General features: G+C 48.4%; 55 protein-coding genes and 1 riboswitch (2 of these 56 cut by a window edge). Of the genes, 13 read left to right on the top strand and 42 right to left on the bottom strand.

Features of this window, described 5'->3' with window-relative positions; all coding sequences use genetic code 11:
* The 3 genes in view from NLX78_RS08965 to NLX78_RS08955 are tightly spaced (at most 33 nt apart) and all read right to left on the bottom strand, a layout consistent with a single transcriptional unit that may run on beyond the window.
* A protein-coding gene (locus tag NLX78_RS08965; protein WP_069290293.1) for a glycosyltransferase family 4 protein crosses the window boundary here: on the bottom strand, positions 1-1013 show its 5' portion. It extends 208 nt beyond the left edge of the window; only the first 1013 of its 1221 coding nucleotides appear in the window; it begins with the start codon at positions 1011-1013; its stop codon lies off the left edge, out of view.
* 33 nt (positions 1014-1046) lie between these two features.
* Positions 1047-2273: a sialidase family protein gene (locus tag NLX78_RS08960; protein ID WP_254350182.1), complete on the bottom strand. Its 1227-nt coding sequence runs from the start codon at positions 2271-2273 to the stop codon at positions 1047-1049.
* Complete coding sequence (locus tag NLX78_RS08955) at positions 2273-3553, bottom strand: sialidase family protein (protein WP_254350181.1); 1281 nt, start codon at positions 3551-3553, stop codon at positions 2273-2275. Before NLX78_RS08955 ends, NLX78_RS08960 begins: the two co-directional genes overlap by 1 nt.
* A 136-nt stretch (positions 3554-3689) precedes the next feature.
* Here NLX78_RS08955 and NLX78_RS08950 point away from each other — a divergent pair, with 136 nt between their 5' ends.
* Positions 3690-4067, top strand: coding sequence for a hypothetical protein (locus NLX78_RS08950; RefSeq protein WP_029518289.1), 378 nt, complete (start codon positions 3690-3692; stop codon positions 4065-4067).
* On the opposite strand, the gene NLX78_RS08945 is transcribed toward NLX78_RS08950, so the two are convergent.
* From NLX78_RS08945 to NLX78_RS08860, 18 genes are all read right to left on the bottom strand, one after another.
* A complete protein-coding gene (locus tag NLX78_RS08945) occupies positions 4060-5262 on the bottom strand; it encodes a glycosyltransferase (protein ID WP_254350180.1) in 1203 nt (400 codons plus the stop codon). The two genes, NLX78_RS08950 and NLX78_RS08945, sit on opposite strands and share 8 nt — an antisense overlap.
* Positions 5263-5290: 28 nt before the next feature.
* Positions 5291-6007 (bottom strand): glycosyltransferase, encoded by a 717-nt coding sequence (locus NLX78_RS08940; protein WP_061830068.1) that lies wholly within the window; start codon positions 6005-6007, stop codon positions 5291-5293.
* Positions 6004-7002 carry an SDR family oxidoreductase gene (locus tag NLX78_RS08935; RefSeq protein WP_254350179.1) on the bottom strand — a complete coding sequence of 333 codons (999 nt, stop codon included), beginning with the start codon at positions 7000-7002 and terminating at the stop codon, positions 6004-6006. The genes NLX78_RS08940 and NLX78_RS08935 overlap by 4 nt, the downstream gene beginning before the upstream one ends.
* Positions 6963-7817 carry a dTDP-4-dehydrorhamnose reductase family protein gene (locus NLX78_RS08930; RefSeq protein ID WP_069290299.1) on the bottom strand — a complete coding sequence of 285 codons (855 nt, stop codon included), beginning with the start codon at positions 7815-7817 and terminating at the stop codon, positions 6963-6965. Before NLX78_RS08930 ends, NLX78_RS08935 begins: the two co-directional genes overlap by 40 nt.
* Complete coding sequence (locus NLX78_RS08925) at positions 7814-8800, bottom strand: polysaccharide biosynthesis protein (RefSeq protein WP_061830071.1); 987 nt, start codon at positions 8798-8800, stop codon at positions 7814-7816. The genes NLX78_RS08930 and NLX78_RS08925 overlap by 4 nt, the downstream gene beginning before the upstream one ends.
* A complete protein-coding gene (gene wecB, locus NLX78_RS08920; RefSeq protein ID WP_069290301.1) occupies positions 8793-9884 on the bottom strand; it encodes a non-hydrolyzing UDP-N-acetylglucosamine 2-epimerase in 1092 nt (363 codons plus the stop codon). Before wecB ends, NLX78_RS08925 begins: the two co-directional genes overlap by 8 nt.
* A 120-nt stretch (positions 9885-10004) precedes the next feature.
* Positions 10005-11666 (bottom strand): glycosyltransferase, encoded by a 1662-nt coding sequence (locus NLX78_RS08915; protein WP_069290302.1) that lies wholly within the window; start codon positions 11664-11666, stop codon positions 10005-10007.
* A 60-nt stretch (positions 11667-11726) separates the two neighbouring features.
* Positions 11727-12860 (bottom strand): CgeB family protein, encoded by a 1134-nt coding sequence (locus NLX78_RS08910; protein ID WP_235308461.1) that lies wholly within the window; start codon positions 12858-12860, stop codon positions 11727-11729.
* Positions 12861-12893: 33 nt separating this feature from the next.
* Positions 12894-13985 carry a CgeB family protein gene (locus tag NLX78_RS08905; protein WP_061830075.1) on the bottom strand — a complete coding sequence of 364 codons (1092 nt, stop codon included), beginning with the start codon at positions 13983-13985 and terminating at the stop codon, positions 12894-12896.
* Positions 13986-14166: 181 nt separating this feature from the next.
* Positions 14167-14526: a FliH/SctL family protein gene (locus NLX78_RS08900; RefSeq protein ID WP_254350178.1), complete on the bottom strand. Its 360-nt coding sequence runs from the start codon at positions 14524-14526 to the stop codon at positions 14167-14169.
* Positions 14474-14818, bottom strand: coding sequence for a hypothetical protein (locus NLX78_RS08895; RefSeq protein WP_254350177.1), 345 nt, complete (start codon positions 14816-14818; stop codon positions 14474-14476). The genes NLX78_RS08900 and NLX78_RS08895 overlap by 53 nt, the downstream gene beginning before the upstream one ends.
* Before the next feature lie 5 nt (positions 14819-14823).
* The gene (locus tag NLX78_RS08890; RefSeq protein WP_029518277.1) at positions 14824-15156 is read right to left on the bottom strand and encodes an alpha-helical endospore appendage domain-containing protein; all 333 of its coding nucleotides are present in this window, start codon (positions 15154-15156) and stop codon (positions 14824-14826) included.
* A gap of 29 nt (positions 15157-15185) precedes the next feature.
* Positions 15186-15473 (bottom strand): hypothetical protein, encoded by a 288-nt coding sequence (locus NLX78_RS08885; RefSeq protein ID WP_013311765.1) that lies wholly within the window; start codon positions 15471-15473, stop codon positions 15186-15188.
* 119 nt (positions 15474-15592) lie between these two features.
* Positions 15593-17053, bottom strand: coding sequence for a glycosyltransferase family 2 protein (locus NLX78_RS08880; RefSeq protein ID WP_254350176.1), 1461 nt, complete (start codon positions 17051-17053; stop codon positions 15593-15595).
* A 72-nt stretch (positions 17054-17125) separates the two neighbouring features.
* On the bottom strand, positions 17126-17857 hold the full coding sequence (locus tag NLX78_RS08875; protein WP_165179112.1) for a sugar phosphate nucleotidyltransferase: 732 nt from the start codon (positions 17855-17857) through the stop codon (positions 17126-17128).
* Positions 17854-18654, bottom strand: coding sequence for a glycosyltransferase family 2 protein (locus NLX78_RS08870; protein ID WP_254350175.1), 801 nt, complete (start codon positions 18652-18654; stop codon positions 17854-17856). Before NLX78_RS08870 ends, NLX78_RS08875 begins: the two co-directional genes overlap by 4 nt.
* Positions 18651-19586 (bottom strand): glycosyltransferase family 2 protein, encoded by a 936-nt coding sequence (locus NLX78_RS08865; protein ID WP_254350174.1) that lies wholly within the window; start codon positions 19584-19586, stop codon positions 18651-18653. Before NLX78_RS08865 ends, NLX78_RS08870 begins: the two co-directional genes overlap by 4 nt.
* Entirely contained in the window at positions 19583-20521 is a 939-nt protein-coding gene (locus NLX78_RS08860) for a glycosyltransferase family 2 protein (protein WP_254350173.1), read from the bottom strand. Before NLX78_RS08860 ends, NLX78_RS08865 begins: the two co-directional genes overlap by 4 nt.
* Before the next feature lie 560 nt (positions 20522-21081).
* Between NLX78_RS08860 and NLX78_RS08855 the strand changes: the two genes are divergently transcribed.
* Together NLX78_RS08855 and NLX78_RS08850 are read left to right on the top strand one after the other, a co-directional pair.
* Positions 21082-22860 carry a M4 family metallopeptidase gene (locus NLX78_RS08855; protein ID WP_254350172.1) on the top strand — a complete coding sequence of 593 codons (1779 nt, stop codon included), beginning with the start codon at positions 21082-21084 and terminating at the stop codon, positions 22858-22860.
* Positions 22861-23325: 465 nt separating this feature from the next.
* Entirely contained in the window at positions 23326-25125 is a 1800-nt protein-coding gene (locus NLX78_RS08850; protein WP_254350171.1) for a M4 family metallopeptidase, read from the top strand.
* 130 nt (positions 25126-25255) lie between these two features.
* Here the strand turns inward: NLX78_RS08850 and NLX78_RS08845 are convergent, their stop codons facing one another.
* On the bottom strand, positions 25256-25990 hold the full coding sequence (locus NLX78_RS08845; protein WP_254350170.1) for a WIAG-tail domain: 735 nt from the start codon (positions 25988-25990) through the stop codon (positions 25256-25258).
* Between the two features lie 113 nt (positions 25991-26103).
* Positions 26104-27267 (bottom strand): glycosyltransferase family 4 protein, encoded by a 1164-nt coding sequence (locus NLX78_RS08840; protein WP_250260497.1) that lies wholly within the window; start codon positions 27265-27267, stop codon positions 26104-26106.
* A 205-nt stretch (positions 27268-27472) separates the two neighbouring features.
* On the opposite strand from NLX78_RS08840, the gene NLX78_RS08835 reads away from it, so the two are divergent.
* Together NLX78_RS08835 and asd are read left to right on the top strand one after the other, a co-directional pair.
* A complete protein-coding gene (locus tag NLX78_RS08835) occupies positions 27473-28600 on the top strand; it encodes a YheC/YheD family endospore coat-associated protein (RefSeq protein WP_254350169.1) in 1128 nt (375 codons plus the stop codon).
* A gap of 88 nt (positions 28601-28688) precedes the next feature.
* On the top strand, positions 28689-29486 hold the full coding sequence (gene asd / locus NLX78_RS08830) for an archaetidylserine decarboxylase (RefSeq protein ID WP_061830087.1): 798 nt from the start codon (positions 28689-28691) through the stop codon (positions 29484-29486).
* 171 nt (positions 29487-29657) lie between these two features.
* Here asd and NLX78_RS08825 read toward each other — a convergent pair whose 3' ends face one another.
* Positions 29658-30443: a helix-turn-helix domain-containing protein gene (locus NLX78_RS08825; protein WP_061830088.1), complete on the bottom strand. Its 786-nt coding sequence runs from the start codon at positions 30441-30443 to the stop codon at positions 29658-29660.
* A 179-nt stretch (positions 30444-30622) separates the two neighbouring features.
* Between NLX78_RS08825 and NLX78_RS08820 the strand changes: the two genes are divergently transcribed.
* Positions 30623-31921 carry an aminotransferase class I/II-fold pyridoxal phosphate-dependent enzyme gene (locus tag NLX78_RS08820; RefSeq protein WP_069290310.1) on the top strand — a complete coding sequence of 433 codons (1299 nt, stop codon included), beginning with the start codon at positions 30623-30625 and terminating at the stop codon, positions 31919-31921.
* 101 nt (positions 31922-32022) lie between these two features.
* Here the strand turns inward: NLX78_RS08820 and NLX78_RS08815 are convergent, their stop codons facing one another.
* A complete protein-coding gene (locus tag NLX78_RS08815; protein ID WP_061830091.1) occupies positions 32023-33300 on the bottom strand; it encodes a sensor histidine kinase in 1278 nt (425 codons plus the stop codon).
* A 206-nt stretch (positions 33301-33506) separates the two neighbouring features.
* Between NLX78_RS08815 and NLX78_RS08810 the strand changes: the two genes are divergently transcribed.
* Positions 33507-33623, top strand: coding sequence for a YjcZ family sporulation protein (locus NLX78_RS08810; protein WP_216637468.1), 117 nt, complete (start codon positions 33507-33509; stop codon positions 33621-33623).
* Positions 33624-33739: 116 nt separating this feature from the next.
* Here the strand turns inward: NLX78_RS08810 and NLX78_RS08805 are convergent, their stop codons facing one another.
* The 5 genes from NLX78_RS08805 to NLX78_RS08785 form a co-directional block, all read right to left on the bottom strand.
* Positions 33740-34963, bottom strand: a complete 1224-nt coding sequence (locus tag NLX78_RS08805) for an ABC transporter permease (RefSeq protein WP_061830125.1) — start codon at positions 34961-34963, stop codon at positions 33740-33742.
* Between the two features lie 2 nt (positions 34964-34965).
* A complete protein-coding gene (locus tag NLX78_RS08800) occupies positions 34966-35712 on the bottom strand; it encodes an ABC transporter ATP-binding protein (RefSeq protein WP_013311782.1) in 747 nt (248 codons plus the stop codon).
* An 18-nt stretch (positions 35713-35730) separates the two neighbouring features.
* The gene (locus NLX78_RS08795) at positions 35731-37122 is read right to left on the bottom strand and encodes a DEAD/DEAH box helicase (RefSeq protein WP_061830094.1); all 1392 of its coding nucleotides are present in this window, start codon (positions 37120-37122) and stop codon (positions 35731-35733) included.
* A 122-nt stretch (positions 37123-37244) separates the two neighbouring features.
* Entirely contained in the window at positions 37245-38024 is a 780-nt protein-coding gene (locus tag NLX78_RS08790; RefSeq protein WP_081330690.1) for an SDR family NAD(P)-dependent oxidoreductase, read from the bottom strand.
* Positions 38025-38063: 39 nt separating this feature from the next.
* Positions 38064-38522 carry a chemotaxis protein CheX gene (locus NLX78_RS08785; RefSeq protein ID WP_061830098.1) on the bottom strand — a complete coding sequence of 153 codons (459 nt, stop codon included), beginning with the start codon at positions 38520-38522 and terminating at the stop codon, positions 38064-38066.
* Positions 38523-38951: 429 nt separating this feature from the next.
* Between NLX78_RS08785 and NLX78_RS08780 the strand changes: the two genes are divergently transcribed.
* The 3 genes from NLX78_RS08780 (at position 38952) to NLX78_RS08770 (ending at position 41620) form a co-directional block, all read left to right on the top strand.
* Entirely contained in the window at positions 38952-39854 is a 903-nt protein-coding gene (locus tag NLX78_RS08780) for a LysR family transcriptional regulator (protein WP_023990132.1), read from the top strand.
* Between the two features lie 60 nt (positions 39855-39914).
* Complete coding sequence (locus tag NLX78_RS08775) at positions 39915-40724, top strand: histidinol-phosphatase (protein ID WP_061830102.1); 810 nt, start codon at positions 39915-39917, stop codon at positions 40722-40724.
* Positions 40725-40879: 155 nt separating this feature from the next.
* Positions 40880-41620 (top strand): GTP pyrophosphokinase, encoded by a 741-nt coding sequence (locus NLX78_RS08770; RefSeq protein WP_061830104.1) that lies wholly within the window; start codon positions 40880-40882, stop codon positions 41618-41620.
* 172 nt (positions 41621-41792) lie between these two features.
* On the opposite strand, the gene NLX78_RS08765 is transcribed toward NLX78_RS08770, so the two are convergent.
* Entirely contained in the window at positions 41793-42548 is a 756-nt protein-coding gene (locus NLX78_RS08765) for an alpha/beta fold hydrolase (protein WP_069290312.1), read from the bottom strand.
* Positions 42549-42645: 97 nt separating this feature from the next.
* Here NLX78_RS08765 and NLX78_RS08760 point away from each other — a divergent pair, with 97 nt between their 5' ends.
* A complete protein-coding gene (locus NLX78_RS08760) occupies positions 42646-43533 on the top strand; it encodes an NAD-dependent epimerase/dehydratase family protein (protein ID WP_254350168.1) in 888 nt (295 codons plus the stop codon).
* A gap of 99 nt (positions 43534-43632) precedes the next feature.
* On the opposite strand, the gene NLX78_RS08755 is transcribed toward NLX78_RS08760, so the two are convergent.
* From NLX78_RS08755 to NLX78_RS08715, 9 genes are all read right to left on the bottom strand, one after another.
* Positions 43633-45084, bottom strand: a complete 1452-nt coding sequence (locus NLX78_RS08755; RefSeq protein WP_061830105.1) for an MFS transporter — start codon at positions 45082-45084, stop codon at positions 43633-43635.
* Between the two features lie 182 nt (positions 45085-45266).
* The gene (locus tag NLX78_RS08750) at positions 45267-46265 is read right to left on the bottom strand and encodes a helix-turn-helix transcriptional regulator (protein ID WP_254350167.1); all 999 of its coding nucleotides are present in this window, start codon (positions 46263-46265) and stop codon (positions 45267-45269) included.
* A gap of 188 nt (positions 46266-46453) precedes the next feature.
* Positions 46454-47062: a GNAT family N-acetyltransferase gene (locus tag NLX78_RS08745; protein WP_254350166.1), complete on the bottom strand. Its 609-nt coding sequence runs from the start codon at positions 47060-47062 to the stop codon at positions 46454-46456.
* A 51-nt stretch (positions 47063-47113) separates the two neighbouring features.
* On the bottom strand, positions 47114-47854 hold the full coding sequence (locus NLX78_RS08740) for a metallophosphoesterase family protein (protein WP_025724028.1): 741 nt from the start codon (positions 47852-47854) through the stop codon (positions 47114-47116).
* Between the two features lie 105 nt (positions 47855-47959).
* Positions 47960-48904: a metallophosphoesterase gene (locus NLX78_RS08735; RefSeq protein WP_069290317.1), complete on the bottom strand. Its 945-nt coding sequence runs from the start codon at positions 48902-48904 to the stop codon at positions 47960-47962.
* 65 nt (positions 48905-48969) lie between these two features.
* The gene (locus tag NLX78_RS08730; protein WP_254350165.1) at positions 48970-49779 is read right to left on the bottom strand and encodes an AAC(3) family N-acetyltransferase; all 810 of its coding nucleotides are present in this window, start codon (positions 49777-49779) and stop codon (positions 48970-48972) included.
* Positions 49780-49949: 170 nt separating this feature from the next.
* Positions 49950-50717: a succinate dehydrogenase iron-sulfur subunit gene (gene sdhB, locus NLX78_RS08725; protein WP_013311795.1), complete on the bottom strand. Its 768-nt coding sequence runs from the start codon at positions 50715-50717 to the stop codon at positions 49950-49952.
* Between the two features lie 19 nt (positions 50718-50736).
* Positions 50737-52482: a succinate dehydrogenase flavoprotein subunit gene (sdhA, locus tag NLX78_RS08720; protein WP_061830109.1), complete on the bottom strand. Its 1746-nt coding sequence runs from the start codon at positions 52480-52482 to the stop codon at positions 50737-50739.
* 92 nt (positions 52483-52574) lie between these two features.
* Positions 52575-53249 (bottom strand): succinate dehydrogenase cytochrome b558 subunit, encoded by a 675-nt coding sequence (locus tag NLX78_RS08715; RefSeq protein WP_061830110.1) that lies wholly within the window; start codon positions 53247-53249, stop codon positions 52575-52577.
* 226 nt (positions 53250-53475) lie between these two features.
* Here NLX78_RS08715 and NLX78_RS08710 point away from each other — a divergent pair, with 226 nt between their 5' ends.
* Positions 53476-54381, top strand: coding sequence for a LysR family transcriptional regulator (locus NLX78_RS08710; protein ID WP_028541456.1), 906 nt, complete (start codon positions 53476-53478; stop codon positions 54379-54381).
* Positions 54382-54386: 5 nt separating this feature from the next.
* On the opposite strand, the gene NLX78_RS08705 is transcribed toward NLX78_RS08710, so the two are convergent.
* Both NLX78_RS08705 and NLX78_RS08700 read right to left on the bottom strand, forming a co-directional pair.
* Entirely contained in the window at positions 54387-55064 is a 678-nt protein-coding gene (locus NLX78_RS08705) for a potassium channel family protein (RefSeq protein WP_028541455.1), read from the bottom strand.
* Positions 55065-55145: 81 nt separating this feature from the next.
* Positions 55146-56486: a TrkH family potassium uptake protein gene (locus NLX78_RS08700; protein ID WP_254350164.1), complete on the bottom strand. Its 1341-nt coding sequence runs from the start codon at positions 56484-56486 to the stop codon at positions 55146-55148.
* A 408-nt stretch (positions 56487-56894) separates the two neighbouring features.
* Positions 56895-57047: riboswitch (cyclic di-AMP (ydaO/yuaA leader) on the bottom strand.
* 261 nt (positions 57048-57308) lie between these two features.
* Here NLX78_RS08700 and NLX78_RS08695 point away from each other — a divergent pair.
* Positions 57309-57671: the beginning of a CPBP family intramembrane glutamic endopeptidase gene (locus NLX78_RS08695; protein ID WP_061830112.1), read on the top strand. It continues 1368 nt past the right edge of the window; only the first 363 of its 1731 coding nucleotides appear in the window; it begins with the start codon at positions 57309-57311; its stop codon lies beyond the right edge, outside the window.

Below are 57671 nucleotides of genomic sequence, written 5' to 3'. Positions count from 1 at the left end.
ATTTCCGGCAGTCCGCCCGCATCCGATACCACTGCCGGAAGCCCCAAAATCTGCGCCTCCATGACCGAAAACGGCTGATTGTCCTGTATGCTCGGATGAACAAAAAGGTCCGCCAGTTGTAAAAGAGCAGGTACATCTTCACGATGCCCCAAAAAAACCACATCTTCCTCCAGCCCTAGCTCCTTCGCCTGTGTTTGAAGCTCTTCCCTTTTATCTCCCTCCCCGACAATCCAGCAAACCCAATCCGTACGACTTGCTTTCAGTAGGCCAAGAGCGCTTATTAAATAATGCAGCCCTTTGATATAGACCAGCCGTGAAGGACAAATTATAACTTTTTTCCCCTCAGGTCGTACGACGTCCGTTCCCCGGGCGTGGACTTCCCAGAAGTGCTCGGTATCCAATCCGTATTGGAAAGTAGCAATCTGCTGCTCAGGCACTTCGAACTCACGCACGAGCGTCTGTTTCATCCATTCTGTAGACGTAATGGTAATATCCGCGGATAGAGCACCATAGTGCTCCAGCGCCCAATAATACTTCCACATCAGCGTCTCACGGTAACCCTCCTCATGATCCCGCTCCAGAGCCATCATGACTTCACGAGCCAGCGAGCCATGAATATTCGCTACCAACGCACTGTCCTTACGTTTGACCCGACTTAGAGCACGCGTCGCAATAACATCTTGCGTGTGAATAACATCATACTGCTCAACCCCGAAATACGCCGCTGCCAGCTCCATACAGTATCGATCCTTTTCCACCGTCTGCACCCATGAATCCAGATGTAATACAGGGACAGCCGATTCATTCAGCTTCGTATGCAGCAGGGGCAGCAGTTGATCCTTCAGCAGCTCCCTATCTTCAAAAACAATATGGTATTTAGGTGTATCCGGTCCGTTCCCCATCAAGTCTACCGTGTGACCCAGTAGCTCCAGTCTCCGTTTAATTTGCAGCATAAAGGGCCATACGCCACCCAAATGAGGAATCGGCCAGTACGTAGCCAACAAAATTTTCAAAACAGCCTCACCTCCTCTGTCTCGTACGCTGAGCTACATTCCGTTACTTCCGTAAATTTGCTGGAAACCCGATAACGCATCTGTCCAGACCGCAAAAAATCCATTATTCGGCACGATCGTTACATCAATAAAATTACCGATCGTAACGACGGGAACCGGACTAATCCCGTTAGGATTAAAGGAGCTGTCTGTTATTCTGAGGTTCGTAAATGTATTCCCTCCGTTCGTTGATTCGGCCACAAATACGTCTAATAAAGAGGTCGTTATTTGATTGGTATAATATACGACCTTAATCACGCCGGTCACAGGCGAAACATCAATGGCCGGAAAAAAATGCTGTGCCCCGGCACTGGCTCCTGTCACCGATTGCGGTGCAGTCCAGCTTAATCCACCATCCACTGACCGGGCGAGCAGTACATCCGCATATCCTGCCCGATTATCCTGCCAGACCGCATAAAGTGTTCCCTGATTCGGGCTAGTAGAGCGATCTACCGCAATGCTGGCCATCGGCAGCACATTGAAGCCAAAGCCGGCCACGGGCAACGGACTCGGAACCGGGACAACAGAAGACACAGGCAGCGAAGAACTGAATGCTGTCCCCCCATTGAAGGACACAATGACCTGATATTGGTTAACCGGATTCGTCACAATATACCCGACATAAATCACCCCTGTAATGCTCACGGTGATTTCCCCACGCGTAATCTGATTGGAGCCAGGGGTGAGCACCACGGGTGTATCCCACGTGATCCCTCCATCCCGTGAGCGCTGGAAAAACATGACAGACCCGCCGAAAAAGTTAGGATTGTATTGATGCGTATAACATAAATAGATGTTTCCGGTATAGGAGCTGACCTGAGAAGTATCAAATTTCACGCTGACCTCAACATTGTTGACAAATGTCCCATACCCTCGCTGGGCAATCACGGGTGGATCAAATGTATTACCGTTATCTCTGGATACATAGGTAGCGATGGTACCGCTCAACCCATCCGAGGTAAATACATGACAGGCTATGACAAACAAGTTGGGAAAACCGTAGCTGACGCTATGGGATTCCGCCCCTACATAGCCGGCTGGTAGCGGTAAAATCTGCTGGGTGAAAGAGACACCGCCGTTACCTGAACGGTATACCGCCGACAACGGCGGCCCTGTCGTAAAATCAGTCGCCGCAGACACAATGGTACCGTCGAGCAGGTTGAAAGCTACACTCGGCTCCTGCGCCAGCCTTCCGTTCGGCGTAAGCTGTACGTTCGACATCAGTCCCCACCTCCCGGTACACCAGCAAAAATTGTCAAACTGCCTGTGCGCGTATCCGTCCAGACGGAAATGTAACTATTCGGCGGTACAATGGCTACATCAATATAGTCGCCGATCAGCTCCGATTCTTCGCCACCGCCCCCGACATTCGGGTTAAAGGAGGTCGTGGTGAGACGACTGTTCGTAAAGGTGTTGCCTCCATCTAACGATTGGGCGGCGAACACATCCAGATTAAAGCCGTCCAAGCGATTGGTATAGTACACGACAACGACCAGTCCCGTCTTGGGCGACACCGAAATCGCAGGAAAGAAATTTTGCGAGCCTGGCGGGCTGTCCGTCACGATGATCGGAGCACTCCAGGTACCGCCGAAATCGCTTGATTTGGACAACAAAATATTACTGTATCCCTGACCAAAATCCTGCCAAACGGCATATAGCGTATTTGTTGTGGAAGGCACACCCGAGCAGTCTGCGGCCAAGCTGGGGAAGTTCAATATCCGAAAGTCATAACCGGGGACGGGTAAAGGATTGGGCACCAGCGTTATATTGGACACAAGAATATCTCCGCTGAAAGTTGCCCCTCCATCAAAGGATCTCCGAATAAAAAAAGCCGGTGTTTGTGGCCCCGTACGAATCCAACTGACATACACACTGCCAAATTTGTCGACCGCAGGTTCAGGTCGTTCTGTAGAAGATTGGATATTCGAAAGCAATAACGGTCGATCCCAAGTTAGTCCTCCATCGGTGGAACGCTGGTAGAACGCCGCAGAACGAGCATTAAAATCCACATTATATTGACGGTTATACGTGACATAGACATGCCCGAGATAGGGACTTGCCCCGTTGTTATCCGTCGTAATATTGGTCCAGTCATTATTAATGTAATCTCCATAGCCCGGATTAATGACCACTGGGGGATCAAAGGTGGCTCCATCGTCCGTAGAGCGATAGATCACGACAGCCCCGTTCTCATTTCCCGGAAACACATGTGCGGATATGATGAAAATATTCGGGAACAGATAGGCTACCATTCCTGCCTCAGCTCCTGTATATCCCGGTGGAATGGGCAGTAAAGTATCAGTCCAGTTCGCCCCAGCGTCCAAGGAACGATACAGTCCAATCAGCGGGGGCCCGCTGCTAAAGTCAACAGCGACAGCCACAACAATATTCGGATTCAACAAATTAACGGCGACACTGGGCTCAAATTTGGGCAACCCGCTGGGTGTCACCTGAAAATTCAAAGGCATCGCGAGCATTCCCTTCATTATATAAATGGACATGCTATTTCTATCAAAATGTACTTTTTTCAGCACAGCCTACAGACAACCATACAAGCTTTCTTTTCAATAGATTCATAGTATAGAAGCATCCCTTCAGGGGTTTTCCAATATTCTGTTTTTTGAGAGGATGATTCTATTGGCTTTTACAACCGGATATATGACCAACACTAGAGATTTTGGTACTGCCTGCTCCAATGTCGTTGTAAATTTGGTCAACGAGGATACAGTGAATGCGGCAACCGTGACCATCCAAATTTTTTTCTCGCTTGTACCGGATACCAAGACACCACTGTATGTGACATCGGTTAACTTACCTGCAAACTCCATTGCCCGCCGTACCTTCTTTATACAAGGGGTTCTTGCCTATGAGGTACAATACAACGTGGCCTCCGCTGCTCCAGCGAATGTTGTGCTCTCCAACTTTGGACTGGATCAGTTTGGTAATGTTGTACAGGAACACCGTGTTCTTCAGTCAGAGCTGACCACAATCCCGGCGCTGTCTCCTGTTATTTAAAGCTGCCCTGTTCCAGTGCTTGATGCAATCTGTGGGTGTAATACACGTAATTCCATTCCGGTGGTACAGACTGAACCCCTCGGCCGCTGCCGATGGTTGAGTGGTCATCTGTGTAGTAGGAAAAGGCATGTGTATCCTGTAATGGGCGCAACAAATCCGTGAGATACAGTAGATCCGTCACGGCAATATAAGGTTTGACACCGAAGCATACTACAAAGCGGGTCGTGGTTTCACCAATAGCCTGAACCAGTGCTTCTTGGACCGAATAATGCTGACGTGGCGTTACGATTAACCGAGGATCGAGCATCATCGACAGGAAAGCGCTGGCTCCCTGTTCTGGCGTTAAATCCAGCAACCGTACCACGCAATTGCTGTAGTGCTGCTCCAGCAGATTATCCAGCAATGATTCAGCTTGAGCCATATCCGTGACAGGCATTAAAACCGTCATTTCAAGTGGGATGCCCCGACGTGCTCTCGCCTCATGCTTGGCGATTTGGAATACGCGCCGCCAGCGTCGGTGCTCCTTCTGGCTGTGCAAACCAGCCGATACACTAAATGTGGAATTCACCCGGTAATCCATCAGGATCTCCGGGATGAATTTCATGCTGCACGTCTCGGTTAGCCGCAGCCAGTAATCATAATCCTCAACTGGTTGCAGCCGATAGCCGCCAATCTGGCGGGCATATTTGCTTTTGTACATAAATGAAACCCCGACAATGCTGGCATTCAGCAATTCATGATGCGGCTGGCCTTGGTACCGGATCAAAGCTTGTTGATGCTGCTCGTCATACAACGGGTTCCCATATGCGTCAACCTGGCGGAAGGTAGAGAACACAAGACCGAGTGAGTCCGGCCCCTGCTCCAGCTCCTGCCGCAATCGTTCAATAAAGGAAGAATTATAAACATTGTCGCTGGATACCCAGGTCACATACTTGATCGCTGGATCTTTAAACAACTCATCGAATCCCCAGTTAAGGGCGTGCGATACTCCTTTGTTCTGAGGGAGTGTAACCAACTGAACGCGCGGGTCTCCCATTGCTGCGTGGAGCGCTGGTCCCACCATTTCCGGCGCTCCGTCAATAACAATGATGAAGCGAAATGCCCTGTAGCTCTGGGCTAGTACGGATGAGATCGCGGCTTGCAGATAGCCGATATCCTGTTTGTACAGTGGCATAACAATCCCCGTATCTACCATATCAATCCCCCCTGACAGACTTTCGGCTTCATGAGGATAAACCACTCAACACCTGACTGAAGCGATCTCGATAACGTGCTTGGGTTATGTTGTACTCCCGCTCCACAGCGGGCCAATGTTTTTTGGTTCCCATTTCATCATGCCAGCGGTAGTTAACCAAGGACTCGTTCAGAAAAGGAAATGGATATCCCGCCAGCATCACTCGGTACCACATATCCAGATCATGTGTGTACGGCAGCAGTTCATCAAACAAACCGATATGTGCAAACAGCTCCTTTTTAAACATAACCGTGCATCCATTGACCGGATTTCCTTGCTGAAAAAAACGGTAAAACTCTGTCATAGACGGAAACACGGCGGCTGCCTGGTAGCTTGTGACTTGGCTGTATTGATTGATGAAATTGAAATTGGTATGGGAGATGTACGCACCGTTTTCCACCATAAAAGAAACCTGATTATTAATTTTGTCCCTATGATAGGTATCGTCGGAGCTGAGCCACGCAATATATTCCCCGCTGGCATGTCGGATACCATGATTCAGGGCGCTGGCTGTTCCACCGTTGGATTTTCCTAAATAATGTATATATGGACGATAGGGCTGAAGCATATCAACATGTTCCGTGGACCCGTCATCGACGACAATAATCTCGAGGGGCCCATAAGTTTGCTCTAGTGCACTTTGCAAAGCCTGATCCACATATGCACAGTTATAAAAGGGAATGACGATCGTTACTTTCGGTCTCATATCGTTCCTTCCTTTCCAGCTCGGCGGTATTGAATCATATCCTCCAGCGATTGCCCCAGCTGTATGGTCGGCTTCCAGCCCATGTCCTCCAGCTCTTTCGCACGGTATGCCTCGGTGGGTGCTGACTCTGCCACATCCCCCCATTGTATGGGAATAGATGTTTTGGCCAGCCCAACCATACGTTCTACGATATTGCCCAGTTCCACAATGCGGCCTGTGCAGACCGAGTAAACTCGGCCTGGCACACCCTGTTCCAATAGCACACCGTATGCGCGAACGGCATCACGAACGTCGAGGAAATCACGTTGCGCATGTCGGGAAGATACCCGGAACGGGGCAATTTCAGTTACGGACTGCCCCTCCAGACGTTCCGTCTGAACGATATACCCCGCGAGTAATGCACAAAATCCGGTAGATGGACCCGGACCGATCAAGTTGCAAGGCTCTGCCAGCATGACGGATTGTTCGAACAGCGCGCCCCACGAGAGCGCGACTGCCTCTTGAAGGCTTTTGCTAAGGCTGTATGGATGCGTTGGATGATACGGTGCTTGCAAAGCCGTCTTTAGCCGAGAACCCGCCACGACAATTCTGGCTTTGGGAAAAGGTCGCAGTACATCGAGCAGATACAGAGTGGACAGTACATTGGATTCCATGTATAGCAGGGGGCTTTGCCAAGATTCAGGGACAGAATTTTTACCACCTAGGTGAAGCACGTAATCTGGAGCAATCTGTCTAAATACTTCTTCTAGACGTTTCTTGTCGAGCAAGTCACACACATAAGGCGTAATACAGCTACGGGTCTCCGCCTCTGGGTTGTTATTTTCATCATCGTGAGCCAGTAAGATCAGTTCTGGGACGGAAGCGGCAGTGCGAGTCAGCGCCGCTACCTCCCAACCGAGCTTTGCAAAATGGCGGCAGGCATGCATCCCGGTATAGCCCGCCGCTCCGGTAATGACTATGACAGGCCGACGTTGTTCCGCTGTGCTTCCGTCCATTCCAGCAGCTCCTTCAGCATGATGCTGTAGTGAGGAACATCGTAGAGCAGATCGGCCCGGGTAGAACGAAGCGTCCGGTCCTGCACCGGCTCATCTTTCGGCACGATCCGAATATCCTCCCTTTTCCAGATGTCTTTGAACAGCAGCAGCAAATCATGCTTGCTGATCGGTTCAGGGTGAACCAGATGAATGAGTCCGTCCAGCGGCTCATTCATCTGCACCTGTATCGCCTTCGCTAATTCCAACGTCGTAACCCCGTTCCAAAAGACTCGGCGATACCCGTTAACGTCTCCGCTCTGCTGCAAGAACCAGTGCAGCAGACCAATGCCTCCCGGCCGAATTTCCGGCCCGATAATGGAGGTACGGATAGTCAGATGCCCTGCGGCCTTTACTTCTCCGAGTATTTTCGTCAAAGCATAGGCACTTGTCCCATCGGGTTGATCCGTCTCCTTATATAAACCAGGTATCCGATTTCCTTCGAATACGCAATCCGTGCTGATATGAATCAATCGGGCACCAATACTGTCCGCTGTCCGCCGGAGAAGATGTGGCAGCAATCCATTGATTTGGTATGCTGCAATCTGATCCTCCCCGGCATGCTGATTCAGTACGCCTACCGCGTTAATCATAACGTCTGGCCGTACACTCCGTACCAGTTGCTCCACCATAAAGCTGTCCTTTACATCCAGCAGCAGGCCGCCTTTATTTTCGGGATCACGGGTGGTGTAGAACACGTTATACCCGCTCTGATTTTGGAAATACTTAACCAGAACATGGCCCGCCATGCCGTTACCACCCAAAATAAGCAGCTTCATTTGATGAACCCCCCGCTTTGGAGTATGCTGCGAATCTCCTCTTTCGACATCAAATTAAACTCCGAACTAAAGCTGCTGAATGACACGGGAGGGCACTGATTATAGCGGTCCTTTAATTGAGGAATATTCAGCGTTGGGAGAATGACCAAATATTGCTCGTCATAGACTACCGTCGTCAGGCTTTCAAAGTCACTCATCAAAATCTCATGAATTTTCTCGCCGGGACGCACACCTTTTTCTACAATTTCTACGTTTTCCACACCTGAATCCTCAATGAGCACCTCAGCCAAGTCCAAAATACGGCAGGTTGGCATGGTCATGATAAAAATTTCCCCGCCGACACTTTCCACCGAGGCTTTGAACAGGAGACTGATCGCATCACGCAAGGTCAGGAAGAAGCGGGTCATGTTCATATCTGTGATCGAAACCTTGCCTTTTTGGCGAATCTGGCTTTGGAATAGATGCACCACGCTTCCGTTGGTGCCTAAAACATTACCGCCGCGCACCGTCACGAAACGTGTATCACTATTCAGCAGATTGGCGTAAACCATCAGTTTTTCTCCAATCGCCTTCGTCATACCGTAAAAATTGGACGGATTCGCGGCCTTGTCAGTCGATATATAAATGACTTTCTTTACCTGATTGGCAACAGCGGCCTCGATCACGTTTTGGGTGCCTACGACATTGGTTTTGAGTGCCTCGTAGGGCTGATCTTCACAGACGGGAACGTGTTTGAGCGCTGCCAAATGAAATACATAGTCCACTCCTTGACAAGCGGTGGTCAGCGCATCCTTATCCCGAATATCTCCAATACAGAAGCTGAGCCGTTCATCCTCAAACTGCCTGTTCATTGCAACCTGACTGGATTCTCCGCGTGAAAAGATAATGACCTCTTTGGGGTTACGCGGCAGTAACTGGGTAACCAGCTCATGCCCCCAGGAGCCGGTACCGCCGGTAACCAAGATACGTTGGTTTTCAAACATGCCGTTTCCCTCCAAGCAGAAATTTAACTACCTTATCCGACACATCTTCCGCCAGATAGCCCGTGGGACATTGCCACTTATGGGTCATCCCGGTCATTATGGCTACCGCGTTTGCTATAACCTCGCCATCAAGACCAGACACGATATTGCTGCCGCAATCTACCGTTTCCGGCCGTTCGGTCGTCCGGCGCATCGTAACCGTCGGCACCCCCATGACGCAGCATTCTTCCTGTACGGTACCACTGTCCGTCAAAGCGCAGCGGGCATGCCGCTCCAGCAGAACGAAGTCAAAAAAACCGAACGGTTCGTGAAATTCCACTAGCGGATCAAGCTGGATCGGCGGGTGGCTTGCGATTCGGGCGGCAGTGCGGGGATGAATACTGCAAATGACCCGCTGCCCGAACTGCTGGGCTACCCGGTTAAGACCATCTAAAATAGCCAGCAAATGCGGTGGATGGTCCACATTTTCAGCTCTGTGGGCAGTGACCAGGAAATATTCTCCCGGCGACAGTCCCAACTTTTTCAAAATTCCACTGCTCGATACCTCTTTCTTATAGTGCTGCATCACTTCGTAGATCGGATTTCCAGTCAGTATAATTCGTTGGCTTGGGAAGCCTTCGCGTAGTAGGTGCTGCTTGCTTTGCTCCGTATAAGGCATATTAATGGTAGATATCGCATCAATGACACGCCGGTTCTTCTCCTCCGGCACATCCAGATCATAACAGCGGTTCCCCGCCTCCATATGCACGACCGGATAACCCATACGTTCCGCAAGTAAGGCACATAAAGCGCTGTTCGTATCACCGAGCAATAGCACATGATCGGGGCGTTCCTTGTTTAAAATATCCTCCATCTGCGAGTACATGGCGGACAACTGTTTGCCCAGTGTCCCCGCTTTCTCCTGAAGTACATAATCCGGGGCACGCAGTCCCAGTTCGCGAAAGAACTGCCCGCTCAGGCTTTCGGTGTAATTTTGGCCCGTATGCACAAGCACATGTTCATCTGCATGGCGGTCCAGCTTCGGAATGATCAGGCTGAGCCGTATAATCTCCGGTCTTGTGCCGAGCACGGTCAATATTTTCATGGTTTTGGAACCCACCTTTGCTGTCGTTGTTTCATTGAATTGTGGCGTTCAATGAAGGATAGCCATCCAGCAGACTGGCTGTGCTCCAGCTTAACGTCATCTCAACGGTCCGGCGTAGGTTCACCCGGACCGTTGTTTTGTATGCTGTCCAGCCTTGAGCGTGACTCGCTTCTGCTTGTGCGTATTGTGTCGCCGTGACCGGTGCTTGAATTTCCGCTTGAGTTTCTGTCTGGACTTGGTTTTCGGATAAAGTCCCTTCGACAACGGGGACCCGTGAATTTTCTTGAGGCGACTCTTGCCGCCGCTTCTCTTATACCTGCGATTCCGCAGTCGGGTACGCTTGCGGCCCTTTGGCCATCTCGCCCGAATACTACGCTTGCCGCGGGGCAATTCGGGTGGTGAGTCAGGTAAAGGGGATACTGGTTGTGGCAAGCCTTGAATAGCTGCATATTCGATTGGCGGCAGGCCCAGCACAGGCAGTTGACACACCACCGATTCGGGAAATTCTCGAATCGTGCTGGTATATCCCTCCGGTATAGCGGTGACCTGACGCAACCCTTCTCCTTCCCTCGTCCATACAGGTCCACCCGGCTGCTGAATCAACGGGAACCAATGCGGATGATGACATACCCATTGACTGACCATGAGGTGTAAACTACCTCGGTAGGAATCAGGTCCGTATACACGTGTAGCCGCACTGTTGTTACGCACACCAATCCGTTCCACTTCTTCGGGATGATCGAGCAGATAGCCCACTTTTTGCGCCAGCATGTCGCTGTTGCCCGGCTCTACCAAAAAATCTGTATTTCCGGTCGCCTCCATCAACTCCACAAGTCCACCCTGCGCAAAGGCTACCACGGGCTTACCGTAAACCAGCCCTTCCAGGGCGGTCAGGCCAAAGCCTTCCTCCACCATACTTGGGATTACAACAATATCCATTGCGCTATAGGCCGTTGATACGGATTCCTCGAATGAATTGAACTGGAAGCGGCGGCTATAACGAGATTGGCGGATTAAAGAGACACATTTTACGTAATATTCCGAGTCCACCGAGCTGCCGATGATCCAGAAACGACACCGTGAATTGGTTTCGCACAGCTTTAGAGCCATTTGGACAAAAGGCAACAGCCCTTTGGCTTCGTAAATAAAGGAAGAAATATAACCAATGCAAATATGGAAATCCCGCAGCCCCAGTTTTTCACGTTTCCTTTTCCGTTCTAGCACATGCTCTTTGGGAGATGGCATATCCATATCCCGGCAGGGAGACAACACCGTATGCGGACGTGTCAGTCCCCCACCATGCAAAGGACGCATTACTGCTTGCGAAATGCCGATGACCCATTGGCTATAGCGCTCAATGATAGAAACAGAAACTGGCGTATACGCATTCTGGTTAATGACCTCGGTTATTTTCCAGATCACCGGAATATTAAGCTCTTGGGCAGCCATTGCAGGCATGACGTTCACACAGGTATTGACCAGCACCACATCAGGTCGAGCATGCCGAAGCATCTGGAACAACGGTGCATACGCCACATGGGTCCGCAAATTCTCCGCATCCTGCGCCAATCCCTCATATGGGGTATACATGCCATGCAGCATGAACAGGTTCTGTGTCAGAACGGTGATTCCGCGCTTGCGGGCCATTGAGGTCAGCCGCCCTTCACCAGGCGTTACGAGAATACAATCGAAGTACGTACGCATGTCTAGACAAAATTGTAATAGCAGCTTCTCTGCCCCTGTAATACTGCGGACGTTGCTAACATGGCTGAATAGCATCATTTTCGGCTTGATCGGAGTTCACCTCCTTTAAAATAGCAACCATCGGACGTGTGAATCACCTTATGGAAATATGACCGACAACAGTTGGTCAATCCGGTGACCATACGTGTGCTCCCGCAGGGTTCGTTCCAGAGCACGTAGTGCAATTTCATGGCGCTCTTTTTCATGCGTCAAATAAAACTCAACCTTCTCCAGCAATTCCTGCTGAGAGCTGTAGGTCTCTATCTCTTCCCCCGGCTTATAAAAACGAGCCAGATCATCTCTTGTATCTGTCAGTTGCAACGTGCCACTGGCAGAAATTTCAAACGTGCGCGGATTGGGCGAAGCCCCCGGAATTTTCAGTGAGTTGTTGTTCACCGAATCATCCTGATGGGAACGATGAAGATTAATTACGATTTTGCTGCCGTTATACGAATCATTGGTCTCGACCGGAGACATCCAGCGACCCAGCTCAATTTTGTCACCATACGACTGATAATCCGGGAGACGATCCCACCAGATTCCGTTGATTTTAATATTACGAGCCATGAGCTGCGGCATAATCGGATTGAAGAAATAGATGCGGTTCCAGTAGGCTGAGCCTGTAAACCCAATCTCACGTCGTACCGAAGCGGGCGAGCTGAGTGGGAAATAGTGAGTCAGAAATGCTCCAAAAGGCAAATAGTGCACAGACGTGCAACCCAACTGACGGTACAACTCCATGCAGTTCATTTCTAACGTGAACACATAATCATAATTTGTAACAATTTTGGTCGTCGTGTCGGTGTAATATGGATCGTCCGTTAGCCAGATGGCGGTGGGGATGCCCAACTGGCGTACCGCAGTAACTTGCTCCAACGGAAGATCCATTCCATCCAGTGCCAGCATCAGATTCGGACGGAGCTGAGCGGCAATATCTCCTACCGGCTGACGTGGGTCTGTTACGGTAACCTGAGCCGTCATGCTTTGCAACGTGGTAATGACCGCCTCATCCAGCGGAGAATACGGAAGGCCTTTGCCTGAGACGACATACAGTACATGGACTTGTCGAAAAGGGAAAACTGCTTTCATCCGCGCAACAATTGCGTTAGCACGTCCGCGCAGATATCCTTCGTCGTATCCGTCATGCACTCCCGCAATTCTCCCCCTTTCCCAGGAGGCTGCCGCCGTCTGGTGAACAGCCGGGTCATACGGTCCTGTCGTAGATATCGTCATCACTTTCACTCCTCACTGTTTATGGTGTTTACTTTAGGCCATCGCCTTGTCCAGCAGTTCTTCCATGCGATTGGAGTACATATGCTTTTGCATAGTCGTGTACAATGCGCGCCAGGCCATGCGTTCGCGTTCCCAGTCATGCTTGAGATAGTAGTCCAGCTTCACTTTCAGTTCCTCTGCTCCAGAGAAGGTTTCAATGTCATAGCCTGGTCGGTAATAACGGCTCAAATCCTTCCGAACATCCGTCATTTGAAGCGTGCCGCAAGCAGAAATTTCGTATGTCCGAGGATTGATGGACTCCGCTGAAAGCTGGTGTGTATTCCGATTATCCAGTCCGGGGTCTGTCGGGCGGTGCATATTGATGACAATTTTGGAGCCGTTATAATATTGAGCGGTCTCTTCCGGCTCCATAAAACCCGGACGGATAAAGCGTTCCAGCACATCCCGCCGGGTCAGCCGATCCCAGTGCCCACCTACGATCAGCACTCTTTTGTCCGCCAAGAAGGGAGCAAGATGGTCGAACAGCTTCACACGGTTCCAGAAGGCATTTCCAATGAAGCAAATATCATGCTGATGCTCCCGCTCTACCCTTCGGGGATAAAAGATACGAGCTGACGCAGCCAGCGGCAAATAGTGAACCCTCGTTACACCCTGATCGCGATAAAACGGCAGGCAAGAAATTTCGTGCGTAAATACGACATCGTAGGATTGACAGATCAACGCCGTATCCTCCGTAAAGTAAGGATCATCTACAAACCATATGGCCGTCCGAATGCCTAGGGCTCGTATTTGCTGCACCTGCTCCAGATGATCCGCCGGAAAAACATGCAGCCCGTTCATGACCAGCACGAGGTCTGGACGTTGAGCCTCGGCGTCAGCTAGCATCGTAGCAGGCGTACCGATGACGCAAGAGCTGCATATTTGGCCTAATGCCTCTTGCACACCTGTGTCTATAGCTGCGAAACCTTGCGGAATATACAACACTTTCAAATGACGAACAGCAGGCTGTATTGCCACGACCTGTGACAGAGCAGCCGTGCAACCGCCCATTCTGCGTCCTTCCCGATAGCCGCATCGGTACGCTTCGCGTTCATTTCCGCTTTGTTGATCGTTCACATCCTTCACCCTGTCCTGTTGTAGGATAAACTTCTGTCACTCCTAAACTATATGCGGAGGGGTCAAACGCATCATGGACGACTGCCACTGCCCGGACAAAATTGGCGTTTGCCCGTCCAACTGCCGAACCGCAAATAACCCCAAAGCTGTTAGCTTCGGGGGTGAACAGTAATAGAATGATTTGCCCAGTTTACTGAGCTTTGTAAGCGAGCTGGTGTCCATCTTCATAACCTTTGGCAAAACCTGAATTGAAACCCTCGTTGTAAGCTGCATCATATCCCTGCTGAAATGCCTGCGGATCATGCTCCAATGCAACAGTCCCGGGCTGTGGATTCTCCGCAGAAGGGGCTGCCACCGGGTTAGCTTGAGGTTTTTTCCGCCGCCGCAAATGAGGTTGTCTTCTACGTGCAGAATAAAGTCCCCTTTTACGGCGTCTTAGAGCAAGGAGACGTCTTCTTCTTCGTTTTAATCTGCGAATGCTGGAACGCCGGGCATCTTTACGTCTTTTGCGGGCTTTGTCCCGAGTGGCGCGTTCCCACCTTGTACTCATTTCCATTCCTCCTTTGCTTTCTCGTGGTGGTTTCATTTTTCTGAACAGGCACATGGAGCCACGGCTTAGTCGGTTTTCCATATACCTGCCGTCTTAATGGAATACCCGCCAACATTTGCGTGATTTCGCCCTGGTAGTTGCTGAGTATGCGAATGGTTTCTTCCAGACGGGTAGCCGACATATCCGCATGGGGCGTCAAGTCCGCAAGACTGGTCAGCATCCGAGCAACGGCGTGCTGGCTGGCAGCAATAGACTCCATCATATCCAGCTTGATCTCACGTTCACGCCTCATGCTCATTAGTTCATATCCCCCGAGCCCATTCCTCCCATCATCCCTTCCATGCCGCCACCCTGCTGCTCATCCTGATCCAGCAATGCTTTGAGATTGCTGCAAAGTCCAGTCTGAAGCCGCGTTAATCCCTCCAACATTTCCACCATCTGCTCGTGAATTTCCAAAGGCCGTCCCAACTGCTCTTCATCGGTGTCAAATGCGTGGGGGGCCAGATGGTTCAACGCCCAATTACGCACTTTTTCTGCTTCGACCGCCTTGGCCTCCAGGATCATAGACACATTCCGCTGCATTTTGGAGGCTGCGTCCAGCATGTGAATCATTGCTTGTTCCCTACTCATGTGTTCACTCCCTGCCCTCGGTTGGTACGTTACTCCTCTTCCGGGTATGCCGTCTCTTTCACGACACGAACGAGCATTTCAGCCATTGCTTCCTGAAGATCGGCAATACCGTTCAAGTAGGCCACAATGCTTTTGTTTACTTGTCCCGAGCTGTCGAGAATGCCCGGAATTCCGTCAAAACGCGGCTCCTCATCTGGCAGTTCATGTATGATCTGCGCCATGCGCACAACCACCTGCCGTTCCGCATCCAACAACCTTGACATCTGTTGCTGCGAGTGCGAAATGTGGATCAGCAAATCATCTAACTCGTTATGCATAAGCCCCTCCTTTATGTGCTCCGCCGTGCGGAACGCACGAATTACCTACGGGCTTTCCGCTACTACAGCGTATGCCGCAGCGAGTAGTCGGTTCCGCCTAAAAGCGCCTATTCAGATCATTACAGATGCCCGTGCAGCACTGGTGGAGCAATAATAGGCTGCTTCTCCACCAAAGCCGACAAATCTCCGGGAGACAAAAACTGAATTCGGTAGTCCTCTGCCCGCCAGCTCATCGCAGCGTACAGAGTAAGGAACGGCCTTTTCCAGCCGTTACCGATTTGATACAGTTGCCCGCCCTCAGCATACAATACCTCGATCCATCGCTTGCGTTGAGCCGGTATATTCAGTGTGGGCAGCATGGACATGTTCTCCAGATCGGGAGCCGCCAGTACAGGAATGGGTTCCTCTGGCAGCTCAGCTACAGGTGCATTAATGCTGCTGGAAACTGTGGCCTCCGGCTTCCCTACCAAGGGAAGCACCAACAAATCCAGCTGAGACACTCTAACAGGGCGCACATTTTCACCTCTCGCAGCGCTGACTCCATGCAGATACCGCCTTCTTCCCGGCTCTAACCGAAATACTGCACCGGACGGTCCCTGAACAACCGCTCCGATGGGATAAAAGCTTGCCGCTGATACGTGTGTTTCCTTACCTGTTGATATCTGGCCGTCCGTCTCCGCTGTACTGAATTCCAGATTGCGGAACAGCTTATCCGCGTCTCCCCACTTTTGTACAAAAAAGGATCGGTTCCGGCTGCTTTCCTCCATTGAACCGCTTTTTTCGGTCGTTTGAGGAAAACCATACACCGTATCCCGATCTCTTTCTTCATAATGGATAAAAGCATCTCCGGCAATTGCCATACGTATCCCCAACAAACGCACACGCAATAGCCAATCTACATGGGCTTCCTCAGTACTGTGGCAGCCTTCGTCCCAGTAGCCCGTTTTTTCCAATGTCTCTCTGCGCAGCAATAAACAAAATCCGGCTAAGCTTTCGGCCTTTCGCCATGCATCCGGATTGGGAATATTGAAGCTCATGGCAAATGGACGGGCTCCATTTTCGTTCATATAAGGAACCTCAATCTGCTGTTCTTTGAATGGACCATTCGTTACAGGCCCGACAACACCAATACGCGGATCGCTGTATAAACACCCTAATAACCGATCCAACCAGCCGGGGGTCACCATGCAGTTTTGATCCAATACCGCAATAGTTGTACCTTTTGCCATCATCAGCCCCTGATTCAGGCTACCTATCATTTGAACATCCTTTTTTAACAGCGCATAACGCACAGCGATGCTTTTACGGAGCAAATAGGTGGATGTCCCGTCCGTCGATCCGCAGTCCACCACAATAATTTCGTGAGGATGGCTCGTATTCTCCTCAATACGGTGAATGCATGCACGGAGTTGTTGAAGCTGATTGCAGGACGGAATGATAATACTGACACCTTCAAAAACCTTGCCGAACGAAGCCTGGCCCAACTTGTTGCCCTGCTCCTGGCCCCTTTTATATCCTGACCAATAGCCTTTCTTTCCGAGCCGCTTGCTGTGTTTCCTTTGCATACTCAGGCGTTTCATGCCGTTCACTCCTCCGGGTGGCATTATGCCTATACTATATGCCTGGCCCGGCCGGATGGTGTTTCGTTGAGATCAGGGTAGAAGTCCTTTCATTTTCACTCCAGCTTCCTGAAGGGAATCGAAGGTTCCTGCGTCGCTCCAATAGCGCCGTAAAATATCATATTCCAGCTTGCCTTCAGCGGCATAACAGTTGTTAACATCCGTGATCTCAAGCTCACCGCGTGCCGAAGGTGTAATTTGCCGGATCTTATCGAACACGGCAGTATCGTACATATAGATACCCGTAACGCAATATTTGGATTGGGGATGCTGTGGCTTTTCTTCAATCCGCGTAATGCTCTCCGGGCGCTCAGGATCAAATACGGGTACCCCGTAACGACGAGCATCTGCTACCTTTTTCAACAACACTCTGGCGCTCCCTGGGGGCTGTTGCTTGAACCTTTCGATCACAGGTCCCAAGTCTTCCTTGAACAAATTATCACCTAACAAAACAGTGAATTTCTCTTCTGATTGCATATAGCTTCTTGCCAGTTCGAGTGCTTCCGCAATGCCGCCCGCCTTTTCTTGAATCCGGTATGTCAGTTGGACACCATAATCACTGCCACTGCCCAAAAAATCGGTATACAGCCCGGCCGATTGTTTACCAATAATAATAAGCATATCGGTGATTCCAGCCTGTCGTAGTCTCTCGATACCATATACGATCATGGGATACTTGCCGACCGGAAGCAGATGCTTGTTGAGTAATGTAGTCAACGGATGAAGGCGCGATCCGGTTCCTCCTGCGAGAATAACCCCTTTCATATCTTCCTTCCTCCTTCGACAGCATGTTCAGTGCATGCAACCCCAGTGTTTCCAGTTTCGATGAACATTCTGGGATCTATGCTCCATTTCTCTATAAACAAACGATAGTTCCGCTCGATCAGCTCTTCAATCCAGGAAGTCTCCGAGCGTGAGAAGCTCGCATTCCCCTCGTGATAGACAAAACAGTCGTTGCACATGAGCAGCTTGTAGCCATGCACGCGTGCGCGCAGACAATAATCGTCATCCTCATAATGTCCGGGGCTGAACCGTTCATCCAGCAATCCGATCCGTTCCATCAGATCGCGCCGGAACAGCAAACAAAACCCGACCAACCGCTTGACCTCCTGCCATCTGGAGGGATTACTTGCATTATTCTGCTCCGCATATCTCAGACAACTGGCCAAATCTCCTTCCAATCCGTGTATCTGCTGAATACCGCTGACGTAATTCGTCACCGGTCCCACCAATCCCACCATGCTTTCGCTCTGCAATGCAGCCAACATAATCGATAGCCATCCCCGCGTAACCGTCACATCATTGTTTAAAATAACGAACTGATTACCCGAAGCCAGCCGGAGCCCCATATTACATGCTGCTGGAAAGCCCCTGTTTTCAGGAAGACGTATGCTGATCAGCCACTCGGATGCGCAAAAATCATCCGTTCCGTCATTCGAAGCGTTGTCCACAACAATGATTTCATACGGTACATCTATCGTATGTGTCCGAATCGCCTCAATACACGGCTTTAACAGATGGAGGCCGTTATAAGTCGGAATAATGATGCTCGTCAGACTCATTGTGCATTCCTCCCTTTGGCAACGTCTACCCGTGTTGGAACAGGCCCGAGCGGGGAATACCCGGCTACCTGAAACACCGTCGTCAGTGCCTCTGCATGATCACCGACGATCAACTGTTCCATAGCGTTCCCTTTGCCAACATTGAAGGTCCGCTTACGGTTTGTTTTAATAACATCGACAGCATGTACTGCCGCCACGATCATGCCATGCAAAATTGCCATGGCGTGGGCTTTTGGCGGTACGGCAAGCACGGCTGAGCCAAGCTGATCCAGTAAACGCCGAGATAATGCATGCGGTACGGCGGTCAATGAGCTTGCTCCCAAATCCGGCCTGCGCAGTACGCGATTCAGGAATGCTTTGCACCGTGTCACGCTGTCCTGCTGGGCATAGGGCGGCAAATGTCTGCCCAGATCATTAAGCGCAACATCCGTTCCCTGATCCACCGCGTGGAGAAAAGGCAGCAAATCAGATGCTGGAATCGGCAAATCTCCGTCCACGAACAGCACAATATCAGCCTGCGTCATACGCGCGCCTACCGCCCGGCCAACATCATGCCCCAGTCGATCCGGCACGTTGACAAGAGTCACACTGGGATGATGTTTGGCTACGGTGGAGCGCGTGCCGTCTGTGCAGCCGTTCAATACGACAATGATCTCCGTAAGCGGAAGTTTTTCCAACTCGCCCAGTACCCGGTCAATCGTTGACTCTTCATTACAGGCGCTGACCACGGCCGCTGCCGTTCCCTGTAACACAATATCTCCCGGAACTTCGCGTTCCACAGGCGGAGTCACTTCGGTCATTCCTTTCGCCCGAGGTGTGGGCTTTCTCATCCTACGGCTATGCATTGAAGTCGTCGTTCCTCGTTTTCGCTGAACACGTCTCATGCCCCAACTCGGTTCTTCACGCTTCCCTCTGCGATACTGTCTATTCACAGTTTCACCTCGTCTCTGATCCGTTTGCGCTCCAAATCCGTATATCCCGCACGCGTTCCCAGACGCGATGTAAGCCAGGCAATGGCATCCAGATGATCCTGAACAATTACATCTGCCAGCGGGTCCTTGCCGTTCTGTTTTTTACGTGTCGCATTTATTTTTCCGACAGCTATTCCATATACAGTCACCACTCGTAACTCGGAGGCGATGGACATAGCTTGAAATAAAGGAGGCTTCTCCAAGGGCTTTAGACCTATTTTTTTTAGAGCCTTTTGACTCATGGCGTGTGGAATGCCAGTCATAGATGCTCCCCCTAAATCAGCACGATTCGACAATATATTCAATACATGCTTTGCCTCCACTACAGGGTGTACGGGCGTACGATTCACAGGTCCATGGTAATCATTCAGCACCACATCCGCCCCTGCACATATGGCGTGTATAAACGGTCGGAGTCTAACGCAGGGAATGACGATATCCCCATCCAGGAAAAGCAGGATCTGTCCGGATGCCGCCTCCGCTCCAATACGACGGCCAACATCATGTCCGAGCGGTTCCGGAAAGGAAAGCACACGAGCTCCCGCCGCTGCTGCCACCTTCGCCGTTCTATCGTGTGATCCGTTCTCAACGACGATAACCTCTGTATGTGGATGGACACGGCGCGCTTCGCGAATCACAGCTCCGATTGTTTTTTGCTCATTCATGGCCGGAATAATGACAGATACGAAAAACTTTCCCACTGATGACGGTTCAGATGGTCGCTCTTCGCCGATCTGTGCCCCTCTCTCCGTGTCGAGTACCTCCCTCATGGCAGGGGCTACCGGATTCTTATGCATGTTCGGCATTCGTAACGGCAGCCACATCTTAGAATGATAGTAAGCGCCGGAATGCCGCCTCCGTTTGATCTTGTATCCAGCTCTTCCCTGTTTCTTCATGCTCCCGTCTCACCTCCCTTCCTGCTGTATAGATGGACAGCATGATTAGGACAGTTCAACATAACCTATGCGGTCCAAAAGCCGTGTGTAACGGCAATCGTGGAGTCTTTTCGACACAGCAATTTTCGACTTTATTTTACATAACTTATTAATCCTATTAAATAAATGAGTTATTAGGGTCTAAAGAATCATTTTGGATAAATTTGTGACATAGATCTTCTCGTTCGTCATTCTCTGTGCTAATATCAGAGCCAGATGATGGGAGTTCAAAAAATCAACATTTGTTTTTTTTGCATAAGTCAATATTTTTCCATTATCCACCATTTTTATATTTTCTTTTTATACGACAGGAAAGGAGGAGTTTGTCACCTTTTTAAGCTACATGCTTCATACTGCAGTACCCTCTTTTCACGTACGCTTCATGAATAACACTTCGGTATTTCTCTTCATGTTCCATTTTCTTCTATTCCAGACGACAACACGACCTACATAAATGGCGCAATGCCTTATTCAAGACAGGATGATTCATCCTGACAATAATCGAGGAGAGTGAATTTTTAATGAAAAAAGTATGGGTTTCGCTTCTTGGAGGAGCTATGTTATTAGGGTCTGTCGCGTCTGGTGCATCAGCGGAGAGTTCCGTTTCGGGGCCAACTCAGCTTACACCGACCTTTCACGCCGAGCAATGGAAAGCCCCTTCCTCGGTATCCGGGGACGACATTGTATGGAGCTATTTGAATCGGCAAAAGAAATCGTTGCTGGGTGCGGACAACTCTAGTGTACGTGAACAATTCCGAATCGTTGATCGCACAAGCGACAAGTCCGGTGTGAGCCATTATCGGCTGAAACAGTATGTAAACGGGATTCCCGTATATGGAGCTGAACAGACTATTCATGTGGGCAAATCTGGTGAGGTCACCTCTTACTTAGGAGCGGTGGTTACTGAGGATCAGCAAGCTGAAGCTACGCAAGGTACAACTCCAAAAATCAGCGCTTCTGAAGCAGTCTACACTGCATATAAAGAAGCAGCTGCACGGATTGAAGCCCTCCCTACCTCCGACGATACGATTTCTAAAGATGTTGAGGAACAAAGCAGTGTAAGCAAAGACACTTACGCCGAAGCAGCTAACAACGGAAAAACGCTATCTACTGATAAGGACGAGCTGAGTCTTGATAAAGCATCTGCCCTGAAAGATAGCAAAATTGAGGCGGTGGAGACAGAAAAAAGTTCCATTGCCAAAATCGCTAATCTGCAGCCAGAAGTAGATCCTAAAGCTGATCTATACTTCTATCCTAAAGGGGATGACGTGCAGCTGGTTTATGTAACAGAAGTCAATGTTTTAGAACCTGCCCCACTGCGTACTCGCTACATTATTGATGCCAATGATGGCAGCATCGTATTCCAGTATGACATCATTAATGAAGCGACAGGCACAGGTAAAGGTGTGCTCGGTGATAGCAAATCATTCACCACGACGGCTTCCGGTAGTAGCTACCAGTTAAAAGATACAACACGCGGTAATGGTATTGTGACCTACACGGCCTCCAACCGTCAAAGCATCCCAGGTACCCTTCTGACCGATGCCGATAATGTATGGAATGATCCAGCCGGCGTGGACGCCCATGCGTATGCTGCCAAAACATATGATTACTATAAGTCCAAATTCGGACGCAACAGCATTGACGGACGCGGGCTGCAACTCCGTTCGACAGTCCATTACGGTAGCCGCTACAACAACGCCTTCTGGAATGGCTCCCAAATGACTTATGGAGATGGGGACGGTAGTACATTTATCGCATTCAGTGGGGACCCCGATGTGGTAGGTCATGAACTTACTCACGGTGTCACAGAGTATACTTCCAATTTGGAATATTACGGAGAGTCCGGTGCATTGAATGAGGCTTTCTCGGACGTCATCGGCAATGACATTCAGCGTAAAAACTGGCTTGTAGGCGATGATATTTATACGCCAAACATTGCAGGCGATGCTCTGCGCTCTATGTCCAATCCTACGCTGTATGATCAACCAGATCACTATTCCGACTTGTATACAGGCAGCTCCGATAACGGTGGCGTTCATACGAACAGTGGCATTATCAATAAAGCCTACTATCTGTTGGCACAAGGTGGTACTTTCCATGGTGTAGCAGTAAATGGAATTGGCCGCGATGCAGCGGTCCAAATTTACTATAGTGCCTTTACGAACTACCTGACTTCTTCTTCCGATTTCTCCAACGCACGCGCTGCTGTGATCCAAGCAGCAAATGATCTGTACGGTGCGAACTCGGCACAAGCAACTGCAGCTGCCAAATCTTTTGACGCTGTAGGCGTAAACTAAATCATATACGCTATAATCCTCATATCCCGTCCATAGACCTTTGCCGTTGTGCAACTGTCACTTAGGCCTGCTCATAATGGACGAAAAAATAGGGGTGCAGTGTACAAGTCTGCGCCCCTTCCCCCCTTATTTATGGCGTCCCCTCAAAGGGGCGCCCTTTTCTTGTTCATTGAGTCCTTTCCGATCATTTTCGACTAGATAAGACAAATAAACAGTAAATCAGGGACTAAAGATTCATTTTGGGGTATTTTGTAAAATTAATCTTCTCGTTCGACAACCTCTGTGCTAATATCAGAGCCGAGACGATGAAATTGCAAAAAAATAAACCTTAATATTTTACATAAGGTCATTTTTATCCAGCTTCTTCACGTTTCAAAAGAGCAACAAGACTTACATATATGGCGCAAGACTTCTTCAAACAGGGTGTTTTTTACCTCAACATTAACTAGGGAGAGTGAGTATGAATTGAAAAAAGTATGGGTTTCACTTCTAGGAGGAGCTATGTTATTAGGATCTATAGCGCCCGGGGCCTCCGCAGCTGAAAATTCTGTTCCCGATCCGACTCAGTTTACACCAACATTCCAAACGGTGAACTGGAAGTCTCCTTCAACGGTAACCGGCGACAATTTGGTCTGGAGCTTTTTAAATCGACAACAAAAAACATTATTGAGTCTGGACGATACCCACATCGGTTCCCTTGTGCACGAGCAATTTCGTATCGTGGATCGCACCAGTGACAAATTTGGTACAAAGCATTATCGGTTAAAACAATATGTAAACGGAATTCCCGTATTTGGAGCCGAACAGACCATCCATGTGAACAAGTCTGGCCAAATCACCTCTTATGTGGGAGCGGTCATTTCGGAAGATCAACAAGCCAATGCTAAAGAAAATACAACTCCAAAAATCAGTGCTACTGAGGCTGTATATACCGCATATGAAGATGCAGCTATACGGGTTCAATCTCTCTCCTCCTCCGTTCAAATCGTTCCTGAACCTTACGAGGATACAAGTAGTGTAAGTAAAGACACTTACGAAAAAGCATCTAACAATGAATTATCAATTTCTACTGATAAGGACTCCTTGGATTTGGATAAAGCAGTTGAACTGGAGAACAGTAAATTGGAAGTGGTAGAACCTGCATCCTCTATCCCCAAGATTGCCAATCTGGAACCAAGTGTAGACCCTAAAGCAGAACTGTACATCTATCCCGATGGAGACTCAACACGTCTCGTCTATGTAACCGAAGTTAATACTTTACAGCCCGCTCTGCTGCGCACACGTTACTTTATTGACGCTAATGACGGAAAAATCGTATTCAAGTATGACCTTCTTAACGAAGTGATCGGCACAGGGCGCGGTGTATTCGGTGATACCAAAACATTTGACACAACAGCTTCGGGCAAAAAGTATCAACTAAAAGATACGACTCGTGGTAAAGGAATCCTAACTTATAACGTCCACAACACCGAGACGCTCCCCGGCACCCTGTATACAGATTCCGATAACGTATGGGAAGATCCGGCTGCGGTGGATGCCCACGCTTACGCTATCCGCACTTACGATTATTACAAGGATAGATTTGGACGCGACAGCATTGACGGGCATGGCATGGCCATCGCTTCGGCAGTCCATTACGGCGCAAAGAACTACAATAATGCCCACTGGGGCGGCACTCATATGCTTTATGGAGACGGAGACGGCACGTTATTTGCCCCTTTTAGCAGCGACCTTGAAATTGTTGCTCATGAGCTGACACACGGTGTGACCGAGCATTCATCAGGGCTTGTGTATTTCGCTGAATCTGGTGCATTAAGTGAAGCCATCTCAGATATTATAGGCAACGACATTGAGCGTACCAATTGGGATTTCGGCAAAGTCGCTTATACCCCTAATATTAAGGGCGACGCCATTCGCTCCCTTTCCGATCCTGTCAAATACGGTCAAGTCGATCACTACAGCAATCTCTATCCTGATCCTAACAACGAGGATTATGGTGGAGCCCACATTAATAGCGGTATTATTAATAAAGCCTACTATCTACTGGCACAAGGAGGCACTTTCCATGGTGTCAAGGTAGATGGAATTGGACGTGATGCAGCCGTATATATTTATTATAATGCCTTCACCAATTATCTGACTTCCACGTCTAACTTCTCCACCGCGCGTGCCGCTGTGATCCAAGCGGCCAAAGATAGTTATGGTGAAAATTCAATAGCCGTAACCTCTGCTATGAAGTCTTTTGACGCTGTAGGTGTGAGATAAGTAAAATAATATAAATTTCCCCGGTATTACAAGTCTCCCCCCTTGTCTCTTATGTATACGGCGTCCCACTATGGGACGCCTTTTTTCTAGTATAAAGTTGATTATTGGTAATTATATTTCCGGCTTCTTATTATTGCCCCATCGCAATCCAAAGGACCACCCCTTCACATAGCGGACCTGAGTGTATGCGTTCCACAGTAAGTACTGCTGAATACCTCTGACGTTGTGTGACGGATACCATCACTCCCGGTATACTCGCATTGGCAGTGATTACATACTGTGTATCTATAAAAGGCTTCTCAAATACAACGCTCACTTCACCCCTATCCGCTTGTGCGGAGAGGTGAAAAAGAATGCTCCCATATTGAGGTGAAGCTATATGATCGTCAGAAGCCTCGTCACTGGTCGCTGATCCGTGATCGATATCTTGCTCAGACAAGACCACGCGTTGCTTTGGGCGCGGTCTTCCTTCAGCAATGTGAATACTGGTTATGGAACAATCCAGTAACGAATCTTGCTCTGCCTGATCTTCCGTCGTAATAGACGATATGTCGTTATCCGTCCTGTATTCCGTATCTGACTCAGGCACAGACAACAGCAGTACAGATGCTCGATTCATCTGCATCGCTTCCTCTAGCGTTTTGGGGAGCTTATGCTTCTTCCATGCCGCTTCCTCTATAGCTTGAACCGATGTGTCCTTCTCTACGGGGGCAGGGACCGTTGCCGTTCCACGCTGGTTCGATTTATGACTGCCGGAAGTCGAAGCCGCTTTCTCCTTGTTAACACGGGGGGAGGGAACCGCATGGGAAAGGTTACGCCGTGCTGTTCTTTTATCCTTAGGGCTATGGTTCGTACGATGGTTCATGGTGACCGCTCCTTTGGCACAGGAGTGAACCAGCGGTCGCTCCGCTTCATTCACCCGGCTGGGAATCATGGCTAATGCCTATAAGATAGCCTATGCGCGTAACAGCGCCTACGTCACTCCGCTACACAGTCCGTTATGATTTGTGCCCAGCGTTGTGCTGAGTGTTGCCATAAAAATCGTCTCCGTACCTCGCCAAGCCCGGCTTCTCCCATCTGTCGTCGCAAGCTTGGTTGCTGGAGCAGCCTGATGATGGCATCGGCCATTTCCTGCTCACCGTGAGACGGATACACAAGCCAGCCTGTCTCGCCGTGTTGTACAACCTCTGGAATACCGCCGATTCGTGAAGCGACCACAGGCACTCCTGCCGCCATGGCTTCCAGATTGACCAGCCCGAAGGCCTCATCCTTCACTGAAGGAACAACGGTCACATCGGCTAGCTGATATAGCGAGGCCAATGCTGGATGCGGAACATAGTCCAGGAATTGCACATGCTTCCCCAACCTTAGTTTACGCATCTGCCGATGCAACGACGCCGTGTATGGCGTGAGGCGGTCATGCCCGTAATAGGCACTACCTGCAATGAGCAGCAGTACGTCCGGGCAGGCGCGGACCACATGCCGTAGGGCCTTCAGCAGCCGGTGAACACCCTTCCCTGGCATCAGTCTGCCCGCGAATAACATGATTTGGCGGCCTGACCAGCCGAAATCGTCCAATCGCGCCGACCTGGCCGCTTCTGCTGCAGGAGTCCACCTTGGCAGGAAATCGCCGGGATGGATACCCAGCTTGTTTATGACGATGCGCTCTCTGACGGCCTCGGGACAGTCAGAAGCTACGATTGCCCCCAAATATGCACTGTTCACGATAATGCGATCCATCGACAACAGCAGCCTGCCCATATCCTTCCGTTTGAGGTAAGGCTCCCGGATGAACGTGGTCGAATGCAAAGTCAGCACAACTCGGCTATCGGGTAAAGCCTCGCGAATTGCATACGCAACTGCCGGGCGGTTGTGTACATCTACTACCGCTGGTAACCATCTCTTTAAATCGGCAATCACCTCAGAAATATAACCTGTTCCCCGCGTATAACGCATGCAGGGAATTCCGTCGACATCGCCATGATCCGGTGCCTCTGCTCCCTTTATGCCATAGATCTGCGCTTGAAGCTCATGACTAGCCAGCGGTACCATGCGGGCAATTACCCGCTCCACAGAACTGCTGCGGGGCGAAGGTATAACAAAGGAGCCCGGTGTAACGACTGCTACCTTCGGCCTCTGCATTACCTCACCTACTTTCTGAGCTTATTCCAACACTCTTCAACACTCATCCTGTATCATATCGTCTGCCTCGCTGAAATGTGCCTCGCTTCTAACTTTGGGCTTACCGCAAGGCAAGCGTCCATGCCTGGCCGATCTTTGATACATATGATGGACTAGAATCACAGTATGATCAGTTGGAGTGACTACAAGGAGGGCGGACATACTCATGTTGCATGTCGGCGTCATGCTCAACCCGGCAACCTACCGGGGCATCCCCGCCATGAGGACGCGATATGAATCTATCGCCAATTACGAGGACGCCGGGTTAAGCTACGAGCTCATCCCCTGCTTTCTTCGTCTGGAGGATATTCATATAGCGACCGGAACATGCCGGGCTTATGTTAAACACGGCAACGAGTATCGGCAGATGATTCTTCCGTTGCCGCCGGTCATCCACAATCGGACTCTCTATCGGCAAAATGAAAATGCTAGAGATATCAGCAAGCTTGTACAAAAGGGGTTCTATATTTTTAATGAACAAAACCGTTTCCACAAAGACCATATACATGCAATTCTGCAGGAAGACCCTTTGCTACGCATCCATCTCCCCAAAACATTGCAAGGCAACCTTTCCTCCATCCATACCTTGTTGGAAGAAACCGGAGATGTTGTAATTAAACCCAGTAGCGGTAGCGTGGGTAGAGGAATTATGCGTCTGCGGCATTCCCGCGGAGGCTGGACTTTGCAATGCGCTCATCCGGCTATACCTGAGCGTTGGTCCACCCTACGTTTGAATGTCGGAGAACTCCCATTATTTCTGCACAAGCGACTGCTGCAGGTGCCTCATATCGTACAGGAAACCATACCGCTTGCTTTGTACAACAATCGTCCGTTTGATGTCCGTGTGTCGGTTCAGCGCGGATATGGCGGTATCTGGGGTGTGACAGGCATGTATGCTAAAATTGCTCCTTCCCACACCTTCGTCTCCAATGTGGCACAGGGCGGTACGGCCCGTTCCTTACTAGAAGTGTTATCACGAACAGAGACAGTTCAGACTTCGAACGCAGTTCGGCTGATGAATGAACTGGAGCGACTCTCATTACAAATCGTGCACCGACTGGCACAAACCCTTCCCCGTCTCGCCGACGTCGGTCTGGATCTGGGAATTACCCATGAAGGCAAGATTGTTTTTATCGAATGCAACGGTCGTGACCAGCGCTATGGCTTCAGCCAGGCGGGCATGCACAATGTCTGGAAAGAAACATACTCTCAGCCGATGGCTTACGCTCGTTGGCTCCTCGAACGGATGCCTTCGTCAGACACCGAACGTTCACCAGACCGTCCACTGTATTGATTTACGTCACATTCTGTGTCAATATAGTTCAGAGCGGCCGGACAGGTTCCGGCCAAGACGGCTCGGAAATGAACAAGGGGGATCTGTAATGGCAAAACAGTGGCTGCGGCTCATGACGGAGCTATCATCGCGCAAGTGGGTGTGCCGGATTGTAGGCTCCTTCGCGCAAAGCGGTGCAAGCCGACTTTTTATCCCCACCTTTATACGTACGTACCAGATCCAGACGCATGAGGCGGAACAGGAATGGAAGGAATACCGTTCTCTAAACGCCTATTTTACACGCAAATTAAAAGCGGGCATGCGCCCGATTGATACGAACGCCGAGGTGATGACCAGTCCGGTGGATGCACGGATTACTTTCACTGGCCCAATTACGTCCGGCACTCTTTTAAATGTCAAAGGGCAGGACTATACGCTGGAAGAGCTTCTTAACCGCTCTCCGCGTCTTGAAAAATACACACACGGCTATGCTTTTGTGCTCTATCTCAGCCCGACGGATTATCATCGCATTCATGCACCAGTATCCGGTACGCTGGTAGAAAAAGAGCATCTGCGCGGCAAGGTATACCCAGTGAATGACTTCGGCTTGCAACATATGCGAGCAGTTCTTAGCCGCAATGAACGACAGATTACGTACATTGCCCACGAATATGGTGAGGTGGCGGTCGTCAAGGTTGGCGCAATGAATGTGAGTAGCATCAAATATACGGATGATAAGGCCGTCTCATGGACAAAAGGAGACGATCTCGCCTATTTCGAATTTGGATCAACTGTCGTTTTGCTAACTGAAAACGGCACGTTTGAGCCAGACCCCGCATTGAAGCTGGGGGATGCGGTAAAAATGGGACAACGTCTGGGTTGCTTTCGACATGATCCCAAAGCATAAGTGAATTTATCATAACAGGATTATAGCTACACATATGAGCATTGGGATCGGATGATGTTAAATTGCTCATATAAAAAAGGACCCGGCGTAACTGCCCGGGTCCTTTTTTGGAATTTATCCATTATATTCTTCACGCCTAAATCCGAAACAGCTTGTCCAACGTCCATAGCATTACCGGATCTCAGACGGACTTTTCCCCGTGTACTGCTTGAATTGACGGCTGAAAAAAAAGATGTCACGGTACCCCAAAGCCTCTGCCACCTCGGTCACATTCATTCCGGCATGTAGTAATAGATGCTGTGCACGCTCAATCCGCATGCTGATAATATGAGATTGCGCGGAAACACCCAGCAGCTCCTTGAATTTAATTGAAAAATAACGCGGTGACAGCCCCGCTCGTGCAGCCAAATCCTCGACGCGATGAGGAAGTCCCGGATGCTGACGCACGTAGTTGGCCGTTTCTCGAATGACCTCGGTGAGCTGGTTACTGGCTTGTTGCTCCTGAGGCTCCTTACGGTCCGCACGCAGCAGATGAATCATCAGTTGTTTCAGGATCAGCTTGCCTTCTTCGTCAGCTCCGTAAGCACGCTCTAGGCGTAGTCTAACGTATCTGGCAAGCATATGCTCTACCTCGAACGTTTCCTCCAGCATACGGTAGCTTGCAGGAATTAGCTTTGGTTGTTCGATAAGATCAAAATGAATATAGGTAAGTATGAGCGGCTTTTGCGGGTTATGTGTGGCACGGGTATCATCCCCCGGCTTGAACAGGAAGCAGCTCCCCTTGCTCACCGGATACGACGTCCCGTTTAAGACCACTGTTCCTTCTCCGCTCCATACATAAAATAAATCATAGTTTGGCATCGGCTTCTCGCGTACCTGCCACTTCCAGCCCGGCTCGCACACAATTTTGGCGAAGGCCGACAACAGGATAAACGATGACGCAGATGTATCCAGCAAAATCTGCACCTCCTTTTGTTAATCTTTGGTTGTCCTCTATCCCGTTAATTTATAATATAAGCTCAGCGCCGTCATTAAGCAAAAAAATGCGCTTTTATGTTCCAGATGCTTTTGCGTGACGCTTACCGTGTGTAATGCTATAATATGTAATCAAAATGACTTGGAAGGATGAAACGGGAATGAATCCACTGGCAGCGCAGTTAAACCAAAACATTCAGACAGGCAACGAGCATGTATATCAAATGCTTTCTCTTTTAGGGAAAGAAATTTATTTCCCAAAAGAAGGGATTTTGAGTCAATCCGCAGAAGCAGGGAAGCTTGCTAAAAAGTACAACGCTACGATTGGCATTGCTACAGAAGGCAATGGTCCTATGCATTTGGAGGTCATTCAGGAAAAGCTGTCCGCTTACAATCCCAAGGATTTATACCCTTACGCTCCCCCTGCGGGCAAACCTGAACTACGTAGTGTATGGCGTGACAAAATGCTGAAGGAAAACCCTTCGTTGGCTGGAAAAAGTTACAGCCTTCCCGTAGTTACGAACGCGCTGACCCACGGTCTGAGCATCGTTGCCGACCTGTTCACGGATGAAGGGGATGCTGTCATTTACCCAGACAAAAACTGGGAAAACTATGAGCTGACTTTCGGTATTCGCCGTCATGGACGTTTGGTGAATTTCCCGTTGTTCACAGAGGATCAACGTTTTAATAGTGAAGGATTACGCGACGCTCTACTGGCACAGAAAGAATACGGCAAAGCGATCGTTGTGCTGAACTTCCCGAATAACCCGACGGGCTACACACCGGGAGTCGAAGAGGGTAAAGCGATTGTTGCTGCCATCCAGGAAGCCGCGGAAGCAGGCATCAATGTCGTAGTTGTGACGGATGACGCTTATTTTGGTCTGTTCTTCGAGGACTCCCTGCACGAATCACTATTCGGTCAGTTAGCTGGACTTCATCCGAGAATTCTACCAGTCAAAATTGACGGAGCTACCAAGGAAGAATTTGTTTGGGGCTTCCGTGTCGGATTTATTACCTTTGCTTCGGAACATCAGGATGTACTGAGCGCACTGGAACAAAAAACATTAGGGATTATTCGGGCAACGATTTCGAGCGGTCCTCACCCATCTCAAACCTTCGTCCTGGATGCCCTCAAGTCAACAGACTTTGAACAACAGAAGAAAGAAAAGTTCCAGATTATGAAGGGTCGGGCTAATAAAGTCAAAGCGTTGCTCGATAGTGGAAAATACGGAGATGTATGGAGCTACTATCCTTTCAATTCGGGTTATTTTATGTGCCTCAAGCTGAACGGCTTGTCCGCTGAACGACTGCGCACACATTTGCTGGAACAATATGGGGTAGGGACGATTGCGCTGGGTGAATATGATCTCCGAATCGCATTCTCATGTATCGAGGAAGAGTATCTGGAAGACCTGTATGACATTGTTTACCGTGGCGCACAAGATTTGTTGAACGCCTAATAGGTAACAGATTAAATATAGCATCATTAGCGGTATGCCGGATGTTGCGGCATACCGCTTTTTAATGAGCTGAACCATTGTAAGTCACACTTCGCAACAAACTATCCTTCAGCAGCGAGCAAAGATTTCTGTGCGAGTGGCAGCAGGATGACGACCTCGGTTCCGACTCCCGGCTCACTCTCATAGTGTATACTTCCGTTCATAGCTTCAATGATTCGAAAGGAGACGACCGTTCCCAGTCCCGTTCCTACCTCTTTGGTTGAAAAAAACAAAGTACCCACTCGCTCCAGATGCTCCTGACTCATGCCTTTTCCCGTATCCCTAATATGCAGACATGCCTTCTCTTCCTGAATCGCCAGCTTTATGTATACCCTGCCCCCATCATCCGCAGCTTCGATCGCATTTTTCGTCACATGTATTAACGCCTGTAACAGCTGATTACGATCCATATGTACGTATATTTCATTCCTTAGCTCAGTATACAGTCTTACGCCTTGCTTGGTCGCCATCGGTTTCAAAAGCAAAACAATCTGTTGAACCATGCCAGACAAATCCATCAGCTCTGTGTTCCCAATCTGCGGTCTGGATAAGTTCAGATAGTCGCTAATAATTCTTTCAGCCCGATCGACCTCTGCTAGTGCCAAAGCAATATATCTGCGATTTTTCCCTTCTAGCCCTGACTGAACCATTTGCAGGAACCCTTTAACCACGGTCAACGGATTCCTTACTTCATGAGCCATAGAGGCAGCCAGTTCACCTAAGGTATTCAGATGCTCAGCATATTTAATCTTTCTTCTCATTTCTTCCCGTTCCAAACTAAACTCCATCCAGAAAGAGGAGGCTCCAATGCTTAGGAATTGAATCACACCGAACCAGAGTATTGCCCGGATCAGCTCGACCTCATCCTTATCCAGCCTGCCATTGGCCCAGGAATGTATTAACAAAAATATAAGCATGGCAATATTGGTCCATATACTCATTAGCATATTCATGCCCACCCGAAGCAACATACTATTGAGCTGCATAAACTTTCTTCTCACCAAGAGAGGCCCCAAATAACACAACATCATGCTGGGAAAGCTCACCACCATAGACTCTGGATCTATATACATACGAGCCATCACCATCAGCGTTATATTCAGAAGCCCTGCCTTTGGACCAAAATATAAAACAGAAAGGATCAGAGGAACATATCGAAGGTCCCAATATAATCCATACCAAATGTACGAAAACATAATGCAAAGCACAGAAGACACACCCAGCACCCCTCCCATAAGCAACGGGGTATGTTTCCTATGCCGATGATCTGACAAAGCGCTATATACCAATAACGGTACAAACACAAGAAATATGTTCACGAGCAGCTTATCTACCAGCATCTCGTCTTTCCCACTTTCCAAGTGATAATGACTACGTACTTCTTCTATTCTCGATAATACGTGTCTTTTCCTCTATCCCCCCCTACATCTGATGAAAAATATAAGGCGATTCAGCAACATACCTGAGCATTGGCCCACGCAATCTGAAAATCCAATTCATAAGATACGATGTATCCTTTATCACAATGACCGAGAGGAGAATGAGCATGGGAGCAGAAGAAACAAGAGGCGGTTACGGTGGTTACGGCGCATTCACAAGCACAGGAACAATTCTGGTACTGTTCATTTTATTAGTTATCATCAGCAAAACGCTCTTTATATAAGCAGGCGGAAATCTGCACCCACGGCTACGATAACAGCGAGCGTACAAAAAAGGCTAATTCGCAGACAGCTCTTGCTGCTTGCGAATTAGCCTTTACTTTATTCACATAGATACAAATTACACTTCTTCCTCATCCTGACCGTCCAAACGCCATTTTTTGGCTTGAGCGCCTCGTAACAAGAACACTACTGCAACTCCCCCAAGCAGCGTGAGCAGTGTAGACAGTAGATCTTCCGTTCCTTTTGCCAGAAAAGGAAGCCACAGAACCACAGCAGCCGGCAACGTCAACCGAACAACAAAGTCGAGAAAAGACGCACGACGACTATGCGCAGGAATCGGATATAACTGAAGCCACAACGAATCCTTGTGATACTGCTTTAGTGAAGTAACCTGTACACCAATGAGGAATATGAAAAATAAATATACTGCAATCCCAATCCAGCTAGCATGGGTGATATATATAATTAACAACCCCAGAATTCCAAGCCGAATGACAATACCTGCTGGCTCTGTACGCAGGAATGTCTTAAACAGCAGGTAACGATACGCTCCCCTTCTGTTCCAAGGTATGTTACCTCCCAACCAGGACAGCCAACGACGTGGCGTCACTCTCTGCGTAAGGGCGGGCACATCGACAAACCAGCCCAAAGTGCGCATCACCCGAGCAGCCTGCATACCCTCTGTACGAATCAGCTTTTCCCAAGCCACTAGCAGCTTGACCGGAAAACGCAGAACAAGCACGTACACCACACCGACCAATATGATAAATGGCACGCTGTGTAGTGGAGGCTGCCATAGCCATGCGGCTACCATCAGCACAGCCAACACCCACCGAAGCAGACGATAGCCTACACTCCCGCCAATCGATACCATGCGAAGCTCTTGCCAGCCGCCGTAGCTGAATAGCAGCTTTAACAGCACAAACAGTAGCAGGGTCAGTAGCAACGGCTTAGGCGCCGCATCACTGCGAATATACAGCGGCCACACGATAATAGACAGCAATAGCAAACCGAATATTTTATACACCACACCCCGAATCCGGCTGGCCTTAAAATAATGGTGCATCGCGTGCTCCTGTGGACGGAGGAAAACAATATCCGCTGCGTTTAAATACGTACGAAAGCTCGCATGAGCAATCGGAATAGCCACAATAAGCATGATCCAGCGGATGGGCAAATCCGGTGGAGTATGCATCAGTAGCGACGTGTACCATGCGGCAAAGGCAATCAGCGCAAAGCCGAAGACCACCGCCAGACCGCTCTGAATGACATAGCCCAGATAGGGCAGCACCTGTCCCCAGAACGCTACACGTCTTTCTTTATGCAAACGTTGCAAATCCATGCTCATTCCCTGCCTTGTACCAGCTCATAAAATGCATCTTCCAGCGGCATGCCCGGCTTACCCGCCTGTGCTGTCACTTCGTCCAGCGTACCCTGTGCAATGATGGCACCCTGATGAAGTACAATGAAACGATCACAATAATTTTCAATCGTGGACAAAATATGAGAACTGAGCAGAATGGACGAACCCGAACGCTTCATCTCTAACATAAAGTCAAGCAGGGAACGAATACCCAGCGGGTCCAAACCCAAAAAAGGTTCATCTATGACATACAACGGCGGTCCCGCTAAAAATGCGCACATAATCATCACTTTCTGGCGCATCCCTTTAGACAGGTGCATCGACATACTCCCACTTTTATCCCGCATACGGAACAAGTCTAGCATTTGATCACTGCGCGTGCGGAAATCTGCTTCGCTAACTCCGTACGCTCTGGCCGTGAATTCCATATGCTCCATCACCGTCATTTCAGGATACAGCTCTGGAGATTCAGGTACAAAAGCAATGGCTCCCTGATATTCCTCGGGATTCTCATCCTGCTTATGCCCCTGCACACGGATTTCTCCGGCCTGCGGTGTCATCAGGCCCAAAATATGCTTCATGGTCGTACTTTTCCCGGCACCGTTCAGACCGATCAGTCCTACCATTTCACCCGGTTTCACATCCAGCGAAATTTGATGCAGCACCGGGCGCTTGGCGCTATATCCGCCGGTCAGTCCGTTAATTTGCAACACAGGCTGTTGTTCCATGGCTCCCCCTCTTCTCCCTTACTCGTTCGGTTTTGATCCTTTTTCCTTCAGCCATCTTGGTGCACCCTTGTTTTTGCGATCACGCTCGCGCTGTGCTTTTCCTGCTTTGGACAAGGCTGCTCCTTTGCTCTTGCCTGGAGCTGAACCGTTCGCGGAATTTCTGCCAGGACGTCCGTTTTCGGCACGAACAGGTGCCTTTCGGTCCTCCGCCGATGCTCCATTAGATAAGGATCTAGCCTCGGATGGTCTTACAGGTGCACGCTTGGCATCCGCCGGACGCGGCACAACTACTCGACCTCCATGCAACGCACGCTCTGCGATGTCAATGCCCAGTTCACGGGAGAACTTACGCATGATAAATGTTTCACGGTCAGTGACAACCGATGCCACTAATCCTTTGCGTCCCATCCGTCCTGTCCGTCCTGCACGGTGAACATAAGCTTGACTATCCGTAGCCGGGTCAAAATGAATGACCATTTCAAGTCCCTCAATATCCAGACCACGAGCTGCCACATCCGAAGCGACCAGTACTTTGAGCTTGTCCTCGCGGAATTTGGCCAACACGTTGCTACGCGTAACTTTATCCGCATCTCCATACAAGGACGCCGTAGTCAGCCCCATATGCTTGAGCTTGGCTTCAATCTCCCCGATGGCATTGGTCGTATTCACGAACACCAGTGCTTTTCTCGGATTAAAATGTCGCACCAGACGGCGCAGCATATCCACCTTATCCCGTTCTTCAGATACAAAGTAATAGTGTTCCAGTCCACTGGCCGTCTTCTGGTCGGGATCAATCCCAATTTCTACGTATTCACGCATCTCCCGTTTTGCCAGCGACTGAATCTCATCGTTCAGCGTTGCGGACAGGAATACCAATTGACGATCACGTTGGGCGGTGCCCAATATGTTGGTTACATCGCCTGCTCCGCCAAGCTGGAACATCTGATCCACCTCATCGATGACGATGGCTGTAATATTGTGCATTTTCAGCTTTTTCGAAGCGATGAGTTCCCGTACACGTCCTGGTGTACCCACGACAAGCTGTGGATGATCCTTGAGCTTTTCGATTTGACGTTTGATAGCCGCCCCACCAATCAGACCAAGTACACGGATTCCGCGATGCTCTCCGTAGCGCTGACCCTCACGTACAATTTGCATAGCGAGCTCCTGGCTTGGAGCTAGTATCAGCTTTTGCGTAGCCTTTTTCTGTGGATCAATCGCTTGCAACAGCGGCAGCAAATAAGCCAGTGTCTTGCCTGTGCCAGTTTGTGAGCGCGCCAATACATGCTTTCCCTTCATTATTTCCGGTATAGCCTCTGCCTGAACTGGCGAAGGCTGTGTAATTTCATGCTCAGTCAGTTTGTCCAACAGATCTTGTTCAACGCCGAGCGATTCAAAATTCAATGTCATGAAAAGGTCCAACCCCTATACGTAAATTCGTTACTCTCCATTATATGCGAAAATAGCCCTGTTACCAAATCACAAAAATAAAAGATGTCCCTCACCATAGCTAATGGCTTACGGGACATCTTTTATTTCTTATTCATCACACCATGACCCAGCCTGTCGGTCAGTCTGGGAGCTAACTGATACAGCTTGAGAAAAGGAGATACCCAACGTGGCAGATTAACCTCCTCCTTGCCAAGCTCCATCGCTCTTACGATATGCCGTGCTACCTTATCAGGTTTTAGCATAAACCAGCTTACATTTCGAACATATCCTCCTGAAGGATCTGCCAGTTCAAAAAACGGTGTGTCGATTGGCCCGGGGTTAATCGTCGTTACAGTCACTCCACTCCCGCGCAGCTCTTGCCGAAGCGCATTGCTGAAACCGAGCAACGCATGCTTCGTCGCCGTGTAAGAAGAAGATTTAGCTGTCCCGATTTTCCCGGCCATGGATGCTACATTGACAATCTGTCCATGGCCCCGCTCTGTCATTTGCGGCAGAAACGCCTTGATGCAGCGAACAACACCCATGTAGTTCACGTCCATCATTTGTTCAAACTCCATCAGGTCGGTTTCATTAAAATACTCAAACTTTCCGTAGCCCGCATTGTTAAGCAATATATCGACCCGTCCGTACTGTTCCAATACTCGTGCAGCAACAGCCTCTACCTGCTCCTGGCGGGTGACGTCCAGTTGGATAAGCTCATGTCTGCCGCTGATTCCCGCAGATACTTGCTTCAGTCGCTCCTGCGAGCGTGCTGTTAAAATAGGAATCGCGCCCTTTTCGCTTAACAACTGAGCGCAAAGGGCGCCAATCCCACTAGATGCACCTGTAATCACAACTATCTTGTCCTGTAGTATATTCACGGTCATCCCTCCACATTAAAGAAACTTGCTCCTTTAATATTAAGAGATCATCACCTGAATATCCAGCTCACCGATTCCTTCCACCGTAAGCGGAATATAAAGGGCACGCTGAGGCACAAAAGTGGTCAAGTTTTCTGATTTCATGACCTGCGGAGGCGTAATATCCACGACAATTCCCTGACTGGACAAAATCGTACTGGCATTACCACTAATCATATTGCCCAATTCTGAAATTGCGCTTTTTCCCATCTCATCAATTTCAGTCAACACAAATCCGCCCATCATCGCTGATACCATACGTAGCGCCACCTGTTCATTCAGGCCGAACACAATATTTCCGCTAAGCTGTCCGGTCATCCCGATCATAATCCAGATGTGGTCGTCCACCAGCTCGACATTTTTCACACCAAGATTTCCGGGTGAAGGAGATACTTGGATCAATTGTTCAATGACCCGTCGCGCCGACTCCAAAAAAGGATTTATCACTTCTGCCTTCACGATCAAAGCGCCCCTTTACGATGGGCTTTTAGACATACAACAAAAGTCCCATTTAAATTAGAATTTTTTAATTAAATATTACTGTAAAACGAATCGATCCTCAATAAAATGCTCTCTATATCACTTATCGACAGCTACCCGGTAATTTTTTATAGCTAAATCACAAAAAATGTGAATAATGTCCTATATCTTTGCTTCTTACCGGTTTTAGATTGATTATTTTTGAAGGATATCAGGACTTTAGTCTTTATTTTCCAATATACCACACTTTAAGGTGCTCTGCTTCGATTCATTGCCCTTCCTGCTCGAATAACCTATAATTTAATGAAATAAAGCATAACGACGGTTTTACATATGAACCTATGGATTGGCTAAAAATATTCATTCTATACAACTGCGATAAGATTAAGAAAAGAGAGGAGGAACTTCATGAACATCAGTCAACTTGAAACACTTATCATGATTTCCAAAACGATGAGCTTCCGCAAAGCCGGAGAACTTCTCAATTTGACGCAGCCGGCGGTGTCCGCCCAAATTAAAAGTCTAGAGGATGAGTTCAAAACCATTCTGATTGACCGCAACCAGCCTGTCACCCTGACCGACCGGGGAGCTGTTTTTTTGGAACACGCCGAGCGCATATTAGAGGTTGTTGAGGAATTAAGACAAAAATTATACGATCTAAACGAAACACCGCAGGGTCACATTGCGTTGGGCACCACAACATCCATCGCTATTCAAATTTTACCGCGCGTGCTTTCCTACTTTCAGGATCAGTTCCCTCTCATCAAAACCTCCATTCAATCCATGGCTTCCTCAATGATTTATCAGCAGGTGGAGAACGGACTTATTGATGTTGGCATCGGTTATCTGATTGAACGTAATCCCAATTTAAGCACTTCGGTTCTGTACTACGATTCCTTTGAGCTCGTCGTGTCTCCTACTCATCCACTGGCCTCACAACCACATGCTACCATTGAGGCCCTTCGGGAAATTCCACTGATTCTGCTCTCTCCCGATACGGTGGGACGAAAATTCGTGGATGATGTATTTAAAAAGCACCAAATCGTACCTCATGTCGTGATCGAGTTGTCCAGCAGCGAGGAAGTCAAACGGATGGTCGAAATTAATCTCGGTGCTGCCATTATTTCCAGACTATCGGTCACTTCTGAACTGCGTGCAGGCACATTAAAAATGATCCATATTCCCGAGCTGGAAGTTAGTCATCCGGTAGGAGTGATTTATAAATCCGGCCGATATCTAAACTCAGCCATGCAGCAATTTTTAAGTGATCTGAAGGGGATGCCGGAGACGAATTTCACCAGTTCTGAATAACGTAATTCGCTATGAACACCATACGAAATATAAACCCTGATTACGAAAGGAAGACAGGCTATGAAATTTGATCTGCACACCCATCATTTCCGCTGCGGTCATGCAGACGGAAACATTCGAGATTACATTGAAGCAGGCATTCAGTCGGGCTTACAAGCGATTGGTATTTCGGACCATTCCCCTTTCCTGGGCAGCGAACAGGATCAGGCTTTTCCTAAAATTTATATGGCTAAGTCACAGCTTGCTGAATACGTAGAAGAGGTACAACAGCTTAAAAAGGAATATGAAGGCCGTATTGACGTGCTCCTCGGATTGGAAACGGATTATTTTCCTGATTTTGCTGAATTATATCGTTCCACTCTGGCTCCTTATCCATTTGATTACCTCATTGGGTCGATTCACAATGTCGAAGGGAACAGCATTTTTAACCGTAACCGTTGGAACAAATTAAGCGACGCTCGTAAAATCGAGGTCAAACAAGCCTACTATGCGCTCATTCAGGAATCTGCGCGAAGCGGCATGTTTCAAATTTTGGGTCATATTGACGCAATGAAGGGAAATTTTCCTGCCTTTTCAGACATTCCTGCCGATGAAGCCATTGATGAAACCTTGCAGGTAATTGCGGAATCCAATGTGGCGATTGAAATTAACACTTCGGGTAAAACCAAGCTAAGTGGCGGATGGTACCCGTCTGCTTCTATTTTAGAAAGAGCGCACCATTTTGGTGTGGAGGTCACTTTTGGTTCGGATGCCCATAAGCCTTCGCGGGTAGGCGATGACTGGGAAGAAGTAAAGGCAATGCTGAAGGATATCGGCTTCCGGGAATGGGTCTATTTTAAAGAAAAACGTAAAATTCCTGTGGTGCTTTAAAATTCAAGGTGGGAATTGCCGCTCCGCAAATCATTTGATCTTACGAACGCTGCTGCAATGGGATTGTTGGGGATTGTAATTTATACGGTGATAATTCCATTGCAAAGGCGAACGCTTAGCAAGATTATGACATCTATGTGTGAGGAGAATTACATATGCACTTGGAAGATCCTATGAACAAGCTTAAAAAGCTAAAACATGATATCACGCGATTTATGCTCATCTATAAATTTGCGCTCGACGAAATGGAAACCAAGATTGAAATATTAAAGCAGGAATTTCAAGCATTGCACGATTACAGCCCTATTGAGCATACCAAATCACGCCTTAAATCTCCTGAGAGCATCATGAATAAAATGATTCGTAAAAATAGCGAGTTATCGCTGGATGCTATCAAAGATCATATTAAGGATATCGCAGGTTTGCGTATTACTTGCTCTTTTATTTCTGACATTTATGATGTCAGTAACATGCTTCAGAGACAAAGTGACTTGAAGGTACTGGAAATTAAGGATTACATCAAGAATCCCAAGCCGAACGGTTACCAGAGCCTGCATTTGCTGGTTCAAGTTCCTGTATTCATGTCGGATTGTGAGGAGCTAGTCTGCGTAGAAGTGCAAATTCGAACCATTGCGATGGATTTCTGGGCCAGCCTGGAGCATAAAATCTTTTATAAATACAACCAGTCTGTGCCCGAAAACCTGACACGTGAATTAAAGAACGCAGCAGATTCCGCTAATGCTCTCGATCTTCAAATGGAGCGACTGCATCGTGAAATTAAGGAGATTAAAGACGCTAGAGGTGAAGAGGACTCCATAGAGGAGCTTCGGAAGATTATGATTAATAATCAGCAAATTACGGTGCCGGCCAATTTCTTGAAGCTTCTAGGAGAGTAAGATTAGGCGGTGCTCCACCGCTATCGAATGATTTGATCTTATGATCGCTGTTGCAACGGGATTCACTGGATGGTATAAGCCCTTTAAAGGGTAGAATCCCATTGCTAAGGCGAACGCCTGCGCTTCTCCAGATTCAAATTCTCCACTCCGCCTGCAGGATACAAATTTATGATCAACGAATCGCGTGTTTGCTCAAAAATTGAAGAATAGAATCATTGATTAAGATCGGCTTCTCTCTAAGCATGTGCGGTCGATGACTACAACCCGGAGCAATTAGATAACGTGAGTCTTGGACCCTTGAGCATAATTCCAGGAGTTGCTCTTCTGTGGCGAAATCATCATGTTCACCCGCGATAAATAATGCAGGGCACGTAATGCTGCTTAACTCACTACGTGTCAATTGCGGATATTGGCGCCAATCCTGTGCGCTCTGACGCATAAATTCTTGCCAATTCCCCTGATGTGCCTCCTCATGCCGATCCATCATTTGATGGATCATTTCATAACGTTCGTTTTTGATGAGCCACTCTGGTTCAAATTCATCTGCCCCCTCAGGACATGCGACTCCACTACAGCCTATGGTCGTAACGGTAGCAAACATTTGAGGGTGCTTCACCGCACAGTATAAAGCCACATTGCCTCCGCAGCTGTACCCAATAAGATGGGCTTTGGAAATATGTAGCGCCTCCATAAAATCAATTACATCTTCTGCGAGTTGAGGGGTGCTCCATTCCAGGCTATCACATTTTGTTCTGCCATGACCCCTGTGGTCGGGAAAATAACATGTATACTTTTGCTGAAAATCAAGTAATTGCGATGAAAAAGCTAGAATTCCTCTTGAATAATGACTGTGCAAAAATATGACGGGTTCTCCTGCCCCCATTTTTTCATAATACATTTCTAAGTTCTGAATCTCTACGTATGGCATATGATCCTCCCCTTTTCAGTCGCTCCGTATCATTTACAATCATTATTTCGTCTATCTTAATATAAATGAAAACCATTTCAGGAGGAGTGATGTAAGTATGAAAAAGATACTTGTTTTGGGTGGAACGCGCTTTTTTGGCAAGAGACTGGTGGAACGTCTGCTAGAGAGTTCCGAGAACTCCGTTACCATCCTCACACGAGGCCAAACGAGCGATTCGTTTGGTGACCGCATTCAGAGAATCTGTGCAGACCGTACCGACCGGCAAGCACTCGCTGAAGCGGTAGGTGAGCAAGTGTGGGACGTTGTTTATGATAATATTTGCTTTTCTCCAGATGAAGCCAGCGAAGCCTGCCGCATTTTTGATGCTAAAGCCAAGAGGTATATTGTGACCTCCAGCCTATCCGTCTATGATTCGAGCCCGGAAGTGCTGACAGAGAGCATCTTTGACCCTCAGGCTTACCCGGTTCGCAAGGGCGGGAAGGACGATTTTACATATCAGGAGGCTAAACGGCAGGCAGAAGCAGTTTTTATGCAGCAAGCTACATTCCCTGTAGTTGCTGTTCGTTTTCCGATTGTATTGGGGACAGACGATTATACGAAAAGACTTCACTTTCATATCGAACATGTTCGTGAAGGAATAGAAATCGGAGTCCCTAATTCCGCAGCACAAATCTCATTTATTCGTTCCGATGAAGCCGCAGATTTTCTGTTTTGGCTTGGTCACACTCCTTTAACAGGGCCTGTAAATGCTTGCTCCGACGGTACAGTGAGGATTGGAGAGCTCATTTCGATCATTGAGCAGGTAACGGCAAAACAAGCTGTGATGAAAGAAAAAACAGCAGACGAGCACATGTCTCCATTTGGTATTACACAATCGTGGTACATGGATACGTCCAAAGCCCAGTCAGAGGGATACTCATTTCTCTCCCTACATGAATGGCTTCCAGAGCTGGTAACCAGCCTGAACCGCTCCTATAAATCATAAAAAAAGAGGACCCGAAGCCTCGGGTCCCAGCAATATATATATAATTCAAAGGGGGTCATGTCTATGTTGTACCCACTCTATGTTAAAGTAACTTTGCATTTATGTTTCATTTTTGTAACAAACTGAAATACAAATGAGCCCAGCCAAGGCAAGAAGGCCACTCGCCGCCACAGAGATAGAGAATGCCCTGATATAATCTGACAATTTAGCTTCTGAAAGCGTGTGATGAAGCGAGGAAGAGAACAAGAACCCAATCAAAGCGACTCCCAACGAATTAGCCAAGTACATAAAGGTCGTGAACAAGCCTGAGCCCGTTCCTGCCTCTTCAGCCGATACAGCACCTAGGACGACATGAGCCAGTGGCGTTGTGGCCATCCCGAGACCCAAACCATATACACCTAGTATCATGATATTTTGAATATGAAATAGGTGGAACGCATCTAGATGTAACGATCCAATGAGCAGAAAGCTACAAATTCCCATGATTAGCATACCTGATTTCAGCACCTTGCTCCCCCACCTCTTAACCAGCCTGGACGACCATAATGAGGTAAGAAAAAAGCCAACACCTAGCGGTAAAAAGACCATACTTGTGGATCGAACACTGTATTCCAAACCGGATTGTACATAATAATTCAAAATAAAGAAGAACGAAAACATACTAAGATAGATGACAATTACCGTCAATATCCCTGCGCCGAATGAACTCTTTCTAAATATAGATAGACGAATAAAAGGCGAGCCTCCCTTCTTTTCTTTTCCCATTTGCGTAACTATAAAAGCAACCAAAACCAGAATGGACAACAGCAGACAACCCCATGTCCCTAAAGCCCAGCCCTGCTTTTGTCCGGTTGTCAACGGATAGACAAACAACAATAAACCAAGAAGCAACAGAAAAGCCCCTGCCCAATCCATGTTTGGCACGGATCTGCCATAGGATTCCGAAATAATAGGACAAAAGAGTAACACTAACAGCCCAAAGGGAACATTAAAAAAGAAAATAATACGCCAGCCCAGGCCAAAAAGGTTCCAGTCTACCAAAAATCCACCCAGAATTAAACCAAGTGTAAACCCAACCCCGATGATAGCTCCATAAATCGCAAATACCAGCCCTTTCTCTCTGGGAAGAAAGCTGCTTTGCATGATAGATAGAACCTGGGGTTGAATCATGGCGGCTGATATCCCTTGAAGCACACGGATCATAATGATTAATGTAGGGTGCGATACGATCCCTCCTAACAAAGCCATTAATGTAAAACCCAACACCCCGATGCATAACATGCGTCTTCTACCATACATATCTCCTAGTTTGCCACCCAATATCAAGGCCACAGCCAATCCCAGAGAATAGCCCGTAAATATGAGCTGTGCCTCCGAAAAGCTGGCGTGCAGGTCCGCCTGCATCATCGGAAGGGCAACCTGCATCATATAGGTATTCAATGAAATCAACAAAGTGGGAAGTAAAATAAGAGCTAATGCGTACCAGCGACGCGAGTCTACCTGCTGTACTGCTTGAGGATTAGTCATGGATATGGCAAAACGATCTTTCATGGTAGTTCCTCCAACTCTATAATGGTTATCTTTGATCTTTTCATTTCTCATCTCAACTTGATAACCATTATCATCTATAAAGGAAGGAGGCTCTACCTACGGAGGTATTTTCTATCCCTATAGAAGGAGCACATATGCAAAATCCTCCAAACACGATGGACATGCTTGAAGGATTGGTTTCATTAAGATTTATTCGAAAATGTATCTGGGTTACGTATTTTCTTGATATATTCGCTAGGATTACAACCATAATACTTTCGAAAGGTTGTCGTAAAATTGCTGGCGTTGCTGTACCCAATTGAAAAGGCAGTCTCTCCAATGTTTAATTGTTCAACTTCCAAGTACCAGAGTGCTTTTTCCATTCTTTGCTTACGCACCATTTCAAAAATAGTCATTCCGAATAAATGGGGGAATCCCTTCTTTAGCTTGAATTCATTAAGCCCAACCTTTCGAGCCAGCGCTTGAATAGACAGGGGATGTTCAAAATGAAGAATGACGAATTCACGAGCCTTTTGGAGCTTAGATATATCTTCACGACTTATAAAATGGCTTGTCCCCCTTGTTTCATGTCCATCCATCTCCCCAAATAATGCAATAAACTCCATTGCCTTGCTTTCCATGTATAACCGTTTCATCGTCCCATTGTAGTTGCAATGTATCATGTCAAAAACACACTTATGCATGGCTGGCGTATCCGCATAAGAGTCAATATTCCCCTTGTAACGCTGTAACCATGTTTCCATGCTATGCTTTTCTGCGATATCTCCGGCATAATGAAAAAGCTCTTGTGGAGAACATCGTATTTCCAGCATTTGATGGCGAACTCCTGCCTTCTTTTCCTCATAAACCAGTTCATCCTCTAAATATAAAACATTCCCGGTCAAACGATTGGTATGACTTTCTTTGCCGTTCCATTCACAGTATATTTCACCGTTTAAGCAATAGCTGAGTTCAAAGAGTGGACAAGCCTCCTGAATATGAAGCTTCATATTCTGTTCAAAGGTGAGATCCGTGACCACGATTTCCATACCTGGGCGAATCTGTGTGCGTGTCATGCTTCCCTTGCCCATATGCGGGGGAAGCGTGAGTTGTTGCTCCCATTTTTTATGATGAATACGACCATCCACAAGCTCCGTGAATTGGTCAAATAAATGATGTATGTCTGCACTCCATATATTCAAAGCCAATATCAGCCCTTCTTTCCTGTTCAGTCCTAACTATAGAATAACAAAAAAAGAGGACCCGAATCATCGGGTCCCAGCAACATTTATTATTCAAAAGGGGGTCATGTCTGTATTGTACCCGTCCTGTGTTAGAGTTGTTTTGCAGTTATATTTCATCTTTGTAACAAAATATTCCACTGCCATTTCTATGCATAATCTCCTTGGTTCATCGAAAATACCAATACACTCGGCACCTCTCCTGAGGTATTATAAGCACCAATTGTACGCAGCAGGCGCATCTTATTTTTAATAAGTACGCGCATGGAAGCCTGATTATCCTCTTGGCAACGACTTTCGATCCGCTTGAGCTTCAAAGATCCGAAACCAAAATTCAGCATTTCTCCCACCACTTCTGTAGCCAGCCCCTGTCCCCAAAAAGGACGATCCAGAATATAGCCCAGTTGTGCCTCACCCGTTCTTTCATTCCATTGCTGAAAAGAGACGATACCGAGCAACGGTGAGGAGGTAAGCTCATTGGATTCACCAAGTAGATTGCTTTCTCCTGTATTTCTCTGATGCCATTCCACCGCAAAATGCAGGGAATCTAGTGAATCAGCAGATATTTTAATTTGCGCAACCAGACGCCGCATTCGTGTATTGACTGGTTTGCGAATTCGATTCACATATTGGATCACCAATGGATCGGATAGAATCCGTTCCAGCGCGGGATAATCCTCCGTTCTTAGCTGGCGCAATCGGACTCGGCGGGTGTAAAGCTCCGGTAGCCCAAGACGAAGCATTTCTCTGGTCAGCACAATGTTCCCCCCTGCGGATGGATTGGCTTTTAGAAATGAATGTTTCCATACTTAATCCAGGTCCTGAATCCCGCGGTAAATTCCTGTGCGCAGCTCTCGAATATAATACGGCAAAGAAGGCACAGCAGCTTCCTCCGCTTGTTTTACTGCCAGTTCTATATCATAAGGTACACGTACAAAATGAATGGAAAAGGACGTAGGCTGCTCCTCTCCCATCTCGCCCTCTAAAATGCAGTAGGAAGCCTGCGTAACATCCAACGGATTCCCGACACTGCCGACGTTAAAAAGGGTTTTTCCCTGAAAATGCTGGATAAAAGCATTGTGCACATCACCATATCCCACAACATCTGGAGCAAAAGCAACTTTTCCATTTTCTTCTGCTAACGGATCGAACATGGCAAGCCGTTTTTCCGGCTCATCCCATGGCTGCACACGGTGATATACACTTTGCGGCGAGGCATGCACCAGACGGATACGGCGTCCGCTCATTCTGAAATCATAATGAAACGGTAACTGTGCCAAATACTGCACTCGTTCTGCCCCCAAGCGCTCGGCTTGCCAGCTAAAATTGAGATCATCCGTAATACTAACCAGCTCATCCCAATTCCCCCGCACGACCACTTCACAACGTTGACGGACAGCATCCAGAACCTCGCACGGGCTAGGCCCTTTGCCGATCAGATCCCCCAAACAAAACACACGGCTAATGCCTCGGGAAGCAATATCCTCCAGCACCGCCTCACAGGCAGGCCAATTGCCATGAATATCTGAAATGACAGCAATACGATCCATCTGAACCTCACTCCTTTGTCCAAAACGACTACATCTCTACACTACATTCAAGCCATCTTTATGTAGTTCCAACATATATGATAAAGATGAAAAAAAGATCATGGCCTATTGGCCGGATTTTAGCGTAATGACGCTAAGCTCTGGTCTGCACAGCACGCGAATCGGCAGATGTGTCATGCCAATGCCTCGGCTGACATACAGCGGCATTCTCTCTGTCCCCACATGAAATAATCCTTGGATGTACTTGCGTCCACCCGGAGGCGGCATTGGTGCTCCAATGACCGGCAAGCGTACCTGTCCTCCATGCGTATGCCCCGACAGTTGAAGATCAAAGGACATTTGTGCCGCCACATCTGCATAGTCCGGCTCATGCATCAGCAGGAGCTTGCACATCTCATCAGGGAGTCCGTGGATGGCACGCTGCGGATTGGGCTTGCCCATAATGTTATCCTCTAAACCGACCATGGCTACACGCTGTCCCGCAAGCTCTACAATCGCATGCTCGTTTCTCAGCAAGGTAAATCCGGTTTTCGGGTATAATTCCTGAACTCCGGCTGGTAAGCCTCTATAATCATGATTGCCCAGAATAGCAAATTTGCCAAGTGTGGCGTGCATCGAAGCCATAACTGGAACAGCAGCCTTCATGGATACTGCATAGTCATCTACAATATCGCCTGTAAAACAGAGCAAATCTGGCTTCAGACCTGCTATACGGTCCGCAAGCTCGCGCAGATCCTGCTCATCCATATGAAAACCCAAGTGCACATCACTGAAATGTACGACCCTGATTCCGTCGAAAGCAGACGGAAGACGAGGGAGAGTCAAGTTGAAGCGTGTAATTTCCAAATGATTAGGCTCCCATAAGGAAGCATATCCTCCAGCCAGAAGCGCGGTTCCGGCTGTGGCTAAAGCCGCTTTTTTCAAAAAATGGCGGCGCGAAGGATTGGCTGGTTCATTTGAAATGGAACGCCGCGAAGAACCGGGAGGGATAGCGGCCCCCTGATGCGGGCCATCCTGACTCTCGCGGCGGGTGTGCGGCGTCTTCTCCATATGCGTTCCCCCTTGCGATCTATTCCTTGATCTCACTTTTTAGAAATTCTTACTGTCCAGAAGCTTTAGCGATGGATGGACAACCACTGCTCCGCATAGTCTACCAAATCCCGTTGCCTCGCGAAAAAACATGAAGCCTCTCCAATGTTCACTCGCGTAAAAGCTGAGGGACAGTCCCGTTCAAAATCAAGTCCCAGCTTCTCAAAGTCATCTGAGGTAATATTAAAATCCTGAAAAGATACCCACGCTTTTGCTCCATCCACTATCATAGGAGCTTGATGCGTGATCACTTCTCGTCCATTATAGGCTGTTCGATATTCCGCCAAATGCAAGGACGTGTTGCTGTCATGTCCGCAGCCCAACAGCAGCACATAGGCATCTGCCTCATACAGCTTTGCCAAGGGCGAATGCTCACCCAGCCCATAGTTGAGCTGATGATCTGTCAGTAATCCCAAAGCAGCAGGTCCACGTGCCGCCAGAGAAACATGCGGATGCCCGCTGCGCTTGGTTCCCGGCAGGCCACGGAACGTTTCTACAATGATGCCCATCCCCCCGGTCAGCGTCCAGGCCGGATTATAAGCGGGCATTTCCTCGCGTACCAGTTCCCACCATGACTCATCCAGAGGCGGGTTCATCCAGGTCGAAGGATCAGTCAAGTCATGAGACTGTGTCGGCATCACCAGCGTCCCTTCCGGGCCAACCGCTTCGGTTAGCGCGGCAAGAATGGCCGAGGCTCCGCCTGGAACAAAGCGCCCAAAGCTGCGCATCGACGAGTGAACAAGCAATGTCATGCCGCTCCGAACTCCCAGCTCCTTTAATCCCTTCATGACATCCGACCTAGTGACAGGTCGATTCGTTATCGGTTGCACAGTCACCTGTCCAGCCTCCTTTTCTCCAAAAACGATACACAATACCATAATTATACCATAACTGCTATCCGCGCTCCTTCCTCCATGTTACCCTCCATCTTTTCTGAGCGCAAAAAAACAGGCTTTCTCCAGTTTGAGAAAAAGCCTGTTTGGGCAAACCTATTCGCTGTCTAGTGCTATACAGTCAGCCAGCGCTTGAACATATGCTTGGTCGTTTCCTTATTCATTTCGGCAATAGAAGTTGTCAACGGAATGCCTTTCGGGCAAGAACGTACGCAGTTTTGCGAGTTCCCGCATCCTTCCAGCCCATCGTCCGTCATCAACGCCTCCAGCCGTTCTTCTTGATTCATTTCCCCTGTCGGATGGCTGTTAAACAGGCGAACCTGAGATATCGCCGCAGGTCCGATGAACGTCGTCTTCTCGTTGACGTTCGGGCAAGCTTCCAGACAGACACCGCAGGTCATGCACTTGGACAGCTCATACGCCCACTGACGCTTTTTCTCTGCCATTCTAGGACCAGGGCCCAGATCGTAGGTACCGTCAATCGGAATCCACGCTTTGACCTTCTTGAGCGCGTTAAACATCCGGCTACGGTCGATGACCAAATCCCGAACTACCGGAAACGTGCTCATCGGCGCGATCGTAATCGGCTGCTCCAGCTTATCGACGAGCGCTGCACAAGCCTGACGCGGCTTGCCGTTAATCACCATGGAGCATGCTCCGCATACTTCCTCCAGGCAATTCGACTCCCAGCATACCGGGGCCGTCTCTTTACCGTGGCTGTCCACCGGGTTACGCTGAATTTCCATCAGCGCGCTAATCACATTCATCCCCGGACGATAAGCCAATTCGAATTCTTCCGTATAGGGACTGGCTTTAGGATCAGCTTGACGGGTCACAACGAACTTCACTGTTTTATTCGACTTCACTGCTTGCTCCGACATCTAAATACACTCCCTTCCGTTATTTGTTCTTGGAATAATCCCGAATACGGGGCTTGATCAGCGAAACATCCACCGCTTCATACGAGATTTGTGGTCCTTCCGGTGTCCAGTCCGCAATCGTTGTTTTCAGGAAATCCTCATCGTTGCGATCCGGAAAGTCTGGTTTGTAATGGGCCCCGCGGCTTTCGTTGCGCAGTAGCGCACCTTTGGTCATCGCTTCAGCCAGCTCCATCATATTCCACAGTTGCCGTGTAAACGCCGCACCCGCATTGTTCCAGCGCGAAGCGTCATTAATGTTAATGTTAGAGTAACGCTCCTTCAGCTCCTTGATCTTGTGGATCGTGGCTTCCAGCTTGTCATTATAACGAACCACAGTCATGTTGTTCGTCATCCACTCACCCAGCTCTTTATGAAGAACATAAGCATTTTCTTTTCCGTCCATATGCAAAATACGCTCATATTTCTCCGTCTGCTGATGAACTGCTGCATCAAATACGGAGGTAGCTATATCCTGTGCAGATTTTTTCAAGCCCTTGATGTATTCCACAGCCTTAGGTCCAGCCACCATCCCGCCGTAAATGGCTGACAGCAACGAGTTCGCACCCAAACGGTTCGCACCGTGATATTGGAATTCACACTCACCAGCCGCGAACAAGCCCGGTATATTCGTCATCTGATTGTAATCGACCCACATACCGCCCATTGAATAATGAACAGCCGGGAATATTTTCATCGGGATTTTGCGCGGATCGTCACCGACGAATTTTTCATAAATTTCAATAATGCCGCCCAGCTTTACATCCAGTTCTTTCGGGTCCTTGTGTGACAGATCAAGGTAGACCATGTTCTCGCCATTAATACCCAGTCCATCATCAACGCATACACTGAATATTTCACGTGTCGCAATATCGCGAGGGACCAGATTTCCGTAAGCCGGATACTTTTCTTCGAGGAAATACCATGGCTTACCGTCCTTATACGTCCAAATACGACCGCCCTCTCCCCGTGCCGACTCGGACATGAGACGCAGCTTGTCATCACCTGGTATAGCCGTCGGATGAATCTGGATAAACTCACCGTTCGCATAGCGTACGCCTTGCTGATACACCGCACCGGCAGCCGTGCCCGTATTAATGACGGAATTCGTGGTTTTACCGAAAATAATCCCGGGGCCACCAGACGCCAAAATAACTGCATCCGCCGCAAAAGTCTTCACTTCCATCGTACGCAAATCCTGCCCGCAAATCCCTCGACAGATGCCTTCATCATCCAGTACAGCCTGTAAAAACTCCCAGTTCTCGTACTTGGTCACCAAACCCGCAGATTCCCAGCGCCGTACCTGCTCATCGAGAGCGTACAGAAGCTGCTGTCCTGTCGTCGCACCGGCAAAAGCGGTCCGATGATGCTGGGTACCGCCGAAGCGGCGGAAGTCCAGCAGTCCTTCCGGTGTCCGGTTAAACATGACGCCCATGCGGTCCATGAGATGAATGATCCCCGGAGCCGCTTCGCACATCGCTTTTACCGGAGGCTGGTTGGCCAGAAAGTCCCCGCCATAGACTGAATCATCAAAGTGAATCCAGGGTGAGTCTCCCTCACCCTTGGTATTTACCGCACCGTTGATGCCGCCTTGAGCACAAACGGAGTGGGACCTTTTGACCGGAACCAAAGAAAATAAATGAACGTGAACTCCCGCCTCTGCCGCCTTGATCGTAGCCATTAGACCTGCCAGACCGCCGCCCACGACAATAATGTTGGATGCTGCCATTTCTGCTCACTCCTTTTTTTAGGATTTTAACCAAATCCCCTTTTACGTTTGAAAATAGAATCTCAACACGATGTATAATTGATATGAGTCGTTTATAGTAGCTGTTTAAAAGCGCCGCATTGCACCAAGGCAGTTGCCGTTTCCTGAAATTCCGCACTGCGGAATGCAAGCAGGGAAGCGATGAAGCCGATAGACACCACCACGAACAGGGTCATACAGATATAAGAAGATACTTTTTGCGCACGTGGTCCCACGGTAATCCCCCAACTGACCATAAATGCCCACAGTCCGTTAGCAAAGTGAAAGGATGCCGAAACGACACTGATTAAATACAAAATGAAATAAACCGGGTTCGTCACGATGCCATGCATGACTCCGCCTAGCTCCTCATGGGTTACATTACCCAGAGCCACTTGAAAGCGCGTGTCGTATACGTGCCAGATAATAAATACAAACGTAATGACGCCGGAAATACGCTGGAACAGAAAGCGCCAGTTACGTGAATAGCCGAATCTTTTGACATTCGGGTCAGCCTGATAAGCAATATACAAGCCATAAATTCCGTGGAACAGTAATGGCAAGTAGATGAATAACGTTTCTAGCACAATAACCAGTGGCAAACCATTCAGGAAGGCCACGCTGCGATTAAATCCTTCCTTGCCGCCCTCCACCGCTGTGAAGTTCGTCACCAAATGCTCAACAAAAAATAGAGCCAGCGGAATGACGCCAAGAAGCGAATGCAGCTTTCTGGAATAAAATCCTCTCATCTAAGTCATGCTCCCTTCTCCCAATAATAGCGTTTTCAATAGTAATATAACATATAAATTGACAGTTTCCGACAGGAAATGTCCAACAAGGTGTCCCTTATAAGGAAAAACAAAAGTGTGAACATCTTGTGTCGCTTTCATGTTACTCCTTTTCGGCTTATAATGGAATTGCAATATACGTATTAATTATTATGTCTTTTTTGCATATAGAGAGGAAGTGGATGATTTGTTTGAGGATTTGAACGCTTTTGCCGTCATTGTCGAGCAGTCCAGCCTGAATAAAGCCTCCAAGCTGCTGAATCTGTCCCAACCTGCCCTGTCTCGCAAAATTGCGAAGCTGGAGGAAGAGCTGGGTGTGAATCTCTTTGATCGTCGGGGCAAACGGCTCGAAATTACGTCAACTGGCCGATTTGTTTATACATTTGCGCTAGAGCAACGGCAACGACAGCTTCGCTTCTTACAAAAGCTGTCCCAGCACAAAAATGAAGCCCAGAGTATGCTTACACTCGGGGCTAGTCTCACGACACTCCAAACGACGCTGCCTACCCTCGTCGAAGCTTTCATGAGCAAGCATCCTCAAACCGAGCTAAAGCTGCTCACCGGTAAAACCCATGAAATCGTCGCCTTTGTACGTGACAAAAAAGCAGACGCCGGTATTGTCGGGTCTGCCATTCATGAAGCCGGACTGCGTTGCATTCCGCTATTTGATGATCATTTGGAGCTCGTTGTTCCCATTGGACATGAATTAACCGTCAAGACAGGAACGGCCTCGATGAAAGATCTGCAAGGATTGCCGATGATTATTTTCTCCAAAGGAACCTGGTACCGCAGTCTGACGGATGACTTATTCCAGCGCAGCGGCATCATGCCGGATATCCGCATGGAAATCGACTCCTTCGAGGCAATTGTACGCCTGCTTCCAACCTGTAAGGCTTCTGCCTTGCTACCCAAATCCTATTTGCGCAGCGAACTATTACGGGATAATGGACTCACTGCATTGTACTTGCCCGATTTGAAGGAGACACGCCGAACGACCTCCCTCATTTACTCGGAGACGACCGATCTCGGTCCGACAGCACGACGCTGGATTAGCGAGACACGGGCGTCGTTTGCAGGTTACCGTATGGTGTAGAGGGTTTAATCCTCTTCATTAACATTAACAACCTCATCCTCAAAGCGACCGATATTGTCATTCGAACCGATGATGACCATAATATCATCTGCTTTTAGCCGATCCATAGCCGTCGGTGCGATCAGGATACCGTTCGCCGTATGAAGCGCCACAACGCTACAACCAAAGCGGGTACGGGCATTTAGCTCTGCTAGCGTTTTGCCATTCAGACATGCAGGTACATTGAGTTCCACAATACTGTATTCCTTAGACAACTCCAAATAATCGAGCAAATTAGGCGTGACTAGCTGGTGAGCCACCCGGATACCCATATCCCGTTCTGGATAAATAATCCGGTCCACACCGAGCTTTTCTAACGCACGCCCGTGCAGCACAGATATGGCTTTGGCTACAACTTTTTTCACACCCAGCTCCTTCAGCAAAATGGCGGTGAGGATGCTTACCTGAATGTCATCACCAATAGCAACAATGCCACAATCGAAATTACGGATGCCCAGTGATCGCAACGAGTCTTCATCGGTAGCGTCCGCCACGACAGTATGTGTCAACATCTCACTCATACTGTCCACAACATCCTCATTCCGGTCAATGCCTAGCACCTCGCACCCCATATCCACCAATTGCAAAGCCAGGCTTGAGCCAAACCGCCCCAAGCCAATAACTACAAACTGCTGCGTTTTCATATCTACTCGAAAACTCCTTATCTGAATCAATTTCATAAATGATTAAACCAACGAAATGTATACTACTTATCATGAAATGATTCATCCTATAATCATTTTGCCTTCCGGATGACGATATAATTCTTTACCCTTTTTCGGCCCCAGTGCATAAGCTAGCGTGAGTGGCCCCAGTCTACCTGCAAACATCGTCAGGGTAATCACCAGCTTGCCTATGACTGTCAAATCAGGTGTAAGCCCCATCGACAGCCCCACCGTACCAAACGCAGACACCGTCTCAAACAAGATCATCAGAAAATGATGATCTTCGGTTGCCGACAAAATCATGGTCACCCCGATCACGAACAGCAACCCCAGCAGTGTGATGGTCAAAGCCTTGTAAATTCGTCCCTGCGCAAGTCGGTACTTGAACAGTACAATATCTTCCCGCCCCCGCAGCATCGAAATCACTGCTCCAATGAGCAGGGCGAATGTTGTGGTCTTAATCCCGCCTCCAGTAGAGCCAGGGGAAGCCCCAATAAACATGAGTATGATGATAAAAAACTGCGTAGCCTGCCGCAAGCCTGCGATGTCCAGCGTATTGGCACCTGCGGTACGGGGAGTAACGGACTGGAATAAAGATCCCAGTAGCTTACCACCCCAATCAAGCGAGCCAAGAGTCTTTGGATTCGTAAACTCAAATACAAAAATCACGAGCGTGCCGACTACAATCATAGCGCCCGTCATGCTGAGTACCACCTTGGTATGCAAGGACAGTCTCTTGCGCTTGCGATATTCTGCCAGGTCTGACATCACTACAAAACCAATGCCGCCAGAAATAATTAGAAACATTGCGGTAAAATTAACAATCGGATCATATACATAACCTGTCAAGCTGCGAAATTCACCGAATAAATCAAAACCAGCATTGTTAAACATGGAGATGGCATGCCAGATTCCAAAATAAATCGCCCTGCCTACGGGCATATCAAAGGACCAGCGAACCGAGAATATCGTAGCGCATACGCCTTCAATAACCAGTGAGTACAGTAATACCTTACGGATTAACCCGACAATTCCCTCTACAGAAGTCTGATTCATCGCTTCCTGCAAAATGAGACGCTCCCGCAAGGAAATCCGACGCTTGAACACCAGCGCGATTAAGGTAGCCATGGTCATAAAGCCCAGGCCGCCGATCTGAATGAGCGCGGCGATAACAACTTGACCAAAGGTTGTAAAAAAGGTCCCTGTATCCTTAACGACAAGCCCTGTAACACAGGTCGCAGAGGCGGCAGTAAACAAAGCGTCTATAAACGCAAGTGACTTTCCTGTTGTATTGGAGATCGGCAGCATTAACAATAAACTACCTATTAGAATGATAATGGCAAAGCCCGCAACGAATATCTGCGGTGGAGAAAGCCGGAGCCAGCTTGCATTGGGATTCATCTATTCATCACTTCTCTCCTAATCCTTAAAACTATAAATCAGTGATTTAATACGGTGTAAGCTCGCTACGCGTTCCATTTGATCTTTCGATCGTCGTTGCCCCTGAATTTTTTGATTTTTCCAAACCTTAAATAACTATAATTAGCATTCCCTGAATACAGGAAGAATGCATGTCAAGCACTACTCGGCCCCCTGTGCTATTGGCGGGCAGTAGCGAAGGGGGCAGAATTGTTCTGAAGAAGCGAAGCGTTTGCCTTTATCTCCGGATTTTAACCATTAAAGGGGGTATACAATCAAAAAATCCGGGGATAACAGCAATCGGAAGAGCAATCTGCACCCGCAGCGGTCTAACCAATCCAAACACTTTTATACGCACAAAAAAAGACACCGGAAAACCGAGTGCCTGACTTGGTTCCTGCTCATAGCCTACGAGGTTAGCTGACGGATTCGGGCAGCACAGTATGCCCTATTTACACTTCCGATCCAGCAGGATCGGTTGTAAAATTCACCCCAGTAACATGGTTCCCCCGTTTTCCCATAGAAATTCGGCTCAACTGTATATCATTACCTATGTATTTCATAGGCATTGCCTCAAGATTATAATCCTTCTATATCCAGATCACAAAACCGATTTCGCCGAAAAAACGTGAAATTGGCTTTATTTTGCGAATGGGCATCGTTTAATCGCAGCTTATCTAATTTTATTGGAACTTTAAAGTGCTTTCACTCTATTTTCATGAATATCGCTTGTCTGTTGGCGGGAACCTGTGCAGTATGATATCTTTAATGGATGTTCTTATTTACAGATTAAGGAGGAAACTCATGAATCCTATCGGGAAACCGGTCGTGCTCACGGCCAACTTCAAAAAACTAGGCTTGCTGGGCGGGATTGGCCTGATTTGCTTTTTTATCTTTCAATTGCTTATTCCCTCGCTTAGCAATCCGAGTCCAGAATCAGTAATGAACGCAAAGGTCATCAGCAAACAAGAAGCGGTCATACACGCATTGGACTTCGCCCGCTCCGAGCTGGGCTATACTGAATCACAGCCTGAGGAGCCTGTCGTGACCTATCAGGCCGAAACAGATTTGTACGGTTATTTATCTAGAGAAAAACTACTTCAACAGTACGACCGTACATGGAAAAAAAGTTACCCTTACGAAACCTTTCGGGTCGATCTGCCTGAA

Origin of the sequence: Paenibacillus sp. Lou8.1 (assembly GCF_024213565.1) — a bacterium.
GTDB classification, from domain to species: domain Bacteria; phylum Bacillota; class Bacilli; order Paenibacillales; family Paenibacillaceae; genus Paenibacillus; species Paenibacillus polymyxa_B.
This window is presented reverse-complemented; position numbering and strand designations above follow the sequence as displayed.

Bases quoted from the DNA above. Each gene is read 5' to 3' on its own strand.
- NLX78_RS08810 (WP_216637468.1), top strand. From the start codon at position 33,507: ATGGGAGCAGAAGAAACAAGAGGCGGTTACGGTGGTTACGGCGCATTC.
- NLX78_RS08770 (WP_061830104.1), top strand. From the start codon at position 40,880: ATGCACTTGGAAGATCCTATGAACAAGCTTAAAAAGCTAAAACATGAT.
- NLX78_RS08715 (WP_061830110.1), bottom strand. From the start codon at position 53,249: ATGAGAGGATTTTATTCCAGAAAGCTGCATTCGCTTCTTGGCGTCATT.
- NLX78_RS08800 (WP_013311782.1), bottom strand. From the start codon at position 35,712: ATGGAACAACAGCCTGTGTTGCAAATTAACGGACTGACCGGCGGATAT.
- NLX78_RS08765 (WP_069290312.1), bottom strand. From the start codon at position 42,548: ATGCCATACGTAGAGATTCAGAACTTAGAAATGTATTATGAAAAAATG.
- NLX78_RS08880 (WP_254350176.1), bottom strand. From the start codon at position 17,053: ATGAAACGCCTGAGTATGCAAAGGAAACACAGCAAGCGGCTCGGAAAG.
- NLX78_RS08955 (WP_254350181.1), bottom strand. From the start codon at position 3,553: ATGTCCATTTATATAATGAAGGGAATGCTCGCGATGCCTTTGAATTTT.
- NLX78_RS08930 (WP_069290299.1), bottom strand. From the start codon at position 7,817: ATGAAGCTGCTTATTTTGGGTGGTAACGGCATGGCGGGCCATGTTCTG.
- NLX78_RS08945 (WP_254350180.1), bottom strand. From the start codon at position 5,262: ATGGTAGATACGGGGATTGTTATGCCACTGTACAAACAGGATATCGGC.
- NLX78_RS08895 (WP_254350177.1), bottom strand. From the start codon at position 14,818: ATGAGGCGTGAACGTGAGATCAAGCTGGATATGATGGAGTCTATTGCT.
- NLX78_RS08960 (WP_254350182.1), bottom strand. From the start codon at position 2,273: ATGTCGAACGTACAGCTTACGCCGAACGGAAGGCTGGCGCAGGAGCCG.
- NLX78_RS08870 (WP_254350175.1), bottom strand. From the start codon at position 18,654: ATGAGTCTGACGAGCATCATTATTCCGACTTATAACGGCCTCCATCTG.
- sdhB (WP_013311795.1), bottom strand. From the start codon at position 50,717: ATGTCGGAGCAAGCAGTGAAGTCGAATAAAACAGTGAAGTTCGTTGTG.
- NLX78_RS08700 (WP_254350164.1), bottom strand. From the start codon at position 56,486: ATGAATCCCAATGCAAGCTGGCTCCGGCTTTCTCCACCGCAGATATTC.
- NLX78_RS08815 (WP_061830091.1), bottom strand. From the start codon at position 33,300: ATGCTGGTAGATAAGCTGCTCGTGAACATATTTCTTGTGTTTGTACCG.
- sdhA (WP_061830109.1), bottom strand. From the start codon at position 52,482: ATGGCAGCATCCAACATTATTGTCGTGGGCGGCGGTCTGGCAGGTCTA.
- NLX78_RS08890 (WP_029518277.1), bottom strand. From the start codon at position 15,156: ATGAGTAGGGAACAAGCAATGATTCACATGCTGGACGCAGCCTCCAAA.
- NLX78_RS08735 (WP_069290317.1), bottom strand. From the start codon at position 48,904: ATGGAGAAGACGCCGCACACCCGCCGCGAGAGTCAGGATGGCCCGCAT.
- NLX78_RS08855 (WP_254350172.1), top strand. From the start codon at position 21,082: ATGAAAAAAGTATGGGTTTCGCTTCTTGGAGGAGCTATGTTATTAGGG.
- NLX78_RS08705 (WP_028541455.1), bottom strand. From the start codon at position 55,064: ATGAAAACGCAGCAGTTTGTAGTTATTGGCTTGGGGCGGTTTGGCTCA.
- NLX78_RS08835 (WP_254350169.1), top strand. From the start codon at position 27,473: ATGTTGCATGTCGGCGTCATGCTCAACCCGGCAACCTACCGGGGCATC.
- NLX78_RS08840 (WP_250260497.1), bottom strand. From the start codon at position 27,267: ATGCAGAGGCCGAAGGTAGCAGTCGTTACACCGGGCTCCTTTGTTATA.
- NLX78_RS08940 (WP_061830068.1), bottom strand. From the start codon at position 6,007: ATGAGACCGAAAGTAACGATCGTCATTCCCTTTTATAACTGTGCATAT.
- NLX78_RS08805 (WP_061830125.1), bottom strand. From the start codon at position 34,963: ATGGATTTGCAACGTTTGCATAAAGAAAGACGTGTAGCGTTCTGGGGA.
- NLX78_RS08935 (WP_254350179.1), bottom strand. From the start codon at position 7,002: ATGGACGGAAGCACAGCGGAACAACGTCGGCCTGTCATAGTCATTACC.
- NLX78_RS08860 (WP_254350173.1), bottom strand. From the start codon at position 20,521: ATGAAGAAACAGGGAAGAGCTGGATACAAGATCAAACGGAGGCGGCAT.
- NLX78_RS08885 (WP_013311765.1), bottom strand. From the start codon at position 15,473: ATGCATAACGAGTTAGATGATTTGCTGATCCACATTTCGCACTCGCAG.
- NLX78_RS08795 (WP_061830094.1), bottom strand. From the start codon at position 37,122: ATGACATTGAATTTTGAATCGCTCGGCGTTGAACAAGATCTGTTGGAC.
- NLX78_RS08875 (WP_165179112.1), bottom strand. From the start codon at position 17,857: ATGAAAGGGGTTATTCTCGCAGGAGGAACCGGATCGCGCCTTCATCCG.
- NLX78_RS08820 (WP_069290310.1), top strand. From the start codon at position 30,623: ATGAATCCACTGGCAGCGCAGTTAAACCAAAACATTCAGACAGGCAAC.
- NLX78_RS08780 (WP_023990132.1), top strand. From the start codon at position 38,952: ATGAACATCAGTCAACTTGAAACACTTATCATGATTTCCAAAACGATG.
- NLX78_RS08900 (WP_254350178.1), bottom strand. From the start codon at position 14,526: ATGAGTACAAGGTGGGAACGCGCCACTCGGGACAAAGCCCGCAAAAGA.
- NLX78_RS08910 (WP_235308461.1), bottom strand. From the start codon at position 12,860: ATGACGATATCTACGACAGGACCGTATGACCCGGCTGTTCACCAGACG.
- NLX78_RS08760 (WP_254350168.1), top strand. From the start codon at position 42,646: ATGAAAAAGATACTTGTTTTGGGTGGAACGCGCTTTTTTGGCAAGAGA.
- asd (WP_061830087.1), top strand. From the start codon at position 28,689: ATGGCAAAACAGTGGCTGCGGCTCATGACGGAGCTATCATCGCGCAAG.
- NLX78_RS08775 (WP_061830102.1), top strand. From the start codon at position 39,915: ATGAAATTTGATCTGCACACCCATCATTTCCGCTGCGGTCATGCAGAC.
- NLX78_RS08755 (WP_061830105.1), bottom strand. From the start codon at position 45,084: ATGAAAGATCGTTTTGCCATATCCATGACTAATCCTCAAGCAGTACAG.
- NLX78_RS08845 (WP_254350170.1), bottom strand. From the start codon at position 25,990: ATGAACCATCGTACGAACCATAGCCCTAAGGATAAAAGAACAGCACGG.
- NLX78_RS08925 (WP_061830071.1), bottom strand. From the start codon at position 8,800: ATGTTTGAAAACCAACGTATCTTGGTTACCGGCGGTACCGGCTCCTGG.
- NLX78_RS08740 (WP_025724028.1), bottom strand. From the start codon at position 47,854: ATGGATCGTATTGCTGTCATTTCAGATATTCATGGCAATTGGCCTGCC.
- wecB (WP_069290301.1), bottom strand. From the start codon at position 9,884: ATGAAAATATTGACCGTGCTCGGCACAAGACCGGAGATTATACGGCTC.
- NLX78_RS08915 (WP_069290302.1), bottom strand. From the start codon at position 11,666: ATGATGCTATTCAGCCATGTTAGCAACGTCCGCAGTATTACAGGGGCA.